Annotated in this window: 40 protein-coding genes and 3 pseudogenes (1 of these 43 only partly in view); 25 read left to right on the top strand and 18 right to left on the bottom strand. The window is 55.9% G+C overall.

What is annotated here, in order from left to right; genetic code table 11:
* Positions 1-178, top strand: a pseudogene (locus tag AC1DVE_RS16025) (IS110 family transposase); the annotation flags it as partial.
* A gap of 173 nt (positions 179-351) precedes the next feature.
* On the opposite strand, the gene AC1DVE_RS16020 reads toward AC1DVE_RS16025, so the two are convergent.
* Complete coding sequence (locus AC1DVE_RS16020) at positions 352-2025, bottom strand: DEAD/DEAH box helicase (RefSeq protein WP_223456287.1); 1674 nt, start codon at positions 2023-2025, stop codon at positions 352-354.
* Between the two features lie 422 nt (positions 2026-2447).
* Between AC1DVE_RS16020 and AC1DVE_RS16015 the strand changes: the two genes are divergently transcribed.
* The gene (locus AC1DVE_RS16015) at positions 2448-3239 is read left to right on the top strand and encodes a crotonase/enoyl-CoA hydratase family protein (protein ID WP_223456286.1); all 792 of its coding nucleotides are present in this window, start codon (positions 2448-2450) and stop codon (positions 3237-3239) included.
* Between the two features lie 124 nt (positions 3240-3363).
* On the opposite strand, the gene AC1DVE_RS16010 is transcribed toward AC1DVE_RS16015, so the two are convergent.
* Positions 3364-4119, bottom strand: coding sequence for a spermidine synthase (locus AC1DVE_RS16010; protein WP_008017195.1), 756 nt, complete (start codon positions 4117-4119; stop codon positions 3364-3366).
* 150 nt (positions 4120-4269) lie between these two features.
* On the opposite strand from AC1DVE_RS16010, the gene AC1DVE_RS16005 reads away from it, so the two are divergent.
* A complete protein-coding gene (locus tag AC1DVE_RS16005) occupies positions 4270-5616 on the top strand; it encodes a class II 3-deoxy-7-phosphoheptulonate synthase (protein WP_223456285.1) in 1347 nt (448 codons plus the stop codon).
* A gap of 122 nt (positions 5617-5738) precedes the next feature.
* On the opposite strand, the gene AC1DVE_RS16000 is transcribed toward AC1DVE_RS16005, so the two are convergent.
* Positions 5739-6968 carry a winged helix-turn-helix domain-containing protein gene (locus AC1DVE_RS16000; RefSeq protein WP_223456284.1) on the bottom strand — a complete coding sequence of 410 codons (1230 nt, stop codon included), beginning with the start codon at positions 6966-6968 and terminating at the stop codon, positions 5739-5741.
* A 64-nt stretch (positions 6969-7032) separates the two neighbouring features.
* On the bottom strand, positions 7033-7248 hold the full coding sequence (locus tag AC1DVE_RS15995; protein ID WP_007983517.1) for a DUF1127 domain-containing protein: 216 nt from the start codon (positions 7246-7248) through the stop codon (positions 7033-7035).
* Positions 7249-7343: 95 nt separating this feature from the next.
* Between AC1DVE_RS15995 and AC1DVE_RS15990 the strand changes: the two genes are divergently transcribed.
* Positions 7344-8198: a LysR substrate-binding domain-containing protein gene (locus tag AC1DVE_RS15990; RefSeq protein WP_223456283.1), complete on the top strand. Its 855-nt coding sequence runs from the start codon at positions 7344-7346 to the stop codon at positions 8196-8198.
* On the opposite strand, the gene AC1DVE_RS15985 is transcribed toward AC1DVE_RS15990, so the two are convergent.
* Positions 8188-8922, bottom strand: a complete 735-nt coding sequence (locus tag AC1DVE_RS15985; protein WP_223456305.1) for a sulfite exporter TauE/SafE family protein — start codon at positions 8920-8922, stop codon at positions 8188-8190. The genes AC1DVE_RS15990 and AC1DVE_RS15985 overlap by 11 nt on opposite strands.
* Before the next feature lie 126 nt (positions 8923-9048).
* Here AC1DVE_RS15985 and AC1DVE_RS15980 point away from each other — a divergent pair, with 126 nt between their 5' ends.
* The 4 genes from AC1DVE_RS15980 to AC1DVE_RS15965 all read left to right on the top strand — a co-directional run bounded on the left by AC1DVE_RS15980 (position 9049) and on the right by AC1DVE_RS15965 (position 12376).
* Complete coding sequence (locus AC1DVE_RS15980) at positions 9049-10005, top strand: LysR family transcriptional regulator (protein WP_223533582.1); 957 nt, start codon at positions 9049-9051, stop codon at positions 10003-10005.
* Positions 10006-10072: 67 nt separating this feature from the next.
* The gene (locus tag AC1DVE_RS15975; RefSeq protein ID WP_223456281.1) at positions 10073-10537 is read left to right on the top strand and encodes a MarR family winged helix-turn-helix transcriptional regulator; all 465 of its coding nucleotides are present in this window, start codon (positions 10073-10075) and stop codon (positions 10535-10537) included.
* Positions 10538-10908: 371 nt separating this feature from the next.
* Entirely contained in the window at positions 10909-11328 is a 420-nt protein-coding gene (locus AC1DVE_RS15970; protein ID WP_223456280.1) for an organic hydroperoxide resistance protein, read from the top strand.
* A 34-nt stretch (positions 11329-11362) separates the two neighbouring features.
* Positions 11363-12376: an alpha/beta hydrolase gene (locus tag AC1DVE_RS15965; RefSeq protein WP_223456279.1), complete on the top strand. Its 1014-nt coding sequence runs from the start codon at positions 11363-11365 to the stop codon at positions 12374-12376.
* Between the two features lie 189 nt (positions 12377-12565).
* Here the strand turns inward: AC1DVE_RS15965 and AC1DVE_RS15960 are convergent, their stop codons facing one another.
* Positions 12566-13135, bottom strand: coding sequence for an elongation factor P (locus tag AC1DVE_RS15960; RefSeq protein WP_007943632.1), 570 nt, complete (start codon positions 13133-13135; stop codon positions 12566-12568).
* A gap of 48 nt (positions 13136-13183) precedes the next feature.
* Positions 13184-14326: an elongation factor P maturation arginine rhamnosyltransferase EarP gene (earP, locus tag AC1DVE_RS15955; RefSeq protein WP_223456278.1), complete on the bottom strand. Its 1143-nt coding sequence runs from the start codon at positions 14324-14326 to the stop codon at positions 13184-13186.
* Between the two features lie 124 nt (positions 14327-14450).
* Here earP and AC1DVE_RS15950 point away from each other — a divergent pair, with 124 nt between their 5' ends.
* Together AC1DVE_RS15950 and AC1DVE_RS15945 are read left to right on the top strand one after the other, a co-directional pair.
* Positions 14451-14861, top strand: coding sequence for a hypothetical protein (locus AC1DVE_RS15950; RefSeq protein ID WP_223456277.1), 411 nt, complete (start codon positions 14451-14453; stop codon positions 14859-14861).
* A gap of 2 nt (positions 14862-14863) precedes the next feature.
* Entirely contained in the window at positions 14864-15346 is a 483-nt protein-coding gene (locus AC1DVE_RS15945) for a GreA/GreB family elongation factor (protein ID WP_223456276.1), read from the top strand.
* 16 nt (positions 15347-15362) lie between these two features.
* On the opposite strand, the gene cysB is transcribed toward AC1DVE_RS15945, so the two are convergent.
* The 5 genes from cysB to AC1DVE_RS15920 form a co-directional block, all read right to left on the bottom strand.
* The gene (gene cysB / locus AC1DVE_RS15940) at positions 15363-16337 is read right to left on the bottom strand and encodes an HTH-type transcriptional regulator CysB (RefSeq protein ID WP_007998136.1); all 975 of its coding nucleotides are present in this window, start codon (positions 16335-16337) and stop codon (positions 15363-15365) included.
* Between the two features lie 113 nt (positions 16338-16450).
* Positions 16451-16954, bottom strand: coding sequence for a universal stress protein (locus AC1DVE_RS15935; RefSeq protein ID WP_056727114.1), 504 nt, complete (start codon positions 16952-16954; stop codon positions 16451-16453).
* Between the two features lie 95 nt (positions 16955-17049).
* Positions 17050-17955 carry a 5'-nucleotidase gene (locus tag AC1DVE_RS15930; protein WP_223456275.1) on the bottom strand — a complete coding sequence of 302 codons (906 nt, stop codon included), beginning with the start codon at positions 17953-17955 and terminating at the stop codon, positions 17050-17052.
* Between the two features lie 25 nt (positions 17956-17980).
* Positions 17981-18934, bottom strand: coding sequence for a putative 2-dehydropantoate 2-reductase (locus tag AC1DVE_RS15925; RefSeq protein WP_223456274.1), 954 nt, complete (start codon positions 18932-18934; stop codon positions 17981-17983).
* Positions 18931-19317: a thioredoxin family protein gene (locus tag AC1DVE_RS15920; RefSeq protein ID WP_150726281.1), complete on the bottom strand. Its 387-nt coding sequence runs from the start codon at positions 19315-19317 to the stop codon at positions 18931-18933. The genes AC1DVE_RS15925 and AC1DVE_RS15920 overlap by 4 nt, the downstream gene beginning before the upstream one ends.
* Between AC1DVE_RS15920 and AC1DVE_RS15915 the strand changes: the two genes are divergently transcribed.
* A complete protein-coding gene (locus tag AC1DVE_RS15915) occupies positions 19316-19759 on the top strand; it encodes a PilZ domain-containing protein (protein WP_150726280.1) in 444 nt (147 codons plus the stop codon). The two genes, AC1DVE_RS15920 and AC1DVE_RS15915, sit on opposite strands and share 2 nt — an antisense overlap.
* Positions 19760-19946: 187 nt before the next feature.
* Entirely contained in the window at positions 19947-21023 is a 1077-nt protein-coding gene (locus AC1DVE_RS15910; RefSeq protein ID WP_015094024.1) for a 3-deoxy-7-phosphoheptulonate synthase, read from the top strand.
* Between the two features lie 71 nt (positions 21024-21094).
* Here AC1DVE_RS15910 and AC1DVE_RS15905 read toward each other — a convergent pair whose 3' ends face one another.
* Entirely contained in the window at positions 21095-21382 is a 288-nt protein-coding gene (locus tag AC1DVE_RS15905; RefSeq protein ID WP_007973562.1) for a GNAT family N-acetyltransferase, read from the bottom strand.
* A gap of 639 nt (positions 21383-22021) precedes the next feature.
* Here AC1DVE_RS15905 and oprI point away from each other — a divergent pair.
* Complete coding sequence (gene oprI / locus AC1DVE_RS15900) at positions 22022-22273, top strand: outer membrane lipoprotei OprI (protein ID WP_003199355.1); 252 nt, start codon at positions 22022-22024, stop codon at positions 22271-22273.
* A 123-nt stretch (positions 22274-22396) separates the two neighbouring features.
* On the opposite strand, the gene AC1DVE_RS15895 is transcribed toward oprI, so the two are convergent.
* The 4 genes and pseudogenes from AC1DVE_RS15895 to AC1DVE_RS15880 all read right to left on the bottom strand — a co-directional run.
* Positions 22397-23371, bottom strand: a complete 975-nt coding sequence (locus AC1DVE_RS15895; RefSeq protein WP_223456273.1) for a L,D-transpeptidase family protein — start codon at positions 23369-23371, stop codon at positions 22397-22399.
* 517 nt (positions 23372-23888) lie between these two features.
* Complete coding sequence (locus AC1DVE_RS15890; RefSeq protein WP_223456272.1) at positions 23889-25319, bottom strand: IS1182 family transposase; 1431 nt, start codon at positions 25317-25319, stop codon at positions 23889-23891.
* Positions 25320-25761: 442 nt separating this feature from the next.
* The gene (locus AC1DVE_RS15885; protein ID WP_223537759.1) at positions 25762-26178 is read right to left on the bottom strand and encodes a DUF3010 family protein; all 417 of its coding nucleotides are present in this window, start codon (positions 26176-26178) and stop codon (positions 25762-25764) included.
* Between the two features lie 18 nt (positions 26179-26196).
* A pseudogene (locus tag AC1DVE_RS15880) lies at positions 26197-26358 on the bottom strand (helix-turn-helix domain-containing protein); the annotation flags it as partial.
* A gap of 209 nt (positions 26359-26567) precedes the next feature.
* Between AC1DVE_RS15880 and AC1DVE_RS15875 the strand changes: the two are divergent.
* From AC1DVE_RS15875 to AC1DVE_RS15830, 10 genes and pseudogenes are all read left to right on the top strand, one after another.
* The gene (locus tag AC1DVE_RS15875; RefSeq protein WP_477784039.1) at positions 26568-26792 is read left to right on the top strand and encodes a hypothetical protein; all 225 of its coding nucleotides are present in this window, start codon (positions 26568-26570) and stop codon (positions 26790-26792) included.
* Positions 26789-28180 carry an ATP-grasp domain-containing protein gene (locus AC1DVE_RS15870; RefSeq protein ID WP_477784038.1) on the top strand — a complete coding sequence of 464 codons (1392 nt, stop codon included), beginning with the start codon at positions 26789-26791 and terminating at the stop codon, positions 28178-28180. Before AC1DVE_RS15875 ends, AC1DVE_RS15870 begins: the two co-directional genes overlap by 4 nt.
* The gene (locus tag AC1DVE_RS15865) at positions 28181-29776 is read left to right on the top strand and encodes an asparagine synthetase B family protein (protein ID WP_477784037.1); all 1596 of its coding nucleotides are present in this window, start codon (positions 28181-28183) and stop codon (positions 29774-29776) included.
* Complete coding sequence (blsG, locus tag AC1DVE_RS15860) at positions 29748-30860, top strand: arginine 2,3-aminomutase (protein WP_477784036.1); 1113 nt, start codon at positions 29748-29750, stop codon at positions 30858-30860. Before AC1DVE_RS15865 ends, blsG begins: the two co-directional genes overlap by 29 nt.
* Before the next feature lie 75 nt (positions 30861-30935).
* Positions 30936-31775, top strand: a complete 840-nt coding sequence (locus AC1DVE_RS15855) for a hypothetical protein (protein WP_477784035.1) — start codon at positions 30936-30938, stop codon at positions 31773-31775.
* A 37-nt stretch (positions 31776-31812) separates the two neighbouring features.
* A complete protein-coding gene (locus AC1DVE_RS15850) occupies positions 31813-33153 on the top strand; it encodes an MATE family efflux transporter (protein WP_477784040.1) in 1341 nt (446 codons plus the stop codon).
* A gap of 143 nt (positions 33154-33296) precedes the next feature.
* Positions 33297-34370: an aspartyl/asparaginyl beta-hydroxylase domain-containing protein gene (locus AC1DVE_RS15845; RefSeq protein ID WP_477784034.1), complete on the top strand. Its 1074-nt coding sequence runs from the start codon at positions 33297-33299 to the stop codon at positions 34368-34370.
* A gap of 18 nt (positions 34371-34388) precedes the next feature.
* On the top strand, positions 34389-35516 hold the full coding sequence (locus tag AC1DVE_RS15840) for a pyridoxal phosphate-dependent aminotransferase (RefSeq protein ID WP_477784033.1): 1128 nt from the start codon (positions 34389-34391) through the stop codon (positions 35514-35516).
* A 163-nt stretch (positions 35517-35679) separates the two neighbouring features.
* Positions 35680-37029 (top strand): KamA family radical SAM protein, encoded by a 1350-nt coding sequence (locus tag AC1DVE_RS15835; RefSeq protein ID WP_477784032.1) that lies wholly within the window; start codon positions 35680-35682, stop codon positions 37027-37029.
* Between the two features lie 448 nt (positions 37030-37477).
* Positions 37478-37627: pseudogene (locus AC1DVE_RS15830) on the top strand (helix-turn-helix domain-containing protein); the annotation flags it as partial.
* 164 nt (positions 37628-37791) lie between these two features.
* On the opposite strand, the gene AC1DVE_RS15825 reads toward AC1DVE_RS15830, so the two are convergent.
* Entirely contained in the window at positions 37792-39765 is a 1974-nt protein-coding gene (locus AC1DVE_RS15825) for an alkyl/aryl-sulfatase (RefSeq protein WP_477784031.1), read from the bottom strand.
* A 137-nt stretch (positions 39766-39902) separates the two neighbouring features.
* Between AC1DVE_RS15825 and AC1DVE_RS15820 the strand changes: the two genes are divergently transcribed.
* Entirely contained in the window at positions 39903-40571 is a 669-nt protein-coding gene (locus tag AC1DVE_RS15820) for an ABC transporter ATP-binding protein (protein ID WP_477784030.1), read from the top strand.
* Position 40572: 1 nt separating this feature from the next.
* Positions 40573-42299 carry the 5' portion of an ABC transporter permease gene (locus tag AC1DVE_RS15815; protein ID WP_477784029.1) on the top strand. 745 nt of this gene lie beyond the right edge of the window, so only the first 1727 of its 2472 coding nucleotides appear in the window; it begins with the start codon at positions 40573-40575; its stop codon lies off the right edge, out of view.

The raw sequence follows: 42299 nt of genomic DNA, 5'->3' as shown, positions 1-42299 counted from the left end.
GCTGCACAACGCCGCCATGTCGGCCAGCCGCACAGCCGCCTGGAAAGGCTTTTATGAAGAGCAAAGAGCCAAAGGGTTCAGCACTACGCAGGCACTGGTGATACTGGCCCGCAAACTTGCCCGGATCGTATTTGCACTGCTGAAAGGGCAGAGCGAATACCAACCAAAAGCAGGTTGAGGGCTTTCCCTCAACCATAGAATCTCCCACAGGGGATCGCATTCCAATGTGGGAGCGAGCCTGCTCGCGATGGCTGCAACACAATTCGAACGCCGAACACAAATCAGCAGGCAAAAAAAATCCCCGAACGAGTCGGGGATTTTTCATGTTCGATCAATCAGCCCGAGAGCGGATCAATCTTCGCGGTAGCGACGCAGCTTCAACTGCTTACCGGCAACGCGAGTGTCCTTCAGCTTGGTCAGCAACTTCTCAAGACCATCTTCCGGCAGCTCGACGAGGCTGAAGCTGTCACGCACCTGGATGCGACCGATGGCTTCACGCGCCAGACCACCTTCGTTGAGGATGGCGCCCAGCAGGTTCTTGGCAGCGATACCGTCACGCGCGCCCAGCGCGGTACGGCAACGTGCACGGCCTTCGCCCAGTGGCATCGGAGCACGACGCTCGCGGTCACCACGCTCAGGACGATCACCGGAACGCTCTGGACGATCGCCACGCGGTGCGTTGTTCGGCACCAGTGGACGCTCTTTCTCGATAGCGGCCAGGTTCAGCGCTTGACCGTTGGTAGCCTTGCGCAGCAGGGCTGCGGCCAGGGCACGCGGGCTGCAACCGATGTCGGCGGTCAGGCGATCGAGCAGATCACCGTGAGTCGATTCGGCCTCGGCCACCAGTGGCGACAGGCTGTTGGTCAGCTTCTTGATGCGCGCATCCAGAACGGCTTGAGCGTCTGGCAGGCGAACTTCAGCAACCTTCTGACCGGTTACACGCTCGATCACTTGCAGCATGCGGCGCTCACGCGGAGTCACCAGCAGCAGTGCACGACCTTCGCGACCGGCACGGCCGGTACGGCCGATACGGTGAACGTAGGACTCTGGGTCGTACGGCATGTCAACGTTGAACACGTGAGTGATGCGCGGAACGTCCAGGCCACGAGCAGCAACGTCGGTCGCCACCACGATGTCCAGACGGCCATCCTTGAGGGAGTCGATCACGCGCTCACGCTGGTTCTGGGCGATGTCACCGTTCAGCGCAGCGGCTTTGTAGCCTTTGGCTTCCAGGGCACTGGCCAGATCCAGGGTCGCTTGCTTGGTGCGCACGAACATGATCAGGGCGTCGAAATCTTCCACTTCCAGCAAGCTGAGAACGGCCGAAGTCTTCTGGTCAGCGTGAACCAGCAGGTGAGCCTGCTCGATCGCGGTAACGGTCTGGGTCTTGGTCTGGATCTTCACGTGTTGCGGATCGCGCAGGTGGCGTTCAGCAATGGCACGGATCGACTGCGGCAGGGTGGCCGAGAACAATACGGTCTGACGGGTGACAGGCAAGGCCTTGAAGATAACTTCCAGGTCGTCCATGAAGCCCAGTTTGAGCATTTCGTCGGCTTCGTCGAGAACCAGGTGGTTCACGGTCGCCAGTACTTTTTCGTCGCGACGCAGGTGGTCGCACAGACGGCCCGGAGTGGCGACAACGATCTGTGCGCCATTACGGATTGCTTTCAGCTGTGGGCCCATCGGCGCGCCGCCGTAGACAGCCACAACAGTTACGCCCGGCATTTGCTTGGCATAGGTTTCGAAAGCGGTTGCAACTTGTAGCGCCAACTCACGAGTTGGGGCCAGGATCAGGGCTTGCGGTTCGCGCTTTGCAGGATCGATGCGATGCAGGATCGGCAGGGCGAACGCAGCGGTTTTACCCGTACCGGTTTGCGCCTGACCAATCATGTCGTGACCGGCCATGATGATCGGGATCGATTGCTGCTGAATAGCCGATGGCTCTTCGTAGCCAGTCGCGGTGACGGCTGCAAGAATATTCGGATTAAGATTAAAAGCGGCGAAGCCGCCGGTTTCCTGGGTCATGGGTCTGCCTCTAAGTGCATCCGCAAAGACCCATGCTCCAAAGCTGCGCGTGCCGTGTTGAGACTCAAGAGTCGCCCTGGCAGCTTTGTCGGCGGGGATTTGCGAAAACGAATGAATGAAAAGAATCGTCAAGGGAGAGTCCGCTGGGCGGACGTGCAGCCGAAGCTGGCTTCGGGGAATTGCGCTACCTAAACGCGGCCCGGTTAAAGGCCGGCGCGCACTATACCGGAATTCGCCAAAAAAGGGAGCTTTTTTTATCGAATATCCACCGGATACGCCGTTGTGTCACAGGCTTTGCGAATAATCGATCAGCCGTCTACTTTTCAAAGGCCCGGCCTTGCGGGTGATGGCGCTAAAACGGTTCACCCTTTGCCGTGCAGACCGCCGGTCTGGCACGCCTTTCCCACCCCGAGGATCGCTCCATGAATCAGCCCAGCTCCAGTCGAGTCAGCCGCGAACGGCATGGTCATGTGTTCCTGATCGGCCTGGATCGGGTGGCCAAGCGCAACGCCTTCGATCTCGACCTGCTCAACGCGTTGAGTCTGGCTTATGGCGAGTTCGAAGCCGACAGCGAGGCGCGGGTGGCGGTGGTGTTCGCTCATGGCGAGCACTTCACCGCCGGACTCGATCTGGTCAATGCCAGTGTCACACTGGCAGATGGCTGGCAGGCTCCACCCGGCGGCTGTGATCCGTGGGGGGTGTTCGCAGGTCCCAGGGTCAGCAAACCGGTGATCGTCGCCGCCCAAGGCTATTGCCTGACCATCGGCATCGAATTGATGCTGGCCGCCGACATCAACCTGTGCGCCAGCAACACCCGGTTCGCTCAGATGGAAGTGCAACGCGGGCTCTTCCCGTTCGGCGGCGCCACCCTGCGTCTGCATCAAGTTTCCGGCTGGGGAAATGCCATGCGCTGGTTGTTGACCGGTGATGAATTCGACGCCCGTGATGCTTTGCACTTGGGTCTGGTGCAGGAGGTCATGGCCAGTGAGGACTTGCTGCCCCGGGCGATTGAACTGGCCGAGCGGATCGCCCGGCAGGCACCGCTTGGGGTGCAGGCGACGCTGATGTCTGCTCGACAGGCCCGGTATGAAGGGGAAACCGCAGCGGCACAGGCCTTGCCGCTGCTAGTCAAGAAGTTGATGGCTAGCGAGGACGTCAAGGAAGGTGTGCGGTCGATGGTGGAGCGGCGGCCTGGAGTCTTCAAAGGGCTTTAGTTTTTGCAGTGGCTTTGAAGGCCCCTTCGCGGGCAAGCCCGCTCCTACAGGGTTCGGTGAGCTCCGAAGATCCACTGTAGGAGCGGGCTTGCCCGCGAAGGGGCCCGTCCAGACAATAAATTAATTAGGTGGCCGGACGAATGCACTTGATCAACGAATCCAACGAATACCCCAACCGCGGCGCCAGCGCTTCGGCACGGGCGATCAGGCCGTCCATGTCCAGTTCCTGGTCCAGCTCCGACGGCACGATCAGAATCACGTTACCCTCCTTCACCGGCAGCTCCCAGTAATGTCGATGGTACAAACCGCGCAACAAGGCGGCGCCCAGGGGTTTGCCATCGTCGGTAGCCCACTGATTGATGACCAGCCAGCCACCCGGATTCAATCGCTTCTGGCAGTTTTCCAGAAAGCTCCAGGCCAGATGCCCGACACCCGGACCGACGTCGGTATAAAGGTCGACGAAAATCAGGTCCGCCGATTCGGCGGTGTCCAGCAGCTCCAGCGCATCGCCAACGCGGATGTACAGGCGCGGATCGTCATCCAGCCCCAGATATTCAATGGCCAGGCGCGGTACGTCCGGGCGCAGTTCGATGGCTTCGACATCTTCCAGCGGCAGGAACTTGAGGCAGGCCTGGGTCAGCGTCCCGGCGCCGAGACCGAGAAACAGCGCGCTTTCCGGGTGCTCGTGACACAACGCGCCGATCAGCATCGCCCGGGTATAGTCGTACTCGAGCCAGCTCGGATCGGCCGTGAACACGCAGCTTTGTTCGATGGCATCACCGAACTCGAGAAAACGGTAATCGGCCACTTCCAGCACACGAATCACGCCGAACTCGTCCTGTACCTCGGCGAGCAAATGCTCGACGCGCTCCTCAGTCATTTCATCTCCTGATCGTCACCGGGGCCGGCAACGCAATAACACCGCGTGTAGAGAGCGGCAAAGGCGAGATTGTCGACGAAGCGACGGGAACAGGTCACGCACTAATTTGCTGATAACATGGACGTCCGAGCGAAAACACTAGAGACCGTGATGAGCCAACCCTGGAGCCCTGACAGCTGGCGCGCCCTGCCGATCCAGCAACAACCCCAATACCCCGACGCCGCACATTTGCAGCAGGTCGAGCAGACCCTGGCCAGCTATCCGCCGCTGGTGTTTGCCGGCGAAGCCCGGGAGTTGCGCCGTCAGTTTGCTGAGGTGACCCAGGGCCGCGCGTTTCTGTTGCAGGGTGGCGACTGCGCCGAAAGCTTCGCCGAATTCTCCGCGGCGAAAATCCGCGACACCTTCAAGGTGTTGTTGCAGATGGCGATCGTGATGACCTTTGCCGCCGGCTGCCCGGTGGTCAAGGTCGGGCGCATGGCCGGGCAGTTCGCCAAACCGCGTTCGGCCAACGACGAAACCATCGATGGCGTGACCTTGCCCGCCTACCGTGGCGACATCGTCAACGGCATCGGTTTCGACGAAAAAAGCCGCGTGCCGGACCCGGCACGCCTGCTGCAGTCCTATCACCAGTCCACCGCCACCCTGAACCTGTTGCGCGCGTTCGCCCAGGGCGGGTTTGCCGATCTGCATCAGGTGCACAAGTGGAACCTGGACTTCATCGCCAACTCGGCGCTGGCGGAAAAATACAGCCACCTGGCTGACCGCATCGATGAAACCCTGGCGTTCATGCGCGCCTGCGGCATGGACAGTTCGCCGCAGTTGCGCGAAACCAGTTTCTTCACCGCCCACGAAGCGCTTCTGCTGAACTACGAAGAAGCCTTCGTGCGTCGCGACAGCCTGACCAACGATTACTACGACTGCTCGGCCCACATGCTGTGGATCGGCGACCGCACCCGCCAGCTCGACGGCGCCCACGTCGAATTCCTGCGCGGGGTGAACAACCCGATCGGGGTCAAGGTCGGCCCGAGCATGAACCCCGACGACCTGATTCGCTTGATCGACGTGCTCAACCCGCAGAACGATCCCGGTCGCCTGAACCTGATCGCGCGGATGGGCGCGAACAAGGTCGGCGATCACTTGCCGCAACTGATCCGTGCCGTCCAGCGTGAAGGCAAGCAGGTGCTGTGGAGTTCCGACCCGATGCACGGCAACACCATCAAGGCCAGCAGCGGCTACAAGACCCGCGACTTCGCGCAGATCCTTGGCGAGGTGAAGCAGTTCTTCCAGGTGCACGAAGCCGAAGGCAGTTATGCCGGTGGTATCCACATCGAAATGACCGGGCAGAACGTGACCGAGTGCATCGGTGGTGCGCGGCCGATTACCGAGGATGGCTTGTCGGATCGCTACCACACCCATTGCGACCCGCGGATGAATGCCGATCAGTCGCTGGAACTGGCGTTTTTGATTGCTGAGACACTGAAGCAGGTTCGACGCTAGTTTTTGACTGCCTGATATATCGCCTTCGCGGGCAAGCCCGCTCCTACAGGATTCGCGCCGTACACAAAATCCGTGATCGGCTCGATCAATGCAGGAGCGGGCTTGCCCGCGAAGGAGCCTGCTCAGTCACCGCCAATTTGTGTGAATGCCACCCGCAACCTTGCCGCACTCGCCCGCGGGCAATTGAGCTGAACCTGCGCCAACCCCAGCCAATCCGCCATCTGCCGCAGATTGACCGCCAACGCCAGCATCCCCTCCTCATCCAGCCCCGCTTCCTCTTCATGCACCGCATGCACTGCCAAACGGCCCGCCGCCCGTTCGGCGCGCAGATCGACCCGTGCGGCAATTCGCTCGTTGTGCAAAAACGGCAGGACGTAATAGCCGTACACCCGGTTGTCCTGCGGCGTGTAGATCTCCAGCCGATAGCGAAAATCAAACAGCCGCTCGGTCCGGCTGCGCTCCCAGATCAGCGAATCGAACGGCGAGAGCAATGCACTGGCGACGACTTTGCGCGGCACTTTTGGCTCGGGCAGACAATAGGCCGGTTGCCGCCAGCCCTGGACTTCGCAGGTCAACAATTCCCCGGCCTCGACCAACTCGGCCAAACGTGGGCGGCTGTCCGCAGGGTTCAAGCGGAAATAGTCACGCAAGTCTTTCTCCGTACCGACACCCAAAGCCGCTGCCGCATGCCGCAACAGGCCGCGCTGGGCGTCGTCTTCACTCAGGACGGGGTGCGCAAGTACCTCCGAAGGAATCACCCGCTCCGGCAGATCGTAGAGCCTTTCGAATCCGCGCCGTCCGGCAACGGTCACTTCACCGGCAGCGAACAACCATTCAAGCGCATGTTTTTCCGCGCTCCAGTCCCACCAGGGACCGGCTCGTTCCTGACGGGTCGACAGACTTCCGGCCCCCAGCGCGCCCTGCTCCTCGACCGAAGCCAGCACCTTGCGAATGGTGTCTTGCTGTTCACGACCAAAGCGCGCCAATTGCTGATAAATGTCTTCGCCACGGCTCGCACGCTGCATGCGCCAACGCATCAACGGGTACATGGAAAGTGGCAATAACGAGGCTTCATGACCCCAATACTCGAACAACGTACGGCGCCGGCCCTGACTCCAGGCAGCCTGGTCGAGCAAATCGGAGGAATAATTGCCGAGGCGGGAAAACAGCGGAAGGTAGTGCGAACGCACCAATGCATTGACCGAATCGATCTGCAGAATGCCCAGCCGTTCGATCAGGCGATTGAGCGCAACAGCCTTGATCGCCGCTGGCGGCGACCGCCCGTTGAACCCTTGGGCGGCCAGCGCCAGACGCCGAGCCTGTTTGAGGGTAAAGGACAATGTTGCGGGCATGGGTGCCTCCTTGTCTGCTCGCAACCTACCTCACCGGTAAGGGGTTTGTGTAGCGTGGCCTTCATCATTTATGCATCGGGTCATTCCAGAACGGTTTGATCGACTCGTTCTCCACATCCGCACGGCTCATGCCGATGTCCTTGAGTGCTTCGTCGCTCAAGCTCGCCAGCAGTTCGCGCTCGCGATGCAGTTCGTACCAGCGGCCGACCTTGTGCAGCAGATCGGATATCACGTGAATCGAGTGTTTTTCTGCACCATGGAACTCATGTTGACCTTTCATCTTGTTGCCCTCCGTTTGGATGGCTCCAGTCTCGCGCCGGGTCTAAGATCAATCCAACGAATGTTTCTGATGTCACATATCTCGGAGATTGATGGATGTCCGCCTACCCGAGTATCGATACCGAAGTGTTGCGCACCTTCGTTGCCATCGCCGACCAGGGCGGCTTTACCCGCGCCGGCGAAATGGTCAACCGCACCCAGTCAGCCGTCAGCATGCAGATGAAACGACTGGAAGAAGATGTGCTGCAGCGCCAGTTGTTCCAGCGCGACGGGCGGCAGGTGCGGCTGACAGCCGAAGGCCAGGTGTTGCTCGGCTATGCGCGGCGAATCCTCAAGCTGCACAGTGAGGTCTTCAACACCTTGCGCGAACCCGACATGGTCGGCACCGTGCGCATCGGCACGCCGGACGATTATGTGATGCGGTTCCTCCCGGGGATTCTGCGCCGGTTTGCCCAGTCTTACCCGCTGATTCAGATAGAAGTGCACTGCGAATCATCAAAACAACTGCTGATGCGCCATGACCTTGACCTGTCAATCGTGACCCGCGAACCGGGCAGTGAAATCGGCCAGTTGTTGCGCAAGGAACGTTTTGTCTGGGCCGAGGCACAATGCTACAGCGCTCATGAGCAGACTCCGCTGCCGCTGGCGATGTTCAACAGTGATTGCTTCTGCCGCCTATGGGCCTGCAATGCCCTGGATGCCCGGGGGCGTGATTACCGGGTGGCGTACAACAGCGACAGCCTGTCGGCGATCATGGCGGTGGTCAGCGCCGGCCTGGCCGTCACGGCGCAGCTTGAAAGCCTGATCACCGCGGACATGCGCATCCTCGGTGAGGCCGAGGATCTGCCGCTGCTGCCCGAGGCCAGCATCATGCTCGTGCGCAACCTGCATAACCCGTCACCGATCACCGAGTGCCTGGCCGAACACATCATCGAAGGCTTCAAACCTTGAAGGTGAGCATCACCGCACAGAACACCAGGAACCCGCAAAACAACCCGCGCAGCAGCCGCTCCGGCAAAGCGTGGGCAACCTTCACGCCCCAACTGATGCTCATCAACCCGCCGACCGCCAAGGGTAGGCCAATCACCCAGCTGACCTGATGGTGCGCGGCGTAAGTCACCAGCGTCACCCCCGTACTCGGCAAGGCCAGCGCCAACGACAACCCCTGCGCAACCACTTGGCTGGTACCGAACAGACTGGTCAGCACCGGTGTCGCCACTACCGCGCCCCCCACGCCGAACAACCCGCCCATCGTGCCGGATGCAGCGCCAAGCACGCCCAGCCAAGGCCATGAGTAGTTCATCTGCGAAGCCGCCGGGGTGCTGGCGGCGAACATGCGAACGAGGTTGTACACCGACAGTGCGATTAGAAACGCGACAAAACCTATACGCATGGTTTGCGCATCAATGCCTACCGCCCAGATCGATCCGAGCCAGGCGAAGCAGAACCCCATGATGGCCAGCGGTAACGCGTGGCGCAGTTCGATCCGGTTGCGCTGATGATAGCGCCACAGCGCCAGCATCACGTTCGGCACCACCATCACCAGCGCGGTGCCTTGGGCTATCTGCTGATCGAGTCCGAACAGCACGCCCAGCAGCGGAATGGCGATCAGGCCGCCGCCGATGCCAAACAGACCGCCGAGCGTGCCCAACGCAGTGCCGAACACCAGATACATCAAGAACTCAATCACAGCATTTTCCCCGTTGCCGTCAGGCTTTTGATCCTACGCAGTTGCTTCTGGCACGGAAACGCACAGCAACGCACAATGGCTGTGCCAAATTCGCACAGGTGCAATCCTGCCATGAACCCCAATCAACTGACCGACCAACTGGCCTTGTTCCTCGACGTGCTGGAAACCGGCAGTTTTTCCGCCGCCTCACGCCGTCATCCGCTGACCCCTTCGGCCGTGGCACGGCGTATCGACAGCCTGGAAAGCGCGGTCGGCAGTCAATTGTTCCTACGCAGCACTCATGCCGTACGTGCCACCCCGGCGGGGTTGGCCTTTGCCGAGCGCGCACGGCGGATCGTCGCCGAGTTACGCCTGGCCCGGGCCGAGGCGGTGTCCCTGAGCAGCGCGCCGGAAGGCTTGATTCGTATCGATGCGCCGGCAGCCTTTGGTCGCCGGCACCTGGCACCGGTGATTGCCGATTTCCTCATGCTCTACCCCGGGCTCGATGTGCAACTGCACTTGATCGACAGCTTCGTCGACATGCAGGGCCTGAACCTCGGCAAGGTCGATCTGGTGTTGCGCGCCGGGCAATTGGCCGATACCCGGCTGGTGGCCACGCCACTGGCGAGCATGGTGCGTATCGCCTGCGCCAGCCCTGATTATTTGCGGCGTCGCGGCGTGCCGACCGAGCCGTCACAGCTGATTGAACACGACGGACTCGACTGGGATGGCCTGGCCCCACCCTTCGCCTGGCGTTTCGAGCGCGACGGGCAAATGCAGCTGCACCGGCCGGCGCGGATCCGCATGAGCGCCAACAATGCCGAGGCGCTGGTGTGCGGTGCACTGGCCGGACTGGGTATCGCGCATCTGCCGACCTGGCTGGCCAGCGAGTACCTGTCGCGGGGTGAGTTGCTACCGCTGTTCTGCGACAGCGGCCTGCCGAAACCGGAAAGCGCCGGCATCTATGCCTTGCGCCTGGAACAGCAACCCAACTCCCGCAGTCGCTTGCTGCTGGAGTACCTGAAAACCCGCTTCAGCCCGGTTCCGCCCTGGGATCTGGTGCTGCAAACCCATTTGCAACGGCACTGATCAAAATTATCTGGCGCATTAAAGATTCGCCCGCTAGATTCTTGAGATCACAGATCAAGGCTTCGACATGACCACCGAGCGCAACACCCCGGATAACTGCGACAACCTGCTGCTGGACAATCAGGCCTGCTTTGCCCTGCATTCCACTTCGTTGATGATGACCAAAGTCTACAAACCCTTGCTGCAAGCGCTGGGCCTGACCTACCCGCAATACCTGGCGATGATGGTGTTGTGGGAAAGGGACGGTTTGACCGTAGGTGAAATCAGCACGCGGTTGCTGACCGATCCAGGCTCGTTGACGCCGCTGCTCAAGCGCCTGGAAGCCGAAGGCCTGCTCAGCCGAACCCGCAGCCGCGAGGATGAGCGGGTGGTGATTGTCGAACTCACCGAACAGGGCCGGGCATTGCGCGACAAGGCCCGGGATATTCCCCAGTGCATCCTCGGCGCCAGCGGGATGACCGTGGAGCGCCTGCAAAACCTGCAAGCGGAGCTGCAGGAGCTGCGTCGTCACCTGCAAGACAGCCTGATCTAAAGCGCTTCATCCATTCCTGTGGGAGCGGGCTTGCTCGCGAATGCAGAGTGTCAGTCGACTAATATTTGACTGATGCACCGCATTCGCGAGCAAGTCGAATCGTCGCACCGCCGCTCCCACATTTGTTTTGCGGCACCCGAAAAATCGGGCTCGCCACCTCCTCCTGAAAAAATTCCCGCTGAAAAAATCCCCCCTCGATAGCTCTAACTCAACGCTTACAACCAAAACTACCCCATCGCCCTTTCGTTCTTTTCAAACTCCTTCAAAATTTATATTGCGCGCAAAATATTAGTGCGATACATTCATCTCGCACTTATTTAGCGCGCAAACATTTAGCGCAACAACACGCAACCCTAAACGAGGCTTTCACCATGCAAACTCTCTACACCGCAATCGCAACTTCCACCGGTGGCCGTGACGGTCGTGCGGTTTCCAGCGACAACATCCTCGACGTCAAACTTGCCACGCCGAAAGAACTCGGTGGTGCCGGTGGTGCAGCCACCAACCCTGAGCAGCTGTTCGCCGCCGGCTACTCCGCCTGCTTTATCGGTGCCCTGAAATTCGTGGCCAGCCAGACCAAGCGCAGCATCCCGAACGACGCTTCGATCACCGCCCACGTCGGCATCGGCCAGATCCCCGGCGGCTTCGGCCTGGACATCGACCTGCACATCAGCCTGCCGGGTCTTGAACAAGTCGATGCACAAGAGCTGGTCGACGCGGCCCACCAGGTCTGCCCGTATTCCAACGCCACCCGTGGCAACGTCGATGTGCGTCTGCACGTAACCGTCTAAGCGCTGGCTACCCAGGCCCGAACAGGAAACGAACATGAACACTGTCAGCAAAGTCTTGACCGGTACCCTTCTCGCCTTGTCCATCAACAACGCGTTTGCAGGTACCGGGGTTGAACACAACACCCAGGCATTCCTCGACGTTCTGAACGCCGGCACCGGCAAGCCGATGGAGCAAATGACGCCCACCGAGGCCCGCGCCGTGCTGGTGGGCGCGCAGGCCGGGGTGAAGCTGACACTGCCAAAAGCCGATGTCAGCCAGAAGACCATTCAAGTCGACGGCCAACCGATCAGCCTGACCATCGTCCGGCCGGCCGGGGTCAAGGGTGAGCTACCGGTGTTCATGTTCTTCCACGGCGGTGGCTGGGTGCTGGGGGACTTCCCGACCCACGAGCGGCTGGTGCGTGACCTGGTGACGGGTTCAGGTGCAGCGGCTGTGTTCGTGAACTACACGCCGTCGCCGGAAGCGCATTACCCGGTGGCGATCAACCAGGCTTATGCCGCAACCCGATGGGTGGCCGAGTACGGCAAAGAGATCAACGTCGATGGCCAGCGCCTGGCGGTAGCCGGCAACAGTGTCGGCGGCAACATGGCGGCGGTGGTTGCGCTGATGGCCAAGGACAAGGGCACTCCGGCGATCAGGTTCCAGGTGCTGCTGTGGCCGGTGACTGATGCCAACTTCGAAACGGCGTCCTACAACCAGTTTGCCGAGGGGCACTTTCTCACCAAAAACATGATGAAGTGGTTCTGGGACAACTACACCACCGACGCCAATCAGCGGAACGAGATCTACGCCTCGCCATTGCGCGCGACCACTGCCCAGTTGAAAGGATTGCCACCTGCCCTGGTGCAGACCGCCGGTGCCGACGTGTTGCGCGACGAAGGCGAAGCCTACGCCCGCAATCTGGACGAGGCCGGTGTGCCGGTCACTGCGGTTCGCTACAACGGCATGATCCACGACTACGGTTTGCTCAACGTGGTGAGCCAGGTGCCAGCGGTGCGTTCGGCGATGCTGCAGGCTTCGCAGGAGCTCAAGGAACACCTGAAATAAAAACTGTAGGAGCGAGCTTGCTCCGGGCGGCGATCCGACGATAGCGGTAGTTCAGTCAGCATCTCTGTTGAATGTAAGACTGCCATCGCGAGCAGGCTCGCTCCCACAAGGGTTCATCGTTGAACCCGAAATCGCAGGCACAAAAAAGCCCGACTCAATGGTCGGGCTTTTTCATTCCTGAAGCTGTGCTTATTTGGCACGGCCTTTGTAGGAACCGCCTTCGCGGGTATCGATCTCGATCATGTCGCCGATTTCGATGAAGTCGGCAACCGACAGCTCGGTACCGTTCTTCAGTTTGGCAGGCTTCATTACCTTGCCGGAAGTGTCGCCGCGAGCGGAACCTTCGGTGTAGTCAACCTGACGCACGATGGTGGTCGGCAGCTCTACGGAAACCAGACGCTCTTCGAAGAAGATCGCTTCGCAAACATCGGTCATGCCTTCTTCAACGAAAGGCAGAACGGCTTCGATGTCTTCAGCGTTCAGCTCGTACATGGTGTAGTCGGTGGTGTCCATGAACGTGTAGGTGTCGCCGCTGATGAAGGACAGGGTCGCTTCTTTGCGGTCGAGGATTACGTCGTCCAGTTTGTCGTCGGCGCTGTAAACGATCTCGGTCTTGTAACCGGTCAGCAGGTTCTTCAGCTTGGTCTTCATGATCGCGCTGTTACGACCGGACTTGGTGAATTCAGCTTTCTGAACCAGCCAAGGATCGTTTTCGAGACGAATCACGGTCCCGGGTTTCAGTTCTTTACCAGTTTTCATTGCGAATATCCGAATTTGGATGGGATTTACAAAAATCTAGGCCGCGTATCATATCCAATTTCCATAAAACTGTACCAGCGCCGTGGCAAGATCGGCCTGCAAGGCCTGTTCCAGACACCACGCCTCGGCGTGTTTTTCCAGCTCTGGCCAGTGTTTACGGGTGAATTGCCAGTGGTCGGCTATTTTTTCACCAGCGTTCCACGCCCGCCAAAGACCGCTGATCGCCTCCCGCGCAGGCGCAGATAACCCCCTTACGTAAAGTTCGAGGAAGGCTTCGAGCTTGTCCAGGTGGATGTCTTCTTCCTGCTGGTAAATGTGCCAGAGAAATGGCCGGCCCGCCCATTGAGCGCGCACGAAGGAATCTTCGCCGCGCACGGCATTGAAATCGCAGCACCACAGCAACCGGTCGTATTGGTCCTGGCGGACGAATGGCAGCACCTGCACGGTCAAGGCATCCCGCACATGCACGGCACCGGCCGCCAAACCCTGCACACCGAGCCAACGCTCGACATCGCCGAGAATCCGCCCTTCCGGTACCAGCAGATGAGTGGCCGTCGAATCGCCCGCCATCCCATCGAGCCAACTGGCCAAACCGGTGTTTTCGTAGGCAAACAATGAGATCAACTGCGCGCCGGGCGCAGGATCAATCCCCAAATCTTGCAGGAATTCCCTTTGACCCTGCGGGTTTTGCTGAAATTGCCGACGCCGTTCCAGCAACCCGCGCTCACGCAACAACCCGCCTGTGCCCTTCTGGAACCCAGGGAAGAAAAAGAACTTCTGTACGCTTTTGTACTTCACCGAGGGCAAGCCGTGACAACCAATCACCCAGTCCTCGGCGCTCAGATAGTCGAGGTTCATCCACAGCGGCGGCTTTTCCCGTTCTACCATGGCGTCCATGTAGGCGCTCGGCAATTGGCAGGCAAAGGCAGCAATCACCACATCGGCGGCTTCGGTCGGCTGCCACTCGGCGGGCCATTGGCGCACTTCGACGTCGTGCTGCCACTGCTGCACAGCGTGGATGTCGATTTCCGGGCACAGGCGCTCGAACGCTCGCAGGTCATCGACCCAAAGACGCACCGCCAGTCCATGTTCGGCCACCAGTTGCCGGGCCAGTCGCCAGGTCACGCCGATGTCGCCGAAGTTGTCGACCACGGTGCAAAAAATATCCCAGCGGGTTTTCATTTCAGGCATTCCAGGCTCCCGTTGGCAAAGGCGCCGATTGTCCGCATAAATTACCCCGTGCAGAAGAGCCGACGGCGATTATTCTTCATGCGACAATCGCCACTCGCCAGTGACCTTTCGCCAAGAGGCAATCATGCCCCACCGCCCCACTCCACGCCGATCCTTCCCGATCAGCCTTAACGCACTGCAACTGACCGGCAGCATCGCCCTCGGCATATGGTTGGGATTCATTGCCATTGTGCTGACCTGCTGGCTCGCTTCGCGCCTGCTTTTCAGCGAACAATTGGCACCTGTGGCGGCAGCTGTGGAACAACTGGCCAAACCACCGGTGGTGACTCAACCAGTGCCGGACATCGCGCCACAGAGCCCGCTGTTCGAGCAATATGAAGAAAACCTGCGCAAGAACGAGCAGCAGCAACGGCTCGATCAGGCGCGCAGCAGCAGTCGTAACCTGTCCAACCCAAGCTGTCAGTTCTGGCTGCAACAGGACCGGACTGCACCCAGCGAAAAAAGTCGCGCCAACGTCCTGCAATTCTGCGATTGATCATGAATAAGCATACCGTCCACCAACTGATTCTCGACAAACTGCGGATCGATCTCGACATCGCCGAACGGGCCGCGCAAACCGCCTACGAAACGGCGACCCACGAAGAAAACATCGCCGAGAACAAGTACGACACCCTGGGGCTGGAAGCGTCCTATCTCGCGGCCGGGCAAGCCAGGCGGGTCGAAGAAATTCGCCAGTCACTGAGCCTCTGCCAGAACCTGGCCCTGCGTCCGTATGACGATCAGCGGGGCATCGAAGTAGGCGCGCTGCTCGGGCTCGAGGACGAAAAGGGGCGCGAACAATGGCTGTTTCTCGCCCCCGATGCAGCCGGATTGAAGGTCGATCTGGTGGGGCAACTGATAACCGTCATCACCCCGCGCTCACCGCTGGGCAAAAGCCTGCTGGGCAAGTTCGAGGGCGATGAGGTGGAGATTATGGTGGCGGGCGCTCGGCAACAGTTCGCTGTCACCGAGGTGGTTTGACCGGCAGGAAACGCTATCAGTGAACGGGCAGTTCGACGCCGTCGAACAGTTCTTCCAGTTCCTGCTTGTTGTGGCATTGAATGGCCTTGGCCATGACTTCGCGGGTCAGGTGCGGCGCGAACTTCTCGATGAAGTCGCACATGAAACCCCGCAGGAAGGTGCCGCGGCGGAAGCCGATCTTGGTCACGCTGGACTCGAACAACTCACTGGCATCAAGCACCACCAGGTCGCTGTCGAGTTTGCTGTCGACGGCCATTTTCGCCACGATGCCCACGCCCAGACCCAGGCGGACATAGGTCTTGATCACGTCAGCGTCGGCAGCGGTGAACACCACTTTCGGCGTCAGGCCGCGATGGCTGAATGCTTCGTCCAGTTTCGAACGGCCGGTAAAACCGAACACGTACGTCACGATCGGGTACTCGGCCAGCGCTTCGAGGGTCAGTTTCGACAGCTTGGTCAGCGGGTGGCCCTGAGGCACGACTACGCAACGGTTCCAGCGGTAGCATGGCATCATCACCAGATCACCGAACAGCTCGAGCGCTTCGGTGGCAATGGCGAAATCCACGGTGCCGTCAGCGGCCATTTCGGCGATTTGCATCGGCGATCCCTGGTGCATGTGCAGGGCCACGTCCGGGTATTGCTTGATGAAATTGCTGATCACCGGCGGCAACGCATAACGCGCCTGGGTGTGAGTGGTGGCAATCGACAGGGTGCCCTTCTTCTCGTTGGAGAACTCCTGGGCGATCTGCTTGATGCTTTCAACCTTGCGCAGAATCTCGCCAGCGGTGGTAATGATGCGCTCGCCGGCCGGGGTAACGCGGGTCAGGTGCTTGCCGCTGCGGGCAAAAACCTCGACGCCCAGTTCATCTTCCAGCAGACGGATCTGTTTACTGATGCCCGGTTGAGAGGTGTAAAGGCTTTGGGCTGTAGCGGAAACGTTGAGGTCGTGGTGCGCCACTTCCCAGATGTAGCGCAATTGTTGAAGCTTCATATGAATCCCTCAAAGCAGGTAGACGCCACGGGCATCAGCGACGGTATATAACTATATTAATGGCACGAAGAATAAATCTAGAACTTTTTTATCAAGTTGCCACTATTTGTGCTCTAGCGATCCCCTTGGCGACGACGTTGCACCAGCGGCACCAGATAGACCGGCACCTTGGACAGTTGCAACACACGGGCGGCGGTTCGGCCCAAAGGCGTTTCCGCACCGGCACCGTGGCTGTGACTACCTACGATCAACAAATCCACGGAGAGTTTCTGCGCCTGGTCCAGAATCACCTGCGATGGGTCGCCTTGCAGCACCCGCACCGCCTGAATCCGCTCCAGGTCATGCTCCCCCTCATCCCCCAGCTCTTCACGAAAACTGTCGAGCACCCGCTGCTCGATACTGGCAATCACCGTATTCAGGCCCTGGCTGTGAAACTCGTTCAGCGCCTGTTCATCGAGGTAACTTTGCAGCACCGATTCGGCAAACAACCCCATGGGTTCAACCGCATGCACGACATACAAACTGGCATTGAAGGTCCGGGCCAGCTCCAGGGCATGCTGCATCACCACGGGCGCGTACAGGCCGAGATCAGTGGCATACAGCATCGAACGAATCATATGACCTCCTCGACTGCCAACATGGCGGAGATTTGATTCAGCTTAGCAGTGCCTTGGCGACTACGACGTCCGGCGCAACGCATTGAACGGCGGGCTTAAACCTTTTGCTCGTTGCTTATGCCATGGGGCACATGACCGGTGGCGACGACTTCACGGGCCAACTCACAGTGGCCGGCCTGATCGTCGAAAAACACGTCGGCCGCGAAGGCTTCAAGAAAGGCCGACTTGGTCAGGCCGCCGAGGAACAGCGACTCGTCGAGACGGATGTCCCATTCGCGCAACGTGCGAATGACCCGCTCATGGGCCGGTGCCGATCGTGCCGTGACCAGCGCGGTACGGATCGGACAGGTGTCCTCCGGGAACTCACGTTGCAACAGGTTGAGGGCCGCGAGAAAGCCCTTGAACGGCCCACCGCGCAACGGCTCGCGGGCGGCCTCACGCTCGCTGGCCTGGAACGCCTCCAGACCACCGGCCTGATAAATGCGCTCCGACTCATCGGAAAACAGCACCGCGTCTCCGTCGAAGGCAATGCGTAACTCATCGCTGGCCGCACGGCTGGCACCGCCCGACAGAATGGTCGCTGCAGCGAACCCGGCGTCCAGTGCATTGCGTACGTCTTCGGCGTGGGTCGAGAGAAACAGGTCGCAGCCAAAGGCCTTGAGGTAGGGATACGGACTGCGCCCGCCGACAAAGGCCGCCCGGGAAATCGCCAGTCCGTAGTGGTCAATCGAGTTGAACACCCGCAGCCCGGTGTCGGCGCTGTTGCGCGACACCAGAATCACCTCGACCCGGGCGCGGCCGAGGCTGTTATTGAGGTTCAGGAGTTTCTGCACCAACGGGAAGGCATCGCCGGGCTGGAGGATTTCGTCTTCGTGTTCGATCTGATACTGCCGGTAGGCTTCGACGCCACTCGACAGGTAGACCTTGTGGCTTTCGCTCAGGTCGAACAGCGCCCGCGAAGAAATCGCCAGCACCAGCTTGTCGTCAATTGCCTTTGGCATGCCCTTCCCCCTCAGGTCGGTCGACTCAGGTGTTGCGTCGATCAATGAAACTCAAACTGCGATACAAGGCTTCGATGCGTGGCATCTCACACCCGGATGCCTTCGCCGCCGCCAAAGGCCGGGCGTAGATCGCGGCCAGTTCCAGCGGTCGCTTGTGCAAGTAATCGTGGTACATGCTCGGCCAGTAGTCGGGCATCTTTTCGGTCACCATGAACAAATGCTCGGCATACCCTGCCGGTACGTCGTGCCCGCAGGCAACAGCGCCTTGCACCACTTCAGCCATCAGCGCCTTGATCAGCACGCGACTGTCAGCATCGGCCATCAACGGTGTGGTGCTCGCTCCCAGCAAAACCGAGAGACCGTTGTAAGGGATATTCCAGACCAGTTTTTGCCAACGTGCCTGATGTAAATTCGCCATGGCCTGGGAATCGAGGCCGGCGCTGCGAAACAGCCCGACGCCCTCCTCGACAATTGCGCTGCGTGCCGGCCCATCGGCGGGACCGCTGTGATAACCCACATGCACAGCACCCAGCGCCTGATGGGTAATGACACCCGGCGCCTCGCGATGGACGCAGATGTAGCACAGCCCTCCAAGCACATGCAGCGAATCGGGGAGCAACGCGCGCAGGCTGTCTTCGACGTCCAGGCCATTTTGCAGCAGCAGTACCTTGGCATTCGGTGCCGCCGCCTGCAGGATGGCAGGTGCCAGGTCGGCATTGCTGGTGGTTTTCGCGCCCACCAGCAGCCAGTCGCAGGGCGGCATGTCTTCAGCGTTCGAATACGCCTGTACCGGGTTCAATGTCAGTGCCCCGTGGGGCGCGCTATCGACCCGCAGCCCATGCTCAGCCACCGCGGAAAACTCGCTGCGCAGCAGAAAATGCACATCAAAACCGGCACGCTCCAGCATCACTCCGTAGAAACCGCCGATTGCGCCGGTCCCGATAATGCCGATCGTCGGCCTGGCAACTGTTCCCATCATGGCAACTCCTCTGCTGTTCGACTCAGCGCCTGGCGCACGGCCCGATTGAGCTCGGTGTCGGTCAGGCGCGATTTCAGTGCTCCAAAGAATTCGCCGTCGCGAACGACAAACAGCGCCGGCAAGTGAAAGACCTGATAACGCTCGACCACCCCGCCGTTGTTGCCAGCATCGATCCAGCACAGTCGATCGACTGCCAGGTCGAGTGTCGGCAATTGCTCGCGGGCAAAACGGCAACTGGCGCAGCCGACACTGGTGAAAATGACCAGCGATACACCGCTCATCGCCAGCAGTCGTTGGTCGACGTCAAAATCGGTCAGTTCCAATTCGACCACTATACTGGAGGGAACAATGTCAGATGGCCGACACATGGAGTCTGTGTTCATGGGACGATTCATTCCTCACCCTGACGATGTGCCCGTCGAGTTAACGTTGCTGAAACCTGAGTGTCTTTCGCGACGACAGCTGCACACTATCAGTCTCGGGGGCATGGCTTGCAATTATCACCGCGCGTGGCGCCACGGCACGGCGCTGGAGGTACGCATGCCGACCGTGAACCCGGACATGCGCTACCTGGGCTATGTCGCCTGGTGCCTGCGGCGCAAGCGCGGTTACCTGGTGGGCATCGCCTTCGTCGATGAACAAACGCTGTTCAGCGCTCGAATGGGCGAGCAGGTGTGCCAGATCGAACGCTACTGCCGCCTGCATGACGCCCACGAAGACTTGCAGGATATCCAGGCCCTGGCCCTCGAATGGGTCCAGGAGCATGCCGACGAGTTCTCTCACGATTCGGTGCGCAAGGCTTTTGCGCAGCCGGTGCTGGAATAGGGGTGTTCTTGATCGGTTTGCCCCTCACGGCAGGGAAACTGACTGCGAAAGCCCACCAAACCGGCGTCTGCCCATTGTCGAGCCACGGTGTAACGCGCTAAGGTTCGGCTCCCCGACGCGCTTAATTTGCTGTGCTCCGCCGCGCGGGTTCGCTGGCGGCCGGCACCCGTGACCTGACGAGTAAACGATGGCTGATTTACCGATCAACGACCTAAACGTCGCCTCCAACGAGACTCTGATCACTCCCGATCAGCTCAAGCGCGATATTCCCCTGAGCGACGCCGCACTGCGCACCGTCACCAAGGGCCGCGAAGTCATTCGCAACATTCTGGATGGCACCGACCACCGCCTGTTCGTCGTCATCGGGCCTTGCTCGATCCACGACATCAAGGCCGCCCACGAATATGCCGAGCGCCTGAAGGCTCTCGCTGCCGAAGTGTCCGATACCCTGTATCTGGTCATGCGCGTGTATTTCGAGAAGCCACGTACTACCGTGGGCTGGAAAGGCTTGATCAACGACCCGTACCTGGACGACTCGTTCAAGATCCAGGACGGCTTGCACATCGGTCGCCAGTTGCTGCTGGACCTGGCCGAAAAAGGCCTGCCGACCGCCACCGAAGCCCTCGACCCGATCTCCCCGCAGTATTTGCAGGACCTGATCAGCTGGTCGGCCATCGGCGCGCGCACCACCGAATCCCAGACTCACCGTGAAATGGCCTCCGGCCTGTCCTCGGCCGTCGGCTTCAAGAACGGCACCGATGGCGGCCTGACCGTGGCGATCAACGCCCTGCAGTCGGTTTCCAGCCCGCACCGCTTCCTGGGCATCAACCAGGAAGGTGGCGTGTCGATCGTGACCACCAAGGGCAATGCCTACGGTCACGTGGTGCTGCGCGGCGGCAACGGCAAGCCGAACTACGATTCGGTCAGCGTTGCGCTCTGCGAGCAGGCGCTGAACAAGGCGAAGATCAAGCCGAACATCATGGTCGATTGCAGTCACGCCAACTCCAACAAGGATCCGGCCCTGCAACCGCTGGTGATGGAGAACGTCGCCAACCAGATCCTCGAAGGCAACAAATCGATCATCGGCCTGATGGTTGAAAGCCACCTGAACTGGGGCGCCCAGGCGATTCCGAAAGACCTCGCCGACCTGCAGTACGGCGTGTCGATCACCGACGCCTGCATCGACTGGACCGCGACCGAAAACACCTTGCGCAGCATGCATGCCAAGCTCAAGGATGTGTTGCCTAAACGCGATCGCAGCTGATCGTTTTTGCAGCACACAAAAAAACGCCGGGCTGAGCCCGGCGTTTTTTTATGCGTTCGTTTTGTTGAAGGTCACTGACTCAGCTTGGCCGCATGCCGCTGGTGACGCTCCATGTAGCGCTCGACGTAGGAGCACGATGGAATAACCGTGTAGCCCATTTCGTCAGCGTACTCCAGCGCCTTCTCGGTCAAGGCTGCCGCAATACCGCGACCACGCAATGCGTTGGGCACGAAGGTGCGATAGATATCCAGGGTCTGTTTCCCCAGATCCATATAGGTCAGATAGGCACGATGACCGTCCACATTGGTCTCGAACTGATGACCAGCCTGGTCATGGTGGATGGACAACGCCTCGCTCATCACTACTCCTCGCGGGTCTGGAATTTTGACCCCTACCTTACCGATGTTTTTCCGGCGAAGGAACATCTACGCCACCCCGTGCCTGAATGGACACCGAGAAGAGCTGCACCGATCTCGCGCTACCGAGCACGTACAAATAGTAGGCACCATTGGCAGAAATGCTCAAGGTGCGCTCGTCATCGTGCGGGTTGGCGGGTGCTGCTCCGGATCACGCAGGATTGGCTCGACCGAAGATCACTCCAGGTCGATAGCCTGTACATTGCCGGATGTTGAGACTTAAGACGAGCGCCCGTTGTTAAAGTCACCTGAACATCGAGAAAGATATTGAGAGGCGCCACACACAAACCGAACAAAAGTGTAGACGAATCCATGTAGGGGACTTTAGCCGGACCAGGAAAAAGAGCACCATGCCACAGGAACTTTTTCTCGCCTGCTCGCTCAGCCACGGGCCTTGCAGCTGGATACTTTTTAAACAATTCAGTTAAAAGTTGCTCGAAAAAGAATCAACGCCTACAATTTTTTTTGCTTCTTGCGTCACGTCAGTTTTACTTACTACAAGTAATGGGTAGTATGTACGCCGGCTATTTCCTCAATCGGAGGAGATAGCTACTTAATAGAAAGTCCTTGAAGGGGAACACGATGAACAACGTTCTGAAATTCTCTGCTCTGGCTCTGGCCGCAGTTCTGGCTACCGGTTGCAGCAGCGCATCGAAAGAAACCGAAGCACGTCTGACCGCTACTGAAGACGCAGCTGCTCGCTCCCAGGCTCGTGCAGACGAAGCTTACCGTAAAGCTGATGAAGCTCTGGCTGCTGCTCAAAAAGCACAACAGACTGCTGACGAAGCTAACGAGCGTGCTCTGCGCATGCTGGACAAAGCTAGCCGCAAGTAATAATCCTTCGGGATTGTTATCAAGCCGACCCATTTTTTGGGTCGGCTTTTTTATTGCCCGGCGTTTCTCCAGGCAATAAAAAACCCGTCGACGCGGTCCGCGCCGACGGGCTCTTTGCCAGCGTTACTGCAGCGGGTCGACCGGAGTGCTCGACACCATCGGTACGACGCCGTTGCCCGGCACAGCGATCTCTACCGGCAGGCCGTCTTCAGCGGCGACCACATCACGCACCACATCCCAGTTCATGCGCAGGTTGTTGGTGATGTCTTCACGCTTGAGCATCGCATTGATGACTGCAGTGTGCTTGTCGACCACCGACGGGTTGCCCTTGTCGTCCAGCGGCGTATGCGCCTCCAGATAGACCTTGCCGCCACTCAGGCCAAACTTGTACGGGTCGTTGATGATCCGCACCGACGTACCGACCGGCACCATGCCCGCCATTTCCAGCACGTTGTTGTTGAACATGCGGAAGCAACCGTGGCTAGTGCGCATGCCGATACCGAACTTCTTGTTCGAACCGTGGATCAGGTAGCCCGGTGTGCCCAGGGTGAACTTGAACGGCCCCAGCGGGTTGTCAGGGCCGGCCGGCACGACGTTGGGCAGCGGATCACCGTCTGCTGCGTGCTCGGCCTTGATCGAAGCCGGAGGCGTCCAGGTCGGATTAGGTGTCTTGGCGGTGATGCTGGTGTGGGCAATCGGCGAGCCCCAGCCTTCACGACCGATACCCAGCGGGAACGTGTACACCACGTTCTTGCCTTTCGGGTAGTAGTAGAGGCGGTACTCGGCCAGGTTGATCACGATGCCTTCACGCGGGCCTGGTGGCAGGATGAAGCGGGTCGGCAGGATGATTTCCGTGCCGACGCCTGGCAACCAAGCATCGACACCCGGGTTGGCCGCGACCATTTCCGTGTAGCCCAGATCGTAGGCGGTACCAAGGTCGGCGAAGGTATCTTCGTACTTGGCCTTGATCACCTGCACCTGGCCGATGATGTCCTCACCTGGCGGTGGCAGGGGAAACTCCAATGCTGCGACTGGACCGGCCACAAAGAGGGCGGCAAGAGTCAGGCAGCGGGTGACGGCAGGAAAGCGCGACAACATCCGGAAAATCCTTCGCATGATCAACAGAGATATAAGAGCGCGATTGTACACCGCTGTCCGTTATTTCGGGGAGATGGCCCGATTGCAGGCAGTGCAAGGCGATTTTTCGATTTTCCTCGATCCTGTGTGGGGGCGAGCCTGCTTGCGATGGCTGTGTGTTCGGTGACGTGTTTTTTACGGGTGTACATATCCGTTTCTGCGGTAACGGCCACTTAGGGTTCCGCCCTTACGGCGGGTTACTTGGATAAGCCCCAAGTAACCAAGGGCTCTTGCCCCTGACGTTCGGTGCCTCGCCAAGGCTCGGCATGCCCTCGCTCCGGTCCTGCTCCGTGGGCCCGCCGCCATCGGCCATCCATGGCCCAGAGTGTGTAAAAACCAGTTCAAACATCGTCGGCGCGTAGCGCCGACGATGTTTGGCTGGCTAATTACACCTAAAGCGTTCTTCGTAGCTCCAGCCCGCTTTTAATGCCGCTAGTAACGCTTCTCAGCTCGTCCATCGGGCAAAAAAGGAGGCTTTTCAGGCCGCCAGCGCTTTCATCAGATTCTGCGCACCGAGGATTTTCATCACTCGCTTCAAGTTGTAAGCGAGCACATTCAAGCTCATTTCGGTGCTCACCCCGGCAAGCCGTCGGGTCAAAAAATGTGTCGCACCCATCCATTGTTTGAGCGTCCCGAAGGGATGTTCGACGGTCCGCTTGCGGATGCTCATCATCTGCGGCGCATTGTCTAAGCGGACCTGCATTTCCTCCAGCACCGCCTCATGTGCCCAGCGACGAACCTTTCGCTCTCTGGCCGGTGTGCATTGTGCTTTTATCGAGCAGGCCCGGCAGTTGGAGCTCCAGTAACTGTTCAGCGTCTTGCCATTGTCGACGTAAGAGTTGCGCCAGATCAGCACTTCCTTGGCGGGGCAGACGTACACATCTTTGTCCGCGTCGTAAACAAACTCGTCATTGTTGAAGCGGCCATCGAATTTGGCGCGCGAGCTCAGCGTCTTCGGCACATAAGCGCTAATTCCGGCCTCGTAACAGGCAAGGATTTCCCCGCTTTTGAAGTACCCTCGGTCAGCCACCACCGACAAAGATTCGAGTTTCATCGCCTCACGGGCCTGCAGCGCCATCGATCTGAGCTGATCACGGTCGTGACCCACATTGGTCACTTCGTGCGCGACAATCAGATGGTGCTTGGTATCGACCGCGGTCTGTACGTTGTAACCCACGATTCCTTTGCCGCTCGTCATCATCGAGCGGGCGTCCGGGTCGGTCAGTGAAACCTGCTTGTCAGGCGATTCCTCAAGCTGAATTTCAATCGCCTGAAGCGCTTTCATTTGCTCCTTTAGTTTGGCGATTTTCTCTTCAAGGCCGCCGCTTTTGGGACCCGAGGGCATGGGCTCTTCCCGATCAGCCGCATCCAGCGCCTTTAGATAACGGCCAATGCTCGATTCGATTTCTTCCATCCGCCGCTTCAGCTTGGCGCTGGTGAAATTGCGGTCGCGGTGGTTCACCGCCTTGAATTTGCTGCCGTCGATAGCAACCAGGTTTTCCGCGAAAAGTCCCAACTGCTGGCACAGCACAACAAACTGGCGGCAGACGCCTCGAATGGCTTTGCTGTTGTCTTTGCGGAAGTTGGCGATGGTCTTGAAGTCCGGCATCAAGCGACCGGTCAGCCACATCAGTTCGACGTTGCGCTGCGCCTCGCGTTCAAGGCGTCGGCTCGACTGGATGCGGTTTAGATAGCCGTAGATGTAGATCTTCAGCAGGACTGCCGGGTGGTAAGCCGGTCGGCCGGTTTCAGCGGGGACAGCGCTTTCAAAACCCAAGGTGATCAGGTCGAGTTCATCAACGAAGACATCCACAACGCGCACCGGATTGGTGTCGCTGACGTAATCGTCCAGGCTCTCGGGGAGCAAGTTACTTTGACCTCGGTGTTCACCTTGAATAAAGCGTTTCATGGGCAACCCTTGCGATGAAATCCTGGGGAATCATAGCAAGGGTTAGCTTGGATGTTTTTACACACTCTGGGCCGGSGGCGGCTAACCCGGCATCCATGCCGGGTTGCCCACTGCGCAGAACCTCCACTCGGCCTCTCGATGGGGCAAGAAGATCAAAAGCCAAAGCCAAAGCAAAAGCAAAAGCAAAAGCAAAAGCAAAAGCAAAAGCGAGGCGACCTACCGGTCGGCCTGTTTGCGGGCTTCGTTCGCCCGTAATCGGCTGGTATGCCGCCATCGCAAGCTCGTACCCACAGGGATCCAGGTTGTTCACAGCATTTGTGAATGACACAGATCCAGTGTGGGAGCGAGCCTGCTCGCGAAGAGCAACATCATCGTGCCTGACACACCGCTTTCGCGAGCAAGCCCGCTCCCGCAGCGATCTGTTTTGAAAGGACAAAAAGGGTTACTTCTTCAAAAGCGCCGAACACGCCGCCTTGTACGCCTCATGCTGATACTTGTTCAGCGTCTGCGGCAGCTCGACATTGAATTTCTTGCACTGGGCGGTAATGGTCTGCGGCGACATCAACGTCACCTCGCAATTCTCCAGCAACTGGAAAACCCCTTCGATCTTGAACGTGGTCGGCCCGCCCGCGAACTCACCCTTCTTGCTGCGTTTCTTGATCACGATGCGGTCGATGGAATTCTCACGGACAAACGAAGCGACCTGAGCGCCAAACACTTTAACGTTGGCGGCTTCGTCGTCATCGTCCAGGGCGATTTTCTTGGTGGCGAGCGTGAGATGGCTCAGCGCCTGACCGTCCAGCGTGGCCACGGCGATGATTGCTTCGCTGCCTTTGATTTCGATGCCGCAGACTTTCATTTCGATCCCTTTCACAGCCTAAAGCTCAAGTTGATTAGCGGTAATACCAAATCCCGCTGCTATTTTTTCGCGAGTGGCCTTCCGAGGCTTTGAGAGGGGCTCTTGCTGGGCAAATGCCGGCGGAGAGACACCCATCCGATTGGCCACTTCATCCCGTGTAAGGTTCAAGTGCTTGCGCCATGGAGCGCTGTCCGAGGGAAGATCAACGGACTGTGAAAGCTTGATTGAAATTGTCTTGCACCTTGTCGAGCAGAAATTTCTGTAGGATTTTTAGTATCCATTATTGCGAAGTTTCTTTTTCCTTCCTGTGACTGTGAGTTCGGCGGTACGAATTATTTAGTTTGTGCCGCATCATTCATGGACACCCATCACAGATAAGGATTTTGGAAATGAATGCTCCCCTCTCATCTGTGTACACCAATGAAGCCTCCCCAGATTTTCTTCGCAGCCAAAAAAATTACCTTTTCTCGCAGCAACTTGAAGGGGCGAACAAAGACGTCTTGAGGATTATTGAGCAACAACGGGCTTACGCCTATGCTCATCCGCCCACAGCCAACCAATGCTCGCTATCTCGTTTTACAACAACGAATATGATCATGGGCCTATATATATGAAGCCAGAAATATTAATTTTCATAGATAACGACTATTTATCAACCTCACTATATTTGTATAGAAGATTGCACTTTCAAGCCGCAGCAAAAGAAGGTATCAGGTGCATAACAATAATCGCAAAAGATAGCAAAAATATTAGGGAAGCCAACGACGAAAGTGATGAAGTTGTCTTGGTGGATAGTATTGAAACTAGCGAAGTACTCTGCGCAGTAGAACGTTTAAGCCGGACATGCAGTGTGATAGGACTGTTTTGCTATCCAGCGCATGTCACGCCGCGTGGGGACGCTAACCATGTAGTTGAATATATCGCTAGGCAGTGCGGGCTTAAATATTACAGCGCCGAGCCGCTAGAGAACTGTAACAATAAATATTTAATGCGTTCGCAACTTAGCAATATAAAAGGTGTTAGGTCGGTAAATTTCAGGCTCTTCAACGGAAATTTCGAAACTATGAATGATCTTATATTTCCCGTAGTGATGAAGCCGGTATACGGGGGTGGCTCGGCGTTTGTCTCGATATGTGATGACCGAAAGAGTCTTGAGAAAGCATATAATCACTTCATACAAAGATTTCCTGACGTGCCTGGAGCCTATTCTTTCTCGGGAGCTGTAAAATGGCTTAGTTCCCCAGAAGAAGGTCCTGTGCTATATACGCCGGGCGTTTCTGTGTTAATTGAAGAATTCATTGAGGGGCCTGAAGGTTCTTTAGAGTGCTTGGTTATCGACGGCAACATTCACCCGATGTTGATATTTGAAAAGATGATAACAAGCAACACCTCCAATACGGTTTTAGAAAAGGTCATAGTTACACCACCGCAAAGCTTTTCTAACGACCAGATATCGTTGATCGTATCAACTATTAGCAGCTCTATAAAAGCACTGAAGGTAAAGAACGGATTTTTACACGTTGAGTTCAAATTATCCAAAAACGGCCCCCAAGTGATTGAGGTGAACCCGAGGCTAGGCGGGTTCTTCGTGGACGAAGCACTTAAGGATCTGTGCTCATGTGATGCGTATGCCTTAAACGTCAATTACATAACAAGTAAGCCAGTAACCATAGGGCACCATTTGGCGGATGACCTTCCGATCTTGCCGGAGGACGCCGTCTACGCGATGCTTCTATTCTATCCAACTCGCTCAGGCTACATCAAAGCTATAAAGCTTCCAGAAATTGATTCTGCGTGTGAGATTTTATCGCAGGTATTGCCTACTACTAACGGCCACAAAGATGGTTTCTTCGATGTAGAGAACGAAGAGGCTTATATCGCAAAAATGTGGGTGAGGGCAACGTCTATAGACGAGATACTTCATGTCCATAAAGAGTATGAGAGAAACATTAAAGTCGAAACATCTGAATATCGTGAAGACAAATTACTGGAGCAGCGCTAAATGTGCGGAATAGCTGCAATTTTTGAGACTTCTACCCGCTCTGATGAAAAGCGCGACTTTGAGGCTACTTTATTAAAAATGTTGGGGAGGATCTCCCATAGAGGCGCTGCTGAAAGCTTTGGAGAGCGCTTTATATTTTCTCATGCTGCTATTGGTACCAATCGCTTGCCTATCGTAGAGAGAGAAGACAACAATCAGCCGTTCATAGATAATATTTCTGGTCACGCAATTGTATTTAATGGTGAAATTTACAACTTGAATGAGTTGCGATTAATTTTATTATCACGTGGAGTTAAGTTTTTAGGCTGTTCAGATACCGAGCTAGTTCTTAGAGCCTATACTCACTGGGGGAAATCTTGTCTGACCCGACTCAATGGTATATTCGCGTTTATTATCTACTCACCGGGAGACAACACCATTTTCGCTGCGAGGGATCGGCTGGGCGTAAAGCCTCTATACTTGACTAAAGATGGAACTGTCCTCTATTTCGCATCGGAACTGAAAGCACTAATTGGGTTGACCAACAAGACACAAGAAATCCTCCCTGGACATTATTGGGTGGACGGTCGACAGAACGCATATTATTTAATTAGCGAAACCATAGGGCCGCGACGAGATTACAAGTCTACGGTAAATAAATGCAATGAGCTACTGCACCTCTCGGTAAAACGTCAAGTCAATACGGATCTTCCGGTAGGCGTAGTTTTCTCTGGCGGGCTAGATAGCGCGATAATTCTTTATCTTGCTAACCTATACCATAAGAACGTCACCGCCTACACGGTCGGAGTGGCTGGCTCAGCTGACGTAGTATTCGCGCAGAGATTATGCAAAGAACTTGGCATTAAAATAGTTATTTCTGATGTTGATCGTGTAGATCTGATGCAGTCTATTAGAACCAGTATATATGTATCTGAACAATTTGAACCCGTAGATATAACTGATGCGTTAACTATACATTCTGCTTTCTCCCGGATGAAAGAAGACGGGATACGTATAGCTCTATCTGGAGATGGAAGTGATGAGTTGTTCGCTGGTTATGACTTCTTTCAAGGGGGCAGTGACCGTCGTGCGCTTCAGTTACATAAAGTTAAGAACCTGTATCGAACTGATCTACAGCGTGTGGATAGAATGAGCATGTTCAATACAGTGGAATGCCGTGTACCGTTTCTCGACAAAGATCTTTTCGATTTTATAATATCGGCTCCGATGGAGTTCCATGTAAGAGATGATTTTACAAAAGTTTTACTGAGGGACGCTTTTTCCCTCGAATTACCAGATTATATCACTCGGCGACCAAAAATGAGGATGTCTGAAGGGTCAGGTATAGGTGGACTCATTTTTGACGTACTTCAATCAATGAGTGAGAGCCTGGATAGCAAGCCTTTTCCATTGGAAGATAATGCAATTAATAATGCTGCTTTGATATTCCAAGAGTTCGGCTTTGAACTTCCAGGCAGTCGATATAAGGTGCAAGGTCTCGATTATCATAGCGGCGGATGGACGACCTCGACAACTAAAGATTTTGATAAAACCTCGTCAGTTCCCCTGCCAGCGAAGGATAATAAAAATGATTATTGCAAAGGACACTTTGAGTAAACAGGATTTACTGTCTTCCGACCAATGGGGCGACCACAAATTTCAAATGAAGAATGCAATTCGCACCAAGGCTCAGCTGGAAGCCTGGGTAACTCTCAGTGATACAGAATTGAAGGGCATTGAGCAAACAGAGAGCCAGTATAAGTGGATGATTACTCCATATTATGCATCACTGATGGACGAGACCAATGAGAATTGTCCGATTCGGCTGCAAAGCATACCCCACCCAAAAGAAGTTGATGAGAGTAATCAGCAGGAGGATGTAGACCCGGTGGGTGATATGATTTATATGAAAACCAGACGCGTCGTACATAAGTATCCAAACCGAGTCATATTCCTAGTGTCGGATACTTGCCCAGTTTATTGCAGACACTGCACTAGAAAGTTTCACACAACTGATAAGTCAGGCAGTTATTACAATAAAGAGCTTCCCGCTTCATATGATCAAGACATAGAGTACATCGCAAACAACAAAAACATCAGCGACGTATTACTTACCGGAGGCGACCCGCTAATTCTTTCCGATAAGCTTTTGCATGGCATTATATCTAGGCTCAATGCAATCCCCCACGTAGATTTTGTACGCATTGGCTCACGGTACCCGGTTTTTCTTCCGCAGCGGATAACAGATGATTTTTGTAAGATGTTGTCCGAATTCAAATCGATCTGGTTTAGCACCCATTTCAATCATCCCGTGGAAGTGACTCCTGAGGCCTTAAGCGCGGTAGATAAACTTCTTTCCCACGGTATACCAGTGCAAAACCAGACAGTGCTGTTGCGTGGTGTGAACGACGACGTCGAAACACTTAGAACGTTGAACCGGATGCTGGTGAAAGGCAGGGTAAGGCCTTATTACCTATACCACGCGGACAATGTTCAAGGCGTGTCGCACTTTAGGACGTCGATAGAAAAGGGCCTTGAAATTATGGAGCAGCTGCACGGTTATGAAACTGGTTTCAGCGTCCCACAGTATGTTTACACCACTAAGCTTGGGAAGATTCCTTTGAATAACCAGTACTTCTATAAACTAGGTTCTAAGAATTTTGTGCTTGGCTATGATCATAAAACGCTTGAAATTCCTTGAGGTCAACTGACTCGCGAGTGGGTCGCTACCTGGTGGCTTTGAAACTAACTAATTTACCATTTCTTTGGTACTGATATGATATTTACTAAATTAGACTACTCAATGTTAAGCCCAGAATCTATTGTCGCTCAATTTGAAGAAGACTTTAGTTTTTCATCTGACATCACAATATTAGACCTTCCTAAAGCCAATCAACAGCGACCGACGCCGAAACATTGGAGAGACGACTGCCATTCAAACTACGATGATTTATTTCTTCAGCTTTCAAGGCATGTTGGTGATGTCTTCGGTTATAGCGACCTGCAGAACGGTAAGCTTGTTCAAGAAATATTCCCAATCTTCAAAGATAGAAATAAGCAGTTGGGAAGTGGTTCTGTGCATTTAGAACTGCATACTGAAGACCCCGCTTTACCTTATAGGGCAGATGTACTTGGTTTTTTATGTGTAAGAAACGACGATAAAGTCCAAAACTTGCTGTCTTGCCCAGATTTTTCAGCTGTTGATGCAACACTCAAGCACAGGTTAACTGAGACCCGTTATACCATTCTTTCCGACCGACCCTCTACGATCGAATATAAGCCAACAGCTCTAGAGACGGCGGTACTGCAAGAATCACCTACCGAGGGCTACAGCTTCATTTATGATCCTGTCTACGTTGACTACAGCAAAATGTCTCAGTGCGAAGAACTAGATTTTAAGGATTTTATCAAGCTGGTTGAGTCAGCAACCTTTGACTTATCAATGAACGAAGCACAGGTTTTGTTTATCAACAACTACAAGTGCGCTCATGGCAGGCCACAATTTACGCCAAAGTATGATGGAACGGATCGATGGCTGAAAAGAGTACAGATTTCCAAGGATGTGTCTAAGCACCTAGGCCAGGAGTACAGTCTTGATATCATCACTGATATATAACCGTGCCGCGAGGCTTTCCCGTAGATATACATCCGAGATGCGCGAGAGTTCCCGGCTCTCGCTAGCCTTTGTATCTGGCAATATCGCGCATGTGATTATTGCAACTACGGACGTAATAATGGCTGGATGGATTAGTACCGAGGCGTTAGCTGCGTCGACTTTGGCACAGGGCCTCTACTATCTTCTGTTTTTATTATTTTCCGGGCTACTCATCTCTACCATCCCGTTTATTACTGATGCATTAGGATCTAAGGCAAAAGAAGAACAATATGCATCTGTATCGACCAGCTGCATTCAGCTCATAGTAGCTGCGTTTTTAATATGCTTAGCAATGCTCTATTTTACGAAAGAAATATTAGTTTTTTTTGGCCAGGATCCGCTTTTGTCTCTCGAAGCTCAGAATTACATGAATAGCCTGATGTGGAGCATCGGCCCAGCGATTTTATTTGTACACCTCAGAAATGTGTTATCAATAATAGGATCAGCGCGATATACAGTAATCGCAATTATTATAGCAGCGATCTTTAACTTCGTTGCTAACCTGATTCTAATATTTGGTTTTTTTTGGATACCCCCCTTGGGTTTGTTCGGCGCAGGTATCGCCACGACGCTAACAAACATTTTGCTTTGTATATTGCTGGTCATATTGGGCCTAATGAATCCGCAGTTCAGGGAGCGGCAGCACTGTATAAAATTGACAGTAGTGAGAGGGTGGTTGATGCTGCCTATTTTAAGAAACGGTATTCCGGTCTCTTTAACGCAGGCAAATGACACGTTATTTTTCTTCATCCTCACAATCATAGTGGGTAAGTTTGGAGTCGTTGCGTTGGCTGCTCATGGTATCGCAATGCAAGTTCTTCAAGTCGTATTTACAATACCTAATGGCATTTCTCAAGCTTCTACTACGAGAATAAGTCTCTGCTCTCCTTTGGGTGTGTATTCGCGGCGGACGAGTGACGCCGGATGGAGTGCTTTATGGCTCGGCTGGATAGTACTCACTGTAATGTCTTCTATCCTGATTATTTTTTCCCATGATATTGTTCAGCTATTTGTTGCTCGCGGTGAAGGTGGAGATGACGAGCTCATCAAGCTTTCTAGCCTTTTTGTCTGCATATTAGGAATCTTCCATTTCTTTGATGGAAGTCAAATGGTACTGCTCGGTATATTTAGGGGCTTGAAACAGACCGTCTTTCCGATGTTGCTTTCGATTATTTGTTTTTGGCTAGTGGGGCTACCGCTCGCTCTCGTCTTGGCATTTTATACTGACCTAGGAGCAGCGGGTGTATGGTGTGGCGTAGGGCTTGGACTTATAGCTCTGTTCTCTCTACTTCTATTTAGATGGATCCGATACAAGGCTCCGGCGCAGGTTTCGGCATGAGAAATCTATACGGCATTCGAGGTATAAATTACATACTGAAACACAGTATATTCGTAATAGGTTGCTTAGTAATACTATCTATATTGCTTATTCTGGCGGTACCGAAGGGTTTTTTGTTGATATATTCGGTGGCTTACTGCTGCTTGTTATTTTTTCTTCTCTATACTATCAGCGCCTGGCCGATTATTCGCTCCCAATTTGATATGCTCAATATCGTCGTACCTTATTCCACCGTGCGACGTTTTGGTAGCTACACCTGTTGGCTCGTTCCGCTCTCCGTTTTTACGTTGGTGGCGGGACTCTATAACAGAACTGAATTAGTCGGATTTGGACTTTTAGTATCAAGCCAGTTACTACTACTTTGCCTCATAATCTGGTTATATGCGACGATTGTGATTTCCTGCAGTTCTGCTCTAAAGTGGCGGGAGCCTGTGCTCGCATTATGGTACGAGGCATTAGATGACCTTTGCGATATTGATGATAAAACTCGCGAGTGTATCCTCGATCTAATTGAGTCGGAACTTCATGGAAGAGAATTATCACGCTCTAGCCGCCTATCCAGCGGTTTGCTTAAGCCTGTCATGCCTATACCTTATCCTACGAATATAAATATCAACGGATTTAAGTCGTCGTTCGGACCCAGAAAGCCTCTTTGGTCTAAAGACGATTTCAGCTTCCTCTCAGGCATTGATACGCTTCTTGCCGAGATGACGCAGGAACTAATCCAGCTCTATGAAAAACATAAGAACACCCAGGAAAAATATCCCTTTCATGGCGATCCTTTGTGGAAATCAGTTCCACTTTATAAAGGAGGTCAAAAAGTTGCTGTATACGCTGACCTGGTTCCAAATACGATTCGCTTTGTCGAGGATGTTGTGCCAGGCGCTACTATCAGAGAGGTTGTGCTTTCAAGCCTAGAACCGGGCGGTCACATCGAGCCGCATCTGGATTATGTTTATCCTATGCTGACGTTACATCTTCCTATCCTTTGTGCTGACGATGGATTATCTGGGCTGAGAATCGGGGAAGAGATCGTTAGTTGGAGAACGGGTGAAATAGCAGTCATTGACACGACTTTTCAGCATGAGTCTTGGAACCATAGTGAATGTACTCGTGTAAATCTGATGTTTGATTTCTGGCCCGGGGACCTGAGCCCGTCGGCGAAAGCTTTTTTCACTGAAGTCTCCTCGCGGCAGATGCTGCGACACTTAAAATAATTACAGTTGGTGAAAATCATGTCAAACCCGAGCCAGCAGTTATCGAAGGTATTGAGTGAAGGTCCTAAAATACGTGACTTAATTCAGATGCACGACGGTGAGCTAAACCTTGAAGTCCCGCAGGAAGTTTCTCGCGCGACGATTGACGCCTTAATAAGTGGGCACACTGGCTATTGTAATCTTACCGGCCTAGATGTTTTAAAAAACGCGTTGATCGAGAGATGTTTTCAACAACATAGTAAGTTGTTCGCCCCGGCCGAAATTTTAGTTTCTAATGGTTCAAGCCAGGCTTTGTTCATGTTGATGAAATGCATATTATCCAACGCGGATGAAATTCTGATTCCGAATCCATGCTGGCCCGCCTATAGATCTTACATAGAACTTAATGGGGGTATTGCCGTCGATTACGAAATGGGAAATAAGGGTCTCGACATAGTTGAAGTTCGCAAGTTGGTGACTCTCAAAACCAAGGCGTTGATTATTAACTCACCTCACAATCCCACTGGCTTGATTCTCAGTCGACGAGATATTCTAGAATTGGTGGCGTTATCTCAAGAGTTTGGCTTTCTACTCATTTCCGATGAAGCCTACGAAGGCATCATTTTCGGTAGCGATGAATATGTTAGCCCTCTGGATCTTATGGCCGACTCTAGCCTGCTGGTGGTTACACGTACGTTCTCAAAACTGTTCTCTATGTCTGGTTTTAGAATAGGCTATATGTTCGCGGATAGAAAAATCATCGACCGATGCTCTACGCTTCAGGGCGTCATGACGGACAATGCGTGTACATTTGCGCAGTACGGTGCCTTGGCAGCCGTGGCGTTGCCTAAGAGCATTCTTAAAGAACGTGTTGATGAGTTGCAACAACGAGCCTATTACTGCCATAAATTATTAAGCACTACGTTTGACATTGTACGGCCGCAGGGTGGTTTCTTTCTATTGCCTGACATTTCCCGAGTATTGGGTGCTACTTGGAATTCGGATACCCAATTTGTAGACGATCTCCTCAATGTGAAATCCGTTTCGACCACGGCAGGGTCTTCTTACGGTATGAAGGACCATATCCGCATCTCTATTTCTTCCGTTAATGAAGCTGAAATTAAAGAAGCGTGCGGGAGAATTATTGATCTTGTCCACCATCGCTGATTTTCATACAACAGGTGTTACTAGTGTGGAAACCGTTGTCGCTTGGAGGCTCCATGGTTTCATCAGATATTATAGTTGGTCGCGACATTTATTTTAGGTAAAGACAGCTCCATATCTTATAGCCACCTATATTTCCGCCCTAAAATTTTATTGGTCACTAATTATGCATACCATTGAAAATACAGCAGTAAGTGTTGAAAACCTCACAGAAAAATTCCAAGTTGAACGATTCAAGGTTTACACCTTGAATCAAATTGATCATATTCCTCAGCTTGCTAAATTAGACAGCCGGACTGTTTGGGCGATGAAGGTGGTGGCAAGCGTTCTGCCATTTCGAGTCAATGAATATGTTATCAAAGAATTGATCGACTGGAACAATATTCCAAACGACCCTATATACCAGCTTACCTTCCCCCAGAAGGATATGCTGGATAACGAGTCTTTTGATCTAATAGCATCTTTACTTCTAGGGAATTCCGACCGCTCATCCTGTGAGGTTGAGATAAAATCGGTTAGAGCTAGACTTAATCCCCATCCAGCAGGACAACTGGAGCGTAATATTCCTTCACTGTCTGGCGTGACAGTAACGGGTGTCCAGCACAAATATCGTGAGACTGTACTGTTTTTTCCAAGCGCTGGTCAGATTTGCCATAGCTACTGTACTTTTTGTTTCCGTTGGGCCCAATTCACGGGTGACCAATCGCTCAAGATTGCAGCTAAGGAAAACGCCCAGCTATTGGATTACCTTCGGGCCAACCCTAATGTGACTGATGTTTTAATTACTGGCGGAGATCCGCTAGTTATGAAGACAGGCAATCTACGTGCTTACCTAGAACCTCTTTTGACGCCTGAATTCGAGCACATCCACACTATCCGAATTGGTACGAAGGCGCTTTCTTTCTGGCCTCAGCGGTTTGTGACTGACAGCGACGCAGGTGAACTTCTTGATCTATTTAGGAAGATCATCAGCAGCGGTAAACACTTAGCGTTAATGGCTCATTATAATCATTGGGCGGAACTTGAGCCTGCCATTGCTCGAGAGGCTATTCTTCGTGTTCGACAAACGGGCGCTCAAATACGTAGCCAGGGCCCGTTGCTGGCGCATATCAATGACTCTGCTGACGTCTGGGCGCGGCTCTGGCAGACGCAAATTCAACTAGGCATTATTCCTTACTATATGTTTATCGAGCGTGATACCGGGGCCCGCCGGTATTTTGAAGTCCCTCTTGTATGTGCGTGGGAAGTTTACCGGGACGCGGTCAAACAAGTTTCAGGTATTGCCAGGACTGCCAGAGGACCTTCGATGAGCGCAGATCCGGGGAAAGTTGAGGTCTGCGGTGTAGCTGAAATTCGAGGAGAAAAGGTGTTTGTTTTACGTTTTATCCAAGCACGAAACCCGGATTGGGTGCAGAGGCCATTCTTCGCACGATTTGATCCCGATGCTACGTGGTTCGATCAACTAAAACCGGCTTTTGGGGAGACTGCGTTCTTTTTCGAGAGGGAAGTTTCTTAACCCGTTTTTGCCAGCGTTGCCGCTGATGATCAAACTGCCAGGCTGGGACAATGTGCTCCCACCCAATACTCTGCGCGCGGTTTTCATGGATCCGCGTTTCATAACCGCAGGACGCGAGATCAACTGGTCGCGGTAGGAATGGCAGCCACCTGCCACCCCCGCACAGATCCGTACGTGCGGAATTACCGCATACGGCTCCTGCCTTGGGTTTTGAGTAAGTGCTCCACACATCCCACCGACTTCAATGTGAGCAGCCCGCTCAACTATTCGCGCGTTCTTTGACACCATCGATCACGAGTGGATGATGTGCTTTCTGCAACACCGAGTCGCGGATTGACGGGTGTTAGCGTTAATAGTCCGATGGCAGCGTACGGGTGTTCTTGAAAACGGAAAGCGAACTACTGCGGAGCAGGGCACACCACAAGGTGCGCCTATTTCACCGCTATTAGCCAATATTTATCTGCGCTTGCGGCTGGAAAAGGCGCGGCAGTTGCTGCGTCAGGCCGACATGAGCGTGCTGGAAGTGAACATTGCGTGCGGCTTTGAATCGCCTTCGTATTTCACCCGCAGCTATCGGACGAAGTATGAGCGCTGCTGAAAGGGCAGAGTGAATACCAACCGAAAGCAGGTTGAGGGCTTCCCCTCAACCATAGAATCTCCCACAGTTGGTGTGTGTCGTTCATAAATGCTGTGCACGACATGGATCTTTGTGGGAGCGAGCCTGCTCGCGAAGAAGGCGACGCGGTTTCCCGCGTCATCCGTTCAAGGCGTGACGATATTGAACTGCGGCGCAAAGGTATCGAGGCTGCTCATCAACTCCCCAAGTTTCTTGCCATTGCCTTGCAACTTGATCAGGCCTTTCTGCATCGCCGTCGGGATATCCAGTTGCTTGAGGCTGATCTGTTCCAGGGTGGCCTTGCTCATGGTCACGCTGGCATCCGCCTGAGCATTGAGCCCGGCACGGTGGGTCAACACGCCATTGCGCAGGGTCAGGTTGAAGTCCTTGTTCAGGTCATCGAAGGTCCAGTTTAGGGTCAGGTCATGGCCTACGGCCTTTTCACTGTCCAGGCGCACCGCCAGGAAGTCGAAGAACATCTGCGGGCTCATCGCCCGCACCATGTCCACGGATACCGAAGTGCCCGCATTGGGTGGCACACCGTTGCGCAGTTCCATGGCACCGGTCAGGTACATGTTGCGCCAGGTGGCGTTTTCACTTTGATAGCCCATTTGCTCCAGCGCTTGGGCCTGGGCTTTGCGAGCGTCGCCGTTATCCGGGTTGGCGAACAGCACCTGATTGCCCAGTTGCGCGGCCCAGCGGTATTCACCCTTGGCCATCGCCGCCTGCATTTTCCCCAGCACCGCCGCTTCGCCGCCCATGGCTTCGACCGAACGCTTGGCCGTTTCTACCGGCGGCAGCGGATTGAGGTTGGCCGGGTTACCGTCATAGAAACCCATGTAACGTTGATACACCGCGCGGGTGTTGAAACTCAGTGAGCCGTAGTAGCCACGGGTGTACCACTTCTGGTCCAGGCTGCCGGGCAGTTTCTTGATCGAATCGGCGATTTCCAGCGGCGTCAGGCCCTGGTTCAGCAAGTGCAGGGTGCGGTCATTGAGGAAGGCGTACATGTCGCGCTGGTCGGCGAGGAAGGTGCGGATGCGCTCGCCACCCCAGGTCGGCCAGTTGTGCTGGGCGAACAATACGTCGCTCTTGTCGCCGTAACGCGCCAGGCTGCCGTCCAGGTACTCGGCCCAGGCCTTGGCGTCTCGCACTTGCGCGCCGCGGGGGGTGAGGATGTTGTGCATCATTTGCGTGGCGTTTTCCGCCATGCACAAGGCGCGCAACTGCGGCAGGTACAGGTTCATCTCCGCTGGCGCCTCGGTGCCCGGGGTCAACTGGAATTCCACGTCGAGGCCGGCGATGGTGCGGGTTTCCAGTTCCTTGTCGATCAGGTCGGTGGGCGGGATCAGGGTGACGGTGCCGCCGCTCGGCGTGCTCTTGCCCAGGCCGGCATCGACCTGGCCTTTTTCACCACGGGGCAGCAGGCTGCCGAACTGGAACTGCGCGCGGCGGCTCATGGCGTTGCCGGCGTAGACGTTCTCGCTCATCACGTGTTCCATGAACCCGGCGGGGGCGAATACCTTGACCTTGCCGGCCTTGACGTCGGCTTCGTCAATGACCCCGCGCACGCCCCCGAAGTGGTCGACGTGGGTGTGGCTGTAGATCACCGCCACCACCGGTTTGTGCGGACGGTTCTGGTAGTACAGGTCCAGCGCCGCCTTGGCGGTTTCGGCCATGGTCAGCGGGTCGATGATGATCAGCCCGTCATCGCCTTCGATGATGGTCATGTTGGCCAGGTCAAGGCCGCGCACCTGATACAGCCGAGGGCTGACTTCGAACAACCCGGCATGGGCGCTGAGCTGGGCCAGGCGCCAGAGGCTCGGGTTGACCGACTCCGGGGCCTGGTCCTTGGCGAGGAAGTCATAGGCCTGGATATCCCAGATGACCTTGCCCGAGGCGTCCTTGACCTGGCCCTTGAACGGCGCGATCAAACCCTTGGTGACCGACTCGTAGTCGGTGCGGTCGGTGAACGGCAGTTGTTGCAGCACGGCGGCGTTACTGGCCGTGGTTTGCGGGCTGGCCGCGACCGGTCCATCGGCGGCGACCACCGATTGCGCAAGGCAGGCAGTGATCAGGCAAGCGAGTAGCCCACGAGGGCTCAAGGTGAAACGAGGCATGGCGTCTCCGTTTTTTATCGTTATGGTCAGACCAGACTGGAGGGTAGGGCGATGGCCGACCGGGGCCATGATCGTCAGCGGACAAAAACCATTCAGGGCCGCTATCCTTGGCCCATGCATATCCAGCAGGTCGACCCATGCTTGAAGTCCATGGCGTTTTCAAAAGCTACGCCACCCCGCAGGGACCGCTGCCGGTGCTGCAAGGCGTCGACCTGACGCTCAGGCCCGGCAGCAGTCTGGCGCTGATGGGTGAGTCGGGCAGTGGCAAAAGCACCTTGCTGCACCTGATCGCCGGGCTGGACAAGGTCGATCGCGGCAGCATCCGCAGTGGCGAGCATCGTCTGGAACAGATGAATGAAGGGCAACTGGCGAACTGGCGCCGTACGGAAATCGGCCTGGTGTTCCAGCAATTCAACCTGATCGGCAGCCTGCGGGTCGAAGACAACCTGGCGATTCAGGCGCGTCTGGCGGGGCGCCATGACCCACGCTGGCAGGCGCACCTGGTGCAGCGCCTGGGCTTGGGTGAGCTGCTGCGGCGCTACCCGGAGCAACTGTCCGGCGGCCAGCAGCAACGGGTTGCGCTGGGCCGGGCGCTGGCATCGCGCCCCCAATTGCTGCTGGCCGACGAGCCCACCGGCAGYCTCGATGAAACCACCGCCGCCGAGGTGTTGCAGTTGCTACTGGAATTGCTCGACGACAGCCCCACCAGCCTGTTGATGGTCACCCACAGTCCCGGCGTGGCGGCGCGGCTGGCGGAAAAAGYCATGCTGTGCGGCGGTCGTCTGGCCGGTGCGGGCGAGCGCTGACATGCGCATCTTTGGCGAAACCTTGCGCGCACTGCTCAGCCACTGGCGGCAGCATCCGGTGCAGTTTTTCAGTGTGCTGACCGGGTTGTGGCTGGCCACCGGTCTGTTGACCGGCGTTCAGGCACTCAACAGCCAGGCCCGCGACAGCTATGCCCGCGCCAGTCAGTTGATCGGCGGCGAACCCCAGGCCAGCCTCGGTGCGCCCGGTGGCGGCACGTTCCCCCAGCAATGGTTTATCGATCTGCGCCGCGCGGGGTGGCGGGTGTCACCGGTGCTGCAAGGTCGGGTCACGCTCAAGGGGCACGAAGAGCAGCGCTTGCAGTTGATGGGCATCGAGCCGGTGTCGCTGCCGGCGGGTGCCGCGGTGGCCGGGCAGGCCTTGGCGATTGAACAGGTGGTCGGCTTTTTCAGTCCGCCGGGCAGTACCTGGATCTCGCCCCAGACCTTGCAGGCACTGGGTTTTCGCGAGGGTGACCGACCACTGAACCTGGCGGGCGTGGCACTGCCGCCGCTGCATGTGCAGGCCGACATGGCGCCCGGCGTGCTGCTGGTGGACATCGGTTTTGCCCAGCAGATTCTGGGGTTGCCGGAGCAACTGTCGCGCCTGCTGTTACCGAAGGATTTCACCGCACCGCTGCCGGAGCCGTTCAAGGGGCAGCTGCAACTCAAGAGTGCCGGCGAAGAAAACAACCTGACGCGCCTGACCGAAAGCTTTCACCTGAACCTCGATGCCCTGGGGGTGCTGTCGTTCGTGGTCGGCCTGTTTATCGTGCACGCCGCCATCGGGCTGGCGCTGGAGCAACGGCGAAGCCTGCTCCGGACCCTGCGTGCCTGCGGTGTGAGTGCGCGGATGCTGATCGCCTGTCTCGCCGTCGAATTGGGTGGCCTGGCCCTGATCGGAGGTGTGGCCGGGGTGGTCAGCGGCTACCTGCTGGCCGGTGTGCTGTTGCCCGATGTCGCCGCCAGCCTGCGTGGCTTGTACGGCGCCGAAGTGGCGGGGCAGTTGAGCCTCAGCCTGTCGTGGTGGTTCAGTGGTATCGGCTTGAGTCTGATCGGCGCAATGCTCGCTGGGGCCAGCAGCCTGTTGCGGGCGGCGCGTTTGCCATTGCTGGCGTTGGCCGACCCGCAGGCCTGGCATCAGGCCCATGCACGCTGGTTGCGACGCCAGGGGTGGGTGGCGGCAATGGCCGGGGTGATCGCGCTGCTGGCGTTGACCATCGGCAACAGCCTTGTCAGTGGCTTCGTACTGATGGCCGCGCTGTTGATCGGTGCCGCGCTGGCCTTGCCGGTGCTGCTCAGCGCGCTGCTCAGTCTCGTTTCGCAGCGCAGTCGCTCGGTACTCGGCCAGTGGTTTGTCGCCGATTGCCGCCAGCAACTACCGGCGTTGAGTCTGGCCCTGATGGCGCTGCTGTTGGCCATGGCGGCGAACATCGGTGCCGGCAGCATGACCGCAGGGTTTCGCCAGACCTTCAGCGACTGGCTCGAACAACGGCTGACGGCCGAGCTTTACCTCAATCCCCAGAACCCGGCCCAGGCCCGGGAACTGCACAGCTGGCTCGACCAGCAGCCGCAACTGGCGGCGGTGCTGCCCAACTGGCAGGTTTCGATCCAGTTGCAGGGCTGGCCGACGGACCTGTCGGGGATCATCGACCATCCGACCTATCGCCAGCACTGGCCGCTGCTCGAAGCCTTGGGCGACAACCCTTGGGAGCGACTGGCCAAGGACGA

Source organism: Pseudomonas sp. P4_B4 (assembly GCF_056402255.1).
This window is presented reverse-complemented; position numbering and strand designations above follow the sequence as displayed.

Coding starts and splice junctions, on each gene's coding strand:
- AC1DVE_RS15985 (WP_223456305.1), bottom strand. CDS start 8,922: ATGTATCTGGTGTTCGGCACTGCGTTGGGCACGCTCGGCGGTCTGTTT.
- AC1DVE_RS15910 (WP_015094024.1), top strand. CDS start 19,947: ATGGCTGATTTACCGATCAACGACCTAAACGTCGCCTCCAACGAGACT.
- AC1DVE_RS15835 (WP_477784032.1), top strand. CDS start 35,680: ATGCATACCATTGAAAATACAGCAGTAAGTGTTGAAAACCTCACAGAA.
- AC1DVE_RS15865 (WP_477784037.1), top strand. CDS start 28,181: ATGTGCGGAATAGCTGCAATTTTTGAGACTTCTACCCGCTCTGATGAA.
- AC1DVE_RS15950 (WP_223456277.1), top strand. CDS start 14,451: ATGCCCCACCGCCCCACTCCACGCCGATCCTTCCCGATCAGCCTTAAC.
- AC1DVE_RS16000 (WP_223456284.1), bottom strand. CDS start 6,968: ATGCCCGCAACATTGTCCTTTACCCTCAAACAGGCTCGGCGTCTGGCG.
- AC1DVE_RS16020 (WP_223456287.1), bottom strand. CDS start 2,025: ATGACCCAGGAAACCGGCGGCTTCGCCGCTTTTAATCTTAATCCGAAT.
- AC1DVE_RS15915 (WP_150726280.1), top strand. CDS start 19,316: ATGGGACGATTCATTCCTCACCCTGACGATGTGCCCGTCGAGTTAACG.
- AC1DVE_RS15895 (WP_223456273.1), bottom strand. CDS start 23,371: ATGTTGTCGCGCTTTCCTGCCGTCACCCGCTGCCTGACTCTTGCCGCC.
- AC1DVE_RS15970 (WP_223456280.1), top strand. CDS start 10,909: ATGCAAACTCTCTACACCGCAATCGCAACTTCCACCGGTGGCCGTGAC.
- AC1DVE_RS15825 (WP_477784031.1), bottom strand. CDS start 39,765: ATGCCTCGTTTCACCTTGAGCCCTCGTGGGCTACTCGCTTGCCTGATC.
- AC1DVE_RS15990 (WP_223456283.1), top strand. CDS start 7,344: ATGTCCGCCTACCCGAGTATCGATACCGAAGTGTTGCGCACCTTCGTT.
- AC1DVE_RS15840 (WP_477784033.1), top strand. CDS start 34,389: ATGTCAAACCCGAGCCAGCAGTTATCGAAGGTATTGAGTGAAGGTCCT.
- AC1DVE_RS15945 (WP_223456276.1), top strand. CDS start 14,864: ATGAATAAGCATACCGTCCACCAACTGATTCTCGACAAACTGCGGATC.
- blsG (WP_477784036.1), top strand. CDS start 29,748: ATGATTATTGCAAAGGACACTTTGAGTAAACAGGATTTACTGTCTTCC.
- cysB (WP_007998136.1), bottom strand. CDS start 16,337: ATGAAGCTTCAACAATTGCGCTACATCTGGGAAGTGGCGCACCACGAC.
- AC1DVE_RS15995 (WP_007983517.1), bottom strand. CDS start 7,248: ATGAAAGGTCAACATGAGTTCCATGGTGCAGAAAAACACTCGATTCAC.
- AC1DVE_RS15980 (WP_223533582.1), top strand. CDS start 9,049: ATGAACCCCAATCAACTGACCGACCAACTGGCCTTGTTCCTCGACGTG.
- AC1DVE_RS15850 (WP_477784040.1), top strand. CDS start 31,813: ATGCGCGAGAGTTCCCGGCTCTCGCTAGCCTTTGTATCTGGCAATATC.
- earP (WP_223456278.1), bottom strand. CDS start 14,326: ATGCCTGAAATGAAAACCCGCTGGGATATTTTTTGCACCGTGGTCGAC.
- AC1DVE_RS15855 (WP_477784035.1), top strand. CDS start 30,936: ATGATATTTACTAAATTAGACTACTCAATGTTAAGCCCAGAATCTATT.
- AC1DVE_RS15960 (WP_007943632.1), bottom strand. CDS start 13,135: ATGAAAACTGGTAAAGAACTGAAACCCGGGACCGTGATTCGTCTCGAA.
- AC1DVE_RS16015 (WP_223456286.1), top strand. CDS start 2,448: ATGAATCAGCCCAGCTCCAGTCGAGTCAGCCGCGAACGGCATGGTCAT.
- AC1DVE_RS15975 (WP_223456281.1), top strand. CDS start 10,073: ATGACCACCGAGCGCAACACCCCGGATAACTGCGACAACCTGCTGCTG.
- oprI (WP_003199355.1), top strand. CDS start 22,022: ATGAACAACGTTCTGAAATTCTCTGCTCTGGCTCTGGCCGCAGTTCTG.
- AC1DVE_RS15920 (WP_150726281.1), bottom strand. CDS start 19,317: ATGAACACAGACTCCATGTGTCGGCCATCTGACATTGTTCCCTCCAGT.
- AC1DVE_RS15870 (WP_477784038.1), top strand. CDS start 26,789: ATGAAGCCAGAAATATTAATTTTCATAGATAACGACTATTTATCAACC.
- AC1DVE_RS15905 (WP_007973562.1), bottom strand. CDS start 21,382: ATGAGCGAGGCGTTGTCCATCCACCATGACCAGGCTGGTCATCAGTTC.
- AC1DVE_RS15965 (WP_223456279.1), top strand. CDS start 11,363: ATGAACACTGTCAGCAAAGTCTTGACCGGTACCCTTCTCGCCTTGTCC.
- AC1DVE_RS15935 (WP_056727114.1), bottom strand. CDS start 16,954: ATGATTCGTTCGATGCTGTATGCCACTGATCTCGGCCTGTACGCGCCC.
- AC1DVE_RS15930 (WP_223456275.1), bottom strand. CDS start 17,955: ATGCCAAAGGCAATTGACGACAAGCTGGTGCTGGCGATTTCTTCGCGG.
- AC1DVE_RS16010 (WP_008017195.1), bottom strand. CDS start 4,119: ATGACTGAGGAGCGCGTCGAGCATTTGCTCGCCGAGGTACAGGACGAG.
- AC1DVE_RS15925 (WP_223456274.1), bottom strand. CDS start 18,934: ATGATGGGAACAGTTGCCAGGCCGACGATCGGCATTATCGGGACCGGC.
- AC1DVE_RS15885 (WP_223537759.1), bottom strand. CDS start 26,178: ATGAAAGTCTGCGGCATCGAAATCAAAGGCAGCGAAGCAATCATCGCC.
- AC1DVE_RS15890 (WP_223456272.1), bottom strand. CDS start 25,319: ATGAAACGCTTTATTCAAGGTGAACACCGAGGTCAAAGTAACTTGCTC.
- AC1DVE_RS16005 (WP_223456285.1), top strand. CDS start 4,270: ATGAGCCAACCCTGGAGCCCTGACAGCTGGCGCGCCCTGCCGATCCAG.
- AC1DVE_RS15875 (WP_477784039.1), top strand. CDS start 26,568: ATGAATGCTCCCCTCTCATCTGTGTACACCAATGAAGCCTCCCCAGAT.